Annotated in this window: 54 protein-coding genes and 4 tRNA genes; 34 read left to right on the top strand and 24 right to left on the bottom strand. The window is 66.6% G+C overall.

The genetic code is table 11. From position 1 onward, the window contains the following. Nucleotides 1-151 precede the first annotated feature (151 nt). Both ACWGCN_RS27725 and ACWGCN_RS27720 read right to left on the bottom strand, forming a co-directional pair. The gene (locus ACWGCN_RS27725) at nucleotides 152-544 is read right to left on the bottom strand and encodes a VOC family protein (RefSeq protein ID WP_379312388.1); all 393 of its coding nucleotides are present in this window, start codon (nucleotides 542-544) and stop codon (nucleotides 152-154) included. A gap of 13 nt (nucleotides 545-557) precedes the next feature. Next, entirely contained in the window at nucleotides 558-1,451 is an 894-nt protein-coding gene (locus tag ACWGCN_RS27720) for a 1,4-dihydroxy-2-naphthoyl-CoA synthase (protein WP_056816187.1), read from the bottom strand. A 141-nt stretch (nucleotides 1,452-1,592) separates the two neighbouring features. On the opposite strand from ACWGCN_RS27720, the gene ACWGCN_RS27715 reads away from it, so the two are divergent. The 3 genes from ACWGCN_RS27715 to menD all read left to right on the top strand — a co-directional run bounded on the left by ACWGCN_RS27715 (nucleotide 1,593) and on the right by menD (nucleotide 4,551). Continuing rightward, nucleotides 1,593-2,039, top strand: a complete 447-nt coding sequence (locus tag ACWGCN_RS27715) for a DUF6918 family protein (RefSeq protein WP_056814402.1) — start codon at nucleotides 1,593-1,595, stop codon at nucleotides 2,037-2,039. A gap of 364 nt (nucleotides 2,040-2,403) precedes the next feature. After that, complete coding sequence (locus ACWGCN_RS27710) at nucleotides 2,404-2,661, top strand: hypothetical protein (RefSeq protein ID WP_378990990.1); 258 nt, start codon at nucleotides 2,404-2,406, stop codon at nucleotides 2,659-2,661. 258 nt (nucleotides 2,662-2,919) lie between these two features. Continuing rightward, complete coding sequence (gene menD, locus ACWGCN_RS27705) at nucleotides 2,920-4,551, top strand: 2-succinyl-5-enolpyruvyl-6-hydroxy-3-cyclohexene-1-carboxylic-acid synthase (RefSeq protein ID WP_379312387.1); 1,632 nt, start codon at nucleotides 2,920-2,922, stop codon at nucleotides 4,549-4,551. A gap of 59 nt (nucleotides 4,552-4,610) precedes the next feature. On the opposite strand, the gene ACWGCN_RS27700 is transcribed toward menD, so the two are convergent. Then, nucleotides 4,611-4,865, bottom strand: coding sequence for a hypothetical protein (locus ACWGCN_RS27700; RefSeq protein WP_452459716.1), 255 nt, complete (start codon nucleotides 4,863-4,865; stop codon nucleotides 4,611-4,613). A gap of 181 nt (nucleotides 4,866-5,046) precedes the next feature. Here ACWGCN_RS27700 and ACWGCN_RS27695 point away from each other — a divergent pair, with 181 nt between their 5' ends. Further along, on the top strand, nucleotides 5,047-5,637 hold the full coding sequence (locus tag ACWGCN_RS27695; protein WP_449969215.1) for a TIGR03086 family metal-binding protein: 591 nt from the start codon (nucleotides 5,047-5,049) through the stop codon (nucleotides 5,635-5,637). Between the two features lie 25 nt (nucleotides 5,638-5,662). Here the strand turns inward: ACWGCN_RS27695 and ACWGCN_RS27690 are convergent, their stop codons facing one another. After that, a complete protein-coding gene (locus tag ACWGCN_RS27690; RefSeq protein WP_387445698.1) occupies nucleotides 5,663-6,295 on the bottom strand; it encodes a TetR/AcrR family transcriptional regulator in 633 nt (210 codons plus the stop codon). Between the two features lie 82 nt (nucleotides 6,296-6,377). On the opposite strand from ACWGCN_RS27690, the gene ACWGCN_RS27685 reads away from it, so the two are divergent. After that, nucleotides 6,378-7,424: an aldo/keto reductase gene (locus ACWGCN_RS27685; RefSeq protein ID WP_452459717.1), complete on the top strand. Its 1,047-nt coding sequence runs from the start codon at nucleotides 6,378-6,380 to the stop codon at nucleotides 7,422-7,424. 5 nt (nucleotides 7,425-7,429) lie between these two features. Here the strand turns inward: ACWGCN_RS27685 and ACWGCN_RS27680 are convergent, their stop codons facing one another. The 4 genes from ACWGCN_RS27680 to ACWGCN_RS27665 form a co-directional block, all read right to left on the bottom strand. Next, nucleotides 7,430-11,683, bottom strand: a complete 4,254-nt coding sequence (locus ACWGCN_RS27680; protein WP_452459718.1) for a molybdopterin-dependent oxidoreductase — start codon at nucleotides 11,681-11,683, stop codon at nucleotides 7,430-7,432. A gap of 198 nt (nucleotides 11,684-11,881) precedes the next feature. Continuing rightward, complete coding sequence (locus tag ACWGCN_RS27675; RefSeq protein WP_452459719.1) at nucleotides 11,882-12,595, bottom strand: demethylmenaquinone methyltransferase; 714 nt, start codon at nucleotides 12,593-12,595, stop codon at nucleotides 11,882-11,884. 51 nt (nucleotides 12,596-12,646) lie between these two features. After that, nucleotides 12,647-13,789, bottom strand: a complete 1,143-nt coding sequence (locus tag ACWGCN_RS27670) for a glycosyltransferase family 4 protein (RefSeq protein ID WP_387445704.1) — start codon at nucleotides 13,787-13,789, stop codon at nucleotides 12,647-12,649. A 72-nt stretch (nucleotides 13,790-13,861) separates the two neighbouring features. Further along, on the bottom strand, nucleotides 13,862-14,302 hold the full coding sequence (locus ACWGCN_RS27665) for a DUF3592 domain-containing protein (protein ID WP_379316246.1): 441 nt from the start codon (nucleotides 14,300-14,302) through the stop codon (nucleotides 13,862-13,864). Nucleotides 14,303-14,387: 85 nt separating this feature from the next. On the opposite strand from ACWGCN_RS27665, the gene ACWGCN_RS27660 reads away from it, so the two are divergent. After that, nucleotides 14,388-14,885, top strand: a complete 498-nt coding sequence (locus tag ACWGCN_RS27660) for a DUF2505 domain-containing protein (protein WP_378658681.1) — start codon at nucleotides 14,388-14,390, stop codon at nucleotides 14,883-14,885. A 50-nt stretch (nucleotides 14,886-14,935) separates the two neighbouring features. On the opposite strand, the gene ACWGCN_RS27655 is transcribed toward ACWGCN_RS27660, so the two are convergent. Then, complete coding sequence (locus ACWGCN_RS27655; protein WP_452459720.1) at nucleotides 14,936-16,201, bottom strand: geranylgeranyl reductase family protein; 1,266 nt, start codon at nucleotides 16,199-16,201, stop codon at nucleotides 14,936-14,938. Between the two features lie 145 nt (nucleotides 16,202-16,346). On the opposite strand from ACWGCN_RS27655, the gene ACWGCN_RS27650 reads away from it, so the two are divergent. Both ACWGCN_RS27650 and htpX read left to right on the top strand, forming a co-directional pair. Further along, nucleotides 16,347-17,369, top strand: coding sequence for a polyprenyl synthetase family protein (locus tag ACWGCN_RS27650; RefSeq protein ID WP_378634250.1), 1,023 nt, complete (start codon nucleotides 16,347-16,349; stop codon nucleotides 17,367-17,369). 173 nt (nucleotides 17,370-17,542) lie between these two features. Further along, entirely contained in the window at nucleotides 17,543-18,406 is an 864-nt protein-coding gene (gene htpX / locus ACWGCN_RS27645) for a zinc metalloprotease HtpX (protein WP_378990970.1), read from the top strand. Nucleotides 18,407-18,424: 18 nt separating this feature from the next. Here the strand turns inward: htpX and ACWGCN_RS27640 are convergent, their stop codons facing one another. Beyond that, a complete protein-coding gene (locus tag ACWGCN_RS27640) occupies nucleotides 18,425-18,916 on the bottom strand; it encodes a YajQ family cyclic di-GMP-binding protein (RefSeq protein ID WP_378634254.1) in 492 nt (163 codons plus the stop codon). Between the two features lie 176 nt (nucleotides 18,917-19,092). Between ACWGCN_RS27640 and ACWGCN_RS27635 the strand changes: the two genes are divergently transcribed. From ACWGCN_RS27635 to ACWGCN_RS27585, 11 genes are all read left to right on the top strand, one after another. Beyond that, nucleotides 19,093-19,175: transfer RNA gene (locus ACWGCN_RS27635), tRNA-Tyr, on the top strand. 242 nt (nucleotides 19,176-19,417) lie between these two features. Beyond that, a tRNA-Thr gene (locus tag ACWGCN_RS27630) sits at nucleotides 19,418-19,490 on the top strand. Between the two features lie 59 nt (nucleotides 19,491-19,549). Further along, nucleotides 19,550-19,625: transfer RNA gene (locus ACWGCN_RS27625), tRNA-Met, on the top strand. 36 nt (nucleotides 19,626-19,661) lie between these two features. Then, on the top strand, nucleotides 19,662-19,832 hold the full coding sequence (rpmG, locus tag ACWGCN_RS27620; protein ID WP_056814348.1) for a 50S ribosomal protein L33: 171 nt from the start codon (nucleotides 19,662-19,664) through the stop codon (nucleotides 19,830-19,832). Nucleotides 19,833-19,995: 163 nt separating this feature from the next. Beyond that, nucleotides 19,996-21,063, top strand: a complete 1,068-nt coding sequence (locus tag ACWGCN_RS27615) for a fused (3R)-hydroxyacyl-ACP dehydratase subunits HadA/HadB (RefSeq protein ID WP_387445888.1) — start codon at nucleotides 19,996-19,998, stop codon at nucleotides 21,061-21,063. Between the two features lie 194 nt (nucleotides 21,064-21,257). Beyond that, nucleotides 21,258-21,330: transfer RNA gene (locus ACWGCN_RS27610), tRNA-Trp, on the top strand. A gap of 31 nt (nucleotides 21,331-21,361) precedes the next feature. Continuing rightward, nucleotides 21,362-21,742 carry a preprotein translocase subunit SecE gene (gene secE, locus ACWGCN_RS27605; RefSeq protein WP_378990968.1) on the top strand — a complete coding sequence of 127 codons (381 nt, stop codon included), beginning with the start codon at nucleotides 21,362-21,364 and terminating at the stop codon, nucleotides 21,740-21,742. A 112-nt stretch (nucleotides 21,743-21,854) separates the two neighbouring features. Beyond that, nucleotides 21,855-22,673: a transcription termination/antitermination protein NusG gene (gene nusG, locus ACWGCN_RS27600; protein ID WP_452452959.1), complete on the top strand. Its 819-nt coding sequence runs from the start codon at nucleotides 21,855-21,857 to the stop codon at nucleotides 22,671-22,673. Nucleotides 22,674-22,888: 215 nt separating this feature from the next. Next, nucleotides 22,889-23,323 (top strand): 50S ribosomal protein L11, encoded by a 435-nt coding sequence (gene rplK / locus ACWGCN_RS27595; protein WP_019049397.1) that lies wholly within the window; start codon nucleotides 22,889-22,891, stop codon nucleotides 23,321-23,323. 79 nt (nucleotides 23,324-23,402) lie between these two features. Then, the gene (gene rplA / locus ACWGCN_RS27590; protein WP_301903705.1) at nucleotides 23,403-24,116 is read left to right on the top strand and encodes a 50S ribosomal protein L1; all 714 of its coding nucleotides are present in this window, start codon (nucleotides 23,403-23,405) and stop codon (nucleotides 24,114-24,116) included. Nucleotides 24,117-24,230: 114 nt separating this feature from the next. Next, nucleotides 24,231-24,770, top strand: a complete 540-nt coding sequence (locus tag ACWGCN_RS27585; RefSeq protein ID WP_452459721.1) for an NADPH-dependent FMN reductase — start codon at nucleotides 24,231-24,233, stop codon at nucleotides 24,768-24,770. 40 nt (nucleotides 24,771-24,810) lie between these two features. On the opposite strand, the gene ACWGCN_RS27580 is transcribed toward ACWGCN_RS27585, so the two are convergent. Next, the gene (locus ACWGCN_RS27580) at nucleotides 24,811-26,427 is read right to left on the bottom strand and encodes an MFS transporter (protein WP_378990963.1); all 1,617 of its coding nucleotides are present in this window, start codon (nucleotides 26,425-26,427) and stop codon (nucleotides 24,811-24,813) included. Nucleotides 26,428-26,844: 417 nt separating this feature from the next. Here ACWGCN_RS27580 and rplJ point away from each other — a divergent pair, with 417 nt between their 5' ends. The 6 genes from rplJ (at nucleotide 26,845) to ACWGCN_RS27550 (ending at nucleotide 37,983) form a co-directional block, all read left to right on the top strand. After that, the gene (gene rplJ, locus ACWGCN_RS27575; RefSeq protein ID WP_062988862.1) at nucleotides 26,845-27,408 is read left to right on the top strand and encodes a 50S ribosomal protein L10; all 564 of its coding nucleotides are present in this window, start codon (nucleotides 26,845-26,847) and stop codon (nucleotides 27,406-27,408) included. 62 nt (nucleotides 27,409-27,470) lie between these two features. After that, nucleotides 27,471-27,854 (top strand): 50S ribosomal protein L7/L12, encoded by a 384-nt coding sequence (gene rplL, locus ACWGCN_RS27570; RefSeq protein WP_194826830.1) that lies wholly within the window; start codon nucleotides 27,471-27,473, stop codon nucleotides 27,852-27,854. Between the two features lie 231 nt (nucleotides 27,855-28,085). Further along, entirely contained in the window at nucleotides 28,086-29,165 is a 1,080-nt protein-coding gene (locus ACWGCN_RS27565) for an ABC transporter ATP-binding protein (protein WP_378634266.1), read from the top strand. A 643-nt stretch (nucleotides 29,166-29,808) separates the two neighbouring features. Continuing rightward, complete coding sequence (gene rpoB / locus ACWGCN_RS27560; RefSeq protein ID WP_378990961.1) at nucleotides 29,809-33,309, top strand: DNA-directed RNA polymerase subunit beta; 3,501 nt, start codon at nucleotides 29,809-29,811, stop codon at nucleotides 33,307-33,309. A gap of 105 nt (nucleotides 33,310-33,414) precedes the next feature. Next, entirely contained in the window at nucleotides 33,415-37,368 is a 3,954-nt protein-coding gene (locus ACWGCN_RS27555) for a DNA-directed RNA polymerase subunit beta' (RefSeq protein ID WP_378990960.1), read from the top strand. Nucleotides 37,369-37,449: 81 nt separating this feature from the next. Next, entirely contained in the window at nucleotides 37,450-37,983 is a 534-nt protein-coding gene (locus ACWGCN_RS27550) for a hypothetical protein (RefSeq protein ID WP_452459452.1), read from the top strand. On the opposite strand, the gene ACWGCN_RS27545 is transcribed toward ACWGCN_RS27550, so the two are convergent. Beyond that, on the bottom strand, nucleotides 37,980-38,807 hold the full coding sequence (locus ACWGCN_RS27545) for a formate/nitrite transporter family protein (protein WP_452452849.1): 828 nt from the start codon (nucleotides 38,805-38,807) through the stop codon (nucleotides 37,980-37,982). The genes ACWGCN_RS27550 and ACWGCN_RS27545 overlap by 4 nt on opposite strands. 159 nt (nucleotides 38,808-38,966) lie before the next feature. Between ACWGCN_RS27545 and cynS the strand changes: the two genes are divergently transcribed. Continuing rightward, a complete protein-coding gene (gene cynS / locus ACWGCN_RS27540; protein ID WP_378990954.1) occupies nucleotides 38,967-39,416 on the top strand; it encodes a cyanase in 450 nt (149 codons plus the stop codon). An 18-nt stretch (nucleotides 39,417-39,434) separates the two neighbouring features. Here the strand turns inward: cynS and ACWGCN_RS27535 are convergent, their stop codons facing one another. Further along, nucleotides 39,435-40,436: an EamA family transporter gene (locus tag ACWGCN_RS27535; RefSeq protein WP_452459453.1), complete on the bottom strand. Its 1,002-nt coding sequence runs from the start codon at nucleotides 40,434-40,436 to the stop codon at nucleotides 39,435-39,437. Nucleotides 40,437-40,474: 38 nt separating this feature from the next. On the opposite strand from ACWGCN_RS27535, the gene ACWGCN_RS27530 reads away from it, so the two are divergent. Then, nucleotides 40,475-41,005 (top strand): CGNR zinc finger domain-containing protein, encoded by a 531-nt coding sequence (locus ACWGCN_RS27530; RefSeq protein WP_378990949.1) that lies wholly within the window; start codon nucleotides 40,475-40,477, stop codon nucleotides 41,003-41,005. A 53-nt stretch (nucleotides 41,006-41,058) separates the two neighbouring features. Here the strand turns inward: ACWGCN_RS27530 and ACWGCN_RS27525 are convergent, their stop codons facing one another. Continuing rightward, nucleotides 41,059-41,727 (bottom strand): TetR/AcrR family transcriptional regulator C-terminal domain-containing protein, encoded by a 669-nt coding sequence (locus tag ACWGCN_RS27525; protein WP_452459454.1) that lies wholly within the window; start codon nucleotides 41,725-41,727, stop codon nucleotides 41,059-41,061. 114 nt (nucleotides 41,728-41,841) lie between these two features. On the opposite strand from ACWGCN_RS27525, the gene ACWGCN_RS27520 reads away from it, so the two are divergent. Together ACWGCN_RS27520 and ACWGCN_RS27515 are read left to right on the top strand one after the other, a co-directional pair. Further along, nucleotides 41,842-42,360, top strand: coding sequence for a hypothetical protein (locus ACWGCN_RS27520; protein ID WP_378990945.1), 519 nt, complete (start codon nucleotides 41,842-41,844; stop codon nucleotides 42,358-42,360). A 23-nt stretch (nucleotides 42,361-42,383) separates the two neighbouring features. Beyond that, nucleotides 42,384-43,718, top strand: a complete 1,335-nt coding sequence (locus ACWGCN_RS27515) for a serine hydrolase domain-containing protein (protein ID WP_452459455.1) — start codon at nucleotides 42,384-42,386, stop codon at nucleotides 43,716-43,718. 61 nt (nucleotides 43,719-43,779) lie between these two features. Here the strand turns inward: ACWGCN_RS27515 and ACWGCN_RS27510 are convergent, their stop codons facing one another. Together ACWGCN_RS27510 and ACWGCN_RS27505 are read right to left on the bottom strand one after the other, a co-directional pair. Beyond that, nucleotides 43,780-44,460 carry a hypothetical protein gene (locus ACWGCN_RS27510; protein WP_379313628.1) on the bottom strand — a complete coding sequence of 227 codons (681 nt, stop codon included), beginning with the start codon at nucleotides 44,458-44,460 and terminating at the stop codon, nucleotides 43,780-43,782. A 79-nt stretch (nucleotides 44,461-44,539) separates the two neighbouring features. Continuing rightward, nucleotides 44,540-45,550, bottom strand: coding sequence for an aldo/keto reductase (locus ACWGCN_RS27505; RefSeq protein WP_379313627.1), 1,011 nt, complete (start codon nucleotides 45,548-45,550; stop codon nucleotides 44,540-44,542). Between the two features lie 100 nt (nucleotides 45,551-45,650). Between ACWGCN_RS27505 and ACWGCN_RS27500 the strand changes: the two genes are divergently transcribed. Beyond that, on the top strand, nucleotides 45,651-46,496 hold the full coding sequence (locus ACWGCN_RS27500; RefSeq protein WP_452459456.1) for a helix-turn-helix transcriptional regulator: 846 nt from the start codon (nucleotides 45,651-45,653) through the stop codon (nucleotides 46,494-46,496). A gap of 1 nt (nucleotide 46,497) precedes the next feature. Here ACWGCN_RS27500 and ACWGCN_RS27495 read toward each other — a convergent pair whose 3' ends face one another. Both ACWGCN_RS27495 and ACWGCN_RS27490 read right to left on the bottom strand, forming a co-directional pair. Beyond that, on the bottom strand, nucleotides 46,498-47,139 hold the full coding sequence (locus tag ACWGCN_RS27495; RefSeq protein ID WP_379313624.1) for a hypothetical protein: 642 nt from the start codon (nucleotides 47,137-47,139) through the stop codon (nucleotides 46,498-46,500). A 111-nt stretch (nucleotides 47,140-47,250) separates the two neighbouring features. Continuing rightward, a complete protein-coding gene (locus tag ACWGCN_RS27490) occupies nucleotides 47,251-48,507 on the bottom strand; it encodes an FAD-dependent oxidoreductase (RefSeq protein ID WP_452459457.1) in 1,257 nt (418 codons plus the stop codon). Nucleotides 48,508-48,631: 124 nt separating this feature from the next. Between ACWGCN_RS27490 and ACWGCN_RS27485 the strand changes: the two genes are divergently transcribed. Together ACWGCN_RS27485 and ACWGCN_RS27480 are read left to right on the top strand one after the other, a co-directional pair. After that, the gene (locus ACWGCN_RS27485) at nucleotides 48,632-48,964 is read left to right on the top strand and encodes an ArsR/SmtB family transcription factor (RefSeq protein ID WP_378634300.1); all 333 of its coding nucleotides are present in this window, start codon (nucleotides 48,632-48,634) and stop codon (nucleotides 48,962-48,964) included. Continuing rightward, nucleotides 48,961-49,440, top strand: a complete 480-nt coding sequence (locus ACWGCN_RS27480; protein WP_387445720.1) for an SRPBCC family protein — start codon at nucleotides 48,961-48,963, stop codon at nucleotides 49,438-49,440. The genes ACWGCN_RS27485 and ACWGCN_RS27480 overlap by 4 nt, the downstream gene beginning before the upstream one ends. A 109-nt stretch (nucleotides 49,441-49,549) precedes the next feature. On the opposite strand, the gene ACWGCN_RS27475 is transcribed toward ACWGCN_RS27480, so the two are convergent. The 5 genes from ACWGCN_RS27475 to ACWGCN_RS27455 all read right to left on the bottom strand — a co-directional run bounded on the left by ACWGCN_RS27475 (nucleotide 49,550) and on the right by ACWGCN_RS27455 (nucleotide 52,914). Then, nucleotides 49,550-50,539 carry a pirin family protein gene (locus tag ACWGCN_RS27475; protein WP_452459458.1) on the bottom strand — a complete coding sequence of 330 codons (990 nt, stop codon included), beginning with the start codon at nucleotides 50,537-50,539 and terminating at the stop codon, nucleotides 49,550-49,552. Further along, the gene (locus ACWGCN_RS27470; RefSeq protein WP_452459459.1) at nucleotides 50,536-50,850 is read right to left on the bottom strand and encodes a GNAT family N-acetyltransferase; all 315 of its coding nucleotides are present in this window, start codon (nucleotides 50,848-50,850) and stop codon (nucleotides 50,536-50,538) included. The genes ACWGCN_RS27475 and ACWGCN_RS27470 overlap by 4 nt, the downstream gene beginning before the upstream one ends. Before the next feature lie 130 nt (nucleotides 50,851-50,980). Further along, complete coding sequence (locus ACWGCN_RS27465) at nucleotides 50,981-51,997, bottom strand: aldo/keto reductase (protein WP_378990928.1); 1,017 nt, start codon at nucleotides 51,995-51,997, stop codon at nucleotides 50,981-50,983. Beyond that, entirely contained in the window at nucleotides 51,994-52,458 is a 465-nt protein-coding gene (locus ACWGCN_RS27460) for a MerR family transcriptional regulator (protein WP_378990927.1), read from the bottom strand. Before ACWGCN_RS27460 ends, ACWGCN_RS27465 begins: the two co-directional genes overlap by 4 nt. A gap of 87 nt (nucleotides 52,459-52,545) precedes the next feature. After that, on the bottom strand, nucleotides 52,546-52,914 hold the full coding sequence (locus ACWGCN_RS27455) for a VOC family protein (protein WP_378990926.1): 369 nt from the start codon (nucleotides 52,912-52,914) through the stop codon (nucleotides 52,546-52,548). A 48-nt stretch (nucleotides 52,915-52,962) separates the two neighbouring features. Between ACWGCN_RS27455 and ACWGCN_RS27450 the strand changes: the two genes are divergently transcribed. Beyond that, entirely contained in the window at nucleotides 52,963-53,166 is a 204-nt protein-coding gene (locus ACWGCN_RS27450; RefSeq protein ID WP_062988972.1) for a hypothetical protein, read from the top strand. Nucleotides 53,167-53,182: 16 nt separating this feature from the next. Here the strand turns inward: ACWGCN_RS27450 and ACWGCN_RS27445 are convergent, their stop codons facing one another. Then, the gene (locus tag ACWGCN_RS27445) at nucleotides 53,183-53,674 is read right to left on the bottom strand and encodes a SixA phosphatase family protein (protein ID WP_378634316.1); all 492 of its coding nucleotides are present in this window, start codon (nucleotides 53,672-53,674) and stop codon (nucleotides 53,183-53,185) included. A gap of 155 nt (nucleotides 53,675-53,829) precedes the next feature. On the opposite strand from ACWGCN_RS27445, the gene ACWGCN_RS27440 reads away from it, so the two are divergent. Further along, nucleotides 53,830-55,497 carry an FAD-dependent oxidoreductase gene (locus tag ACWGCN_RS27440; RefSeq protein ID WP_379314894.1) on the top strand — a complete coding sequence of 556 codons (1,668 nt, stop codon included), beginning with the start codon at nucleotides 53,830-53,832 and terminating at the stop codon, nucleotides 55,495-55,497. Nucleotides 55,498-55,532: the final 35 nt, after the last annotated feature.

The raw sequence follows: 55,532 nt of genomic DNA, 5'->3' as shown, positions 1-55,532 counted from the left end.
CGGGAAAGCCAGACATAGCGACTGCGATTCAGTAGATGGACAACACCACTCGCACTGCGGTCCGGACGGCGTCGGTCGGGCGCTTGCTCGCAGCTATCGTGCGCGGCCGAGCCGTCATCGGCAACTCGGCTCGGCCGCGGGCACAGCCCTCTCACTCCGGTGACCAGCGCTGATCCCGCCGGATCGGATGTTCGGCGGGAACCTGCACCAGCACGATGGCGACCCCGTCCGGATCGCGCACCCACATCTCCCACAGACCCCAGTGTTCGAGCACCGGTGCGCGCTCGATCTCGATTCCCTTCAGCGCCAACTCCGCCGCCGCGTCCTCGACATCGCGCACCTGCAACCAGATCGCGCCGTCGAAGCTGCCTGCCTGCCCGCTGCCACCGTGTGCGGCGACCTCGAGCAGCGACTGCCCGGCGAAGAACACCGTGCCGCCCGGGTACTCCCGTGCGATCGCCAAGCCGAGGCTGTCGCGGTAGAACGCCAGCGTGCGACCGTAATCGCTGGGACGCACGATGATCCGGCTGTTGAGAATCTCCATGGGGTGTCCGTTCTCAGAAGTACCAGGGGTAGGGCGTCCAATCGGGCTTGCGCTTCTCCAAGAACGAGTCTCGGCCCTCGACCGCTTCGTCGGTCATGTACGCCAGGCGAGTCGCCTCGCCCGCGAACAGCTGCTGACCGACCAGGCCATCATCGAGCAGGTTGAACGCGTACTTCAGCATGCGCTGCGCCTGCGGCGATTTGCCGTTGATGTCGGCGGTCCACTCGAGCGCGACGTTCTCCAGCTCGTCGTGATCGACGACCTTGTTCACCGCACCCATCTGGTGCATCTCCTCGGCCGTGTACGGCCTGCCGAGGAAGAAGATCTCGCGCGCGAACTTCTGGCCCACCATCTTCGCCAGATACGCGCTGCCGTAACCACCGTCGAACGAACCGACGTCGGCGTCGGTCTGCTTGAACCGCGCGTGCTCGCGCGAGGCGAGTGTCAGATCGCAGACCACGTGCAGGCTGTGCCCGCCACCCGCCGCCCAACCGTTGACCAGCGCGATCACCACCTTGGGCATGAAACGGATCAGCCGCTGCACCTCGAGGATGTGCAGTCGGCCCGCGCGCGCCGCGTCGACCGTGTCGGCGGTCTCGCCGTCGGCGTACTGGTAGCCGTTGCGGCCGCGGATGCGCTGGTCACCACCGGAACAGAACGCCCAGCCACCGTCCTTCTCGCTCGGACCGTTGCCGGTGAGCAGCACAGCGCCCACGTCGGGGCTCATCCGCGCGTGATCGAGCGCGCGGTACAGCTCGTCGACGGTGTGCGGACGGAATGCGTTACGGACCTCGGGCCGGTCGAACGCGACCCGCACCGTGCCCTGCTCGATATGGCGGTGATAGGTGATGTCGGTCAGGTCCTCGAACCCGGGGACGGGCTGCCACAGCTTCGGATCGAAAGTCACGACCACGATTATTGCCCTACCTTCCGACGTCGCGGTACGAGGTCGTAACACTGCAGCTCGAGCGGTCGCCGCATACTCTGAGCACCCGATGCGTATAGTTGCGCCTGCTCGTACATCGAACCGATCCGGAGGAACCTGAAAGTGGTTGCAGCACTGTCTGAATCCCTGCTCGACGACGCCAAGCGTCCGGCTTTCCTTGCTGACGCCGTCGAGGTGCTCGACGCCGAGGTCTCGGACAAAGGTGGTGCGTCCGGCCTGGCAGTGAAGGGTGGCTACGCGGCGGTCAAGAAGATCAGCCCGACCATCGTTCCCGACGGCCTCGCGTCGCTGGCGCCGAAACTGCTCGACCAGCTCCAGCCGTACTGGGCGGAGTTCACCACCTCCGGCACCGGCACCTTCGCCGATCTGCTGGCCGCGAAGTCCGATGAGGTTGCCGAGTCGCTGCTGGCCGTCACCGACGCCCGCGCCGAGTCGTCCACCCGGCCTGCGCTGAAGAAGGTGTACTCGTCGATGCGTGGTTCGGCCAAGAAGCACGTCATCGAGGCACTGCCGCGCGTCGGCGATCTGGTGCAGAAGCACGCAGGCTGAGCGGTAAGGCGAGGTAGCCCTCGCCGCGATCGTCCGATTGGGCCGGTGTGAGTTCGGGTAACCGAACCGCACCGGCCTTTTCGCGTTCGTGGGTGACCACCCTCACGCAACAGGGGTGTGCGGTGGTGGCGGACACATCGATTCCCGGTCGGCGGTAAATTCCGGGTCGGTCTGTGTGAGGAATATTACCGCTCCGGTGAACGCCAGGATAATTGCGGGTTGCCACGAATTCGTCCTATGCGCGTGCGTCATCTTCGCGATTGACAACTACCCGGCCTTATCGGTTACGTTGCCAATCAAGCGATTCGAAAGGTGAATTGCTTCAAGTGACTGCATTGCACAGGTCGAAAGGAAGTTTGCTCACATGATCTCTCGCAAGACCCTCGCCGCCACCGGTGCTGCCGCTGCCGCCGCTGTCATGTTCTTCGGTCCCGCCGTCGCGAGCGCCGACACCGGCTCCGCCGAGGCCTCTACCGGCTCGGCTGACGTGCTGACCGGCTCGTCCTCGGGTTCCGGCGTGCTCGAGTCGGGCAGCGCCGCTGCCGACAGCGCCACCTCCGCTGTTCTCAACATCATCGAGTCCATCACGGGCATCCAGGATCTCACCGCCCCCGCGGAGTGAGCTGACTCTTCGTTCGGCCGGCCTTTTACCGGGTTGGCGGAAATTCCGGCGGCGGGCGTCTTGCTCGTCGCCGGATTTCTTTCTTTTGTTGTTCTCTTTGCGATTTCATGAATATCGGTTGCCGCTGGATATGAATAGCTGTCCGGCTCTTCGGTAATTGGTTGAGGCGTTCGTAAATCGATACGCCGCCCGGCTCGGTGACGCACGCAACGCGGGCCGGGGGCAGACGGGTGCGCGCCGGTCTGACAGGCTGTGATTGTGAATCCGTCTACTGCGCAGGCTCGAGTGGTCGTCGACGAGCTCGTCCGCGGCGGCGTCCGCGAAGTGGTGCTGTGCCCCGGATCGCGTAACGCGCCACTGGCCTTCGCGCTGCAGGCGGCGGACGCGGCCGGCGAGCTGCGGCTGCACATGCGCGTCGACGAGCGCACCGCGGGATTTCTCGCGATCGGTCTCGCGGTGTCGTCGGGGCGGCCGGTTCCGGTCGTGATGACCTCCGGCACCGCGGTGGCGAACCTGGGGCCGGCGGTCCTGGAGGCCAACTACGCGCGGGTGCCGCTGATCGTCGTCAGTGCCAACCGGCCCTACGAGATGCTCGGTACCGGCGCCAATCAGACGGTGGAACAGCTCGGGCTGTTCGGCTCTCAGGTGCGTGCCACGATCAGCCTCGGGCTGGCCGAAGCCGAAGCGGGGGAGTCGGCCTACCCGCGACAGAACAGTGTGTGGCGTTCGTCGGTGTGCCGGGTGCTCGCCGCCGCGCGCGGAACCCGTTCCGGCAACGCGGGTCCGGTCCAGTTCGACATTCCGCTGCGGGAACCGCTGGTCCCGGAGCTGTCCGACGACCCGCTGCCCCTCGGCCGCGAGGGCGAACGGCCGTGGACGGCAACCCAGTACGCCACCCTCGACGTGCCGCTCGACATCGATCTGACGCCCGACACCGTCGTCATCTCCGGCCACGGCGCCCGGCTGCTGCCCGAACTCGCCGCGCTGCCGACGGTGGCCGAGCCGACCGCGCCGATGCACGGCCCCGCCCTGCATCCGCTCGCGCTGTCGCTGCTGAAGCCCACCCAGGCGATCATCACCGGTCGCCCCACCCTGCACCGGCAGGTCTCGCGCGTGCTGGCCGATCCGGACGTCACCGTGTTCGCGCTCACCACCGGTCCGCGCTGGCCCGATGTCTCCGGCAATGTCGTCGGCACCGGCACTCGCGCGGTGACCACCGGCGCGCCCGCGCCCGCGTGGCTGGCGCGCTGCTCCGAACTGAACCAGCAGGCCGAATCGGTGGTGCGGGCCGAGCTGGCCGCGCATCCCAAGGCGACCGGCCTGCATGTGGCGGCCGTGGTCATGGACGGACTACGCGAAGGCGATCAGCTGCTGCTCGGTGCGTCGAACCCGGTGCGCGACGCCGCCCTGGTCTCGCATCCACGGCCGGGTATCCGCGTGCTGTCCAATCGCGGCGTGGCCGGGATCGACGGCACGGTCTCCGGTGCCGTCGGTGCCGCGCTGGCGCATCCGGGCCGCACCGTGGCGCTGATGGGTGACCTCACGTTTCTGCACGATGCATCCGGTCTGCTGATCGGTCGTGGCGAACCACGTCCGGACAACCTCACGATCGTCGTCGCCAACGACGACGGCGGCGGCATCTTCGAGCTGCTCGAACAGGGCGATCCGCAGTACGCGGGTGTGTTCGAGCGGGTTTTCGGCACACCGCACGGCATGGATCTGGCCGCACTGTGTGCCGCCTACCGCATCCCGCACCGTCAGCTCGATCCCGCCGAACTGGCCGTGGAACTGGCCGCCGACGCGCACGGTCTGCGTGTGCTCGAGGTGGCGACCGAGCGGTCCAGCCTGCGTGAACTACACGCGGGTCTGCGGACGAAGATCGCCGGTTAGGCGAACCTCCGCCCTCGCCGCGGCCGCGCGCGAACGGCGATCGAACGCTGTCGCGCCCGTCAGCCTTCCTCGGCGACGGTGAACTCCTCGCCGCCCTCGTCGAAGGGGACGGGGATGGTCTGTTCGATCACGTCCGCCGGATTCGCGGTCTCGGCCTCACGGGAGATGGTGGCCGCCATCTCGTCGGTGTAGTCGGCGGCGTCGGAGTAGGCGGGATCGTCGGGGTCGTCATCGCGGAAGGCGGACTGTTCCTGTTCGACGCGATCGGCCTCGGGGACCTCGTCCAGTGGGCGAGAGCTTTCGTAGTCGATCATCGGTGCTCCTCGTTCGTCGGCCTGCTCGATCGGTTGAGCCTCGGACGTGATGTGACGCTGATCGGGTCCTGCGCTGTCCAGGGTGCGCCGATCCGGTGCCCGCGGCAACCCGCACCGATGACTTTCCGGCGACGGTGTCGTCTGCATGAGTGCAGCCACCTGCCATCGCTGAGGAGCGCTCATGGAACCACAGTTCGATTTCGAACCAGCCGCCCGATCGCTGGCCGCGGTCGTCGACGGCATCACCGACGACCAGCTCGCCGACCCGACGCCGTGCGCCGAGTCCACGGTGCGCGATCTGCTCGCCCACGTGGTCGGGCTGACCGAGGCGTTCCGCCAGGCCGCGACCAAGGAATCGATCGGCCGGTCCGTGCCACCGCCCGCCGGTTCCGACAGCCCGCTGCCCGATGACTGGCGCACTCGCATCGCCGCGCAGCTCGAGACGTTGACGTCGGTGTGGCGCGTGCCCGAGGCATGGGAGGGTGACACCGAGGCCGGTGGAGTGGAGCTGCCCGCCGCGGTCATGGCGATCGTCGCGCTCGACGAGATCACCATCCACGCGTGGGATCTCGCCGTCGCCACCGGACAGCATGTGACCGTCGCCCCCGCGGACCTCGCGATCCTGCACGAGTTCCTGCGCGAGACCGACCCCGCCGGCACTCCCGGCTTGTTCGGCCCGGTCGTCGAGATCCCGGCCGACGCTCCCGCCTTCGATCGGCTGCTCGGTCTCACCGGTCGCGACCCGGCCTGGCGTTCCCCGGCGGTCGCCTAGCACCGCGCTCCGTTGTCCCCGGCGTTCAGTCGTCGAGGCTCTCCGCGGCGATGACGAATGTCCCCGCGGCGGCGGCGATGGCGGCGGCCCGAGCCGATCGGTCGGCGATGTCGTCGTCGATGGGATCGCCGCTGGCCAGTAATCGGTAGTAGAGCGGCGCGGAGACCGCGGAGAGCACGGCGCGCGGGTCGGTGCCGACGGGCGCCTCGCCACGGATGACGGCGGCCTCGACACACGGCGCCCATTCGTTGAGCCGGGTGTCGTAGAAGGTGTGCAGCGCGGCGGCGGTGGCATCGTCGCAGGTGGCGGCCGCGATGACCGCGCGAAACAGGTTGCTCTGGCGACCGTCGGCGAGAGTCTTCGCCACCAGGCGGGCGTTCGCGGTCAGATCGTCGAGCAGTGAGCCGGTGTCGGCGCGGGGCAGTGACTGCTCGGCCATGTCGACGAGCAGATCGGCGACCAACCCCGCGGGCGTGCGCCAGCGGCGGTAGACAGTTGTCTTGCCGACCCCGGCACCGGTGGCGACCTCGGTCAGGTCGAGGTGCGCGAATCCGCGGTCCGCCAGCAGATCACCGGCCACTTCCAGGACGGACTCGCGCACCCGGGCGGTGCGTCCACCAGGCCGAACGGAGCCCGGCCAAGCGATGTCGTGGTCCATAACGGAACTCCTGTTTCATTTAGCGCGGATCGGGTGTACTGTCGATCGTGTTAACGAAACTATAGACCCTTTAGGAGCTCTCATGGAGTACCGACGGCTCGGCGTATCTGGTCTTCTCGTTCCGGCACTCGGCTTCGGCGCGGGTACTTTCGGCGGTCGCGGTGCGCTGTTCAGCGCATGGGGTGATACCGATGCCGCGCAGGCCAGGCGCTTGATCGACATCAGCGTGGAGGCCGGCGTCACCCTGTTCGACACGGCCGACGTCTATTCCGACGGCGCGTCGGAGGAGGTACTCGGTGCGGCGATCAAGGGCAGGCGCGAACAGGTGCTGCTGTCGACCAAATCGGCGCTGCCCACCGGCCCCGGCCCCCACGAGGCGGGCTCGAGCCGCGCCAGGCTGATCCGCGCCGTCGACGCCTCGCTGCGCCGCCTCGGCACCGACTACCTCGACCTGTTCCAGCTGCACGCCTTCGACGCGGGCACGCCGCTGGCGGAAACACTCACGGCCCTGGACGATCTGGTGCGGGCAGGCAAGATCCGCTACCTCGGCGTCTCCAACTTCGCCGGCTGGGAACTGATGAAAACACTCGCTACCGCCGAGGCTCTCGGCCTGGAAAGGCCGGTAGCGCACCAGGTCTACTACTCGCTGGTCGGTCGCGACTACGAATGGGAACTGATGCCGCTCGGTGCCGACCAGGGCGTCGGCTCCATCGTCTGGAGTCCGCTCGGCTGGGGCAGGCTCACCGGCAAAATCCGTCGCGGACAACCGCTTCCGGCGGGAAGCAGACTGCACGAGACGGCTCAGGCGGGTCCGCCCGTCGACGATGAACGGCTCTACGACGTTGTCGAGGTGCTCGATCGTATCGCCGCCGAAACCGGCCGCAGCGTTCCGCAGATCTCGCTGAACTGGCTGCTCACCCGGCCCACGGTCGCCACGGTGTTGATCGGCGCCCGCAACGAGGAGCAGTTACGCCAGAACCTCGGTGCGGTCGGTTGGCAGCTCGACCCCGAACACCTGGCCGCGCTCGATGCGGCGAGTGCGACGACACCCCCGTACCCCTACTACCCGTACCACCGGCTGCCCGACTTCGCCCGGCTCAACCCGCCGACGATCCACGCGGCGGCCTGATCGGATCAGTACACGTCGCGCACGTACCGCTTCTCGGCGACGAGCTGCTTCTTGAAGGCCAGCGCGCCGGCCTCGTCCAGCTTTCCGTGGATCTGGGCGATCCGCAGCAGGGTGTCGTCGACATCCTTGGCCATCCGGGCGGCATCACCGCAGACATAGAAGTGGCCGCCGTCGCGCAGCCACGACCACAGCTCGGCGCCGTGCTCGATCATTCGGTGCTGGACATAGACCCGCTCGCGCTGATCGCGGGAGAAGGCAAGGTCGAGCCGGGTGAGGAAACCGGAGCGGAACATGTCTTCGAGCTCGGCGCGGTAGTAGAAGTTCTGGGCGGCGTGCTGGTCGCCGAAGAACAGCCAGTTGCGACCGGTCGCGCCGATGGCCCGGCGCTCGTGCAGGAAACCGCGGAAGGGAGCGATACCGGTACCCGGCCCCACCATGATCATCGGGGCGTTCGGGTCCAACGGCGGACGGAAATGCGGTGCCCGCTGCAAAAAGATCGGCACCTCGGTCGTGCCCCGGTCGGCCAGGAACGTCGAGCACACCCCACCGCGCCGCGCCGAGGTGCCCACCGGGTCGCCGTAGCGGACGACACCGACCGTCAGCTGCACCTCGTCGGGCGTGGTCAACGGGCTCGACGAGATCGAATACTGGCGTGGTTGCAGCTTTTTCAGTGCGCCCAGCCAGTCGACGAGATCGGTGCGTACCGGGAAGTCACGCAGCACGTCGACCGCCTGGCGGTCCCACAGGTAGGAGGCGAGCTCATTGCGATTGTCGCGGCGCAGCAGCTTGGCCAGCTGTGGGTGTGGGTTGCGCTCGCCGATGAAGCCGAGCAGGTCCTGGCTCACCTTGGTGATGTCGTAGTGGGTGCGCAGGGCATCGGTGAGCGTGAGTTCGCGGTCGTCGACCTCGATCACGCGCCGGCCGTCGAGTCCGGTGCAGGTGAGCCATTCGTCGACCAGATCCGGACAGTTGGCGGGCAGCACGCCCAGCGAATCGCCCACTTCGTACCCGGCGTCGAGGTCGTGCAGGTCGAAACCGAAGCGCCGCACCTCTTTCGGTGAGCCGGGTGCACTGAGGATCTCGTTGCGCATCAGGGTGGCGCGGACCGGCGACTGGCGGGTGAACGGAGCGGCGGTGGCGCGCTTTGTTCGGGCGGGCGCGAGTTGCCGGTCGAGCACGGTCGTTCCACCGCGACCGGCCGGTGACGGCATCGCACGGCCCGAATCGGCGTGCCGGGCAACGTTGCTGGTGCCGATCGAATCGCGGCCGTTCGATGCGCCGACGAGCGAGGCATCGCGGCCGCGCGGAGCGCCACCGGTCGGACCGCCGTCGTCGGGCGATCCGCTGGTGATCGCGATCAGGACATCGTCGAGCCACTGATCGGCGGTGTCGGCGAAATCGGGCTCGCTGTCCACCCGCGCCAGCAGTCGCTTCGCGCCACGTTCGGCGAACAGGGTGTCGAGCTTGCGGCCATGGCCACAGAAGTCGTCGTAGGAGGAATCGCCGAGCGCGAACACCGCGTACCGAACACCGTTGAGGCGAATGATGCTGTCTTCGAGCCTGGTCCAGAAGTCGGCACCGTTGTCCGGCGGGCCACCGTCACCGAAGGTGCTGGTGACGAGGAGAACGTCACCAGTGATCGAGGTCAGCTCGCACGAATCCATGTCGAGCAACGACGGCGTGAGTCCCGCCTCCGAGAGGCGGGCCGCGACGGTGGCGGCCAGTTCTTCGGCGTTGCCGGTCTGGGAGGCCCACAGGACGGTGACCGGGTGGGAGTCGGGGCTGTCGGTGGCTTCGGTGGCGGCGCCTGCGTTGCGGGAGTACATGCCGGCCAGTAGTCCGTCGACCCACAGGCGTGACTGTGTCGACAACGGTGCGCTCACCGGAAGCACCGGCTGCCCGGTCACCGGTAGCGACTGCAGGGCGGCGAGGTAACCGCCGAGATAGATGCGCTCGGTCTCGCTGAGCGTGGGGGAGATGCCGGCGTCGAGGCCGAGGATCCCGGCCAGTGGATGCGCGGCCGGTTGGGCGGGCAGCTGCGCGGGGTGCGGGGGTGCTTGCTCGGGTGTGACGGCAGGGCCGACCCGGCGCAGCGCCACCGCGCACGCCTTGAACTCCGGCTGCAACGAGGCCGGATCCACCGCGTCGTTGGTGACCGCGTTGATCGTCAGGTATTCGCCCTGTTCGTCATTCCAGTGGAAAGGAGCAAAACAATCACCAGGTCGCACCCGGTCGCTGATCCGCACCGGCAGCACAGCACGGCCCCGGCGCGACGCGATCTCGAGCTGATCGCCCGGCTTCAGATCGAGCTTCTCGGCGTCGGTGGGATGAACTTCGACGAACGGCTCGCCGTTCAGCTTCGTCAGCTTGGCGACCTTGCCTGTCTTGGTCATCGTGTGCCACTGATGCTGCAGCCGACCGGTATTGAGCAGGAAGGGATAGTCGTCGTCGGGCAGTTCGGCGGCGGGCATATGCGGGCGGGGAAAGAACACCGCGCGCCTGCTCGCTGTAGCGAAAGCCAGCCGCGGGGTGGTGCCGTCGGCCGCCGTGTGCAGCGGCTGATGGGTGCCGTCGTTGAGATAGCGGATCGGGTTGCGCGGGGTATCCGCGTCATTGCACGGCCACTGCATCGACCCCTGTGCCAGGCGTTCGTAGCTCATGCCGCTGAGGTCGTAGCCGGTGGCCGGGTTGGTGAACTGCCGCAGCTCGGCGAACACCTCGGCGCTGGAGGCGAAATCGAAGCCCGGGAAACCCATCGCCGTGGCGACTTGGGCGATCAGCAGCCAGTCCGGTCGCGCGTCGCCGATCGGGTCGACCGACTGCTGCAACAGGGTGACGTTGCGCTCCGAATTCACCATCACCGCATCGGCTTCGGCCCACAGTGCGGGGGGCAGCAGCAGGTCGGCGTAGGCGTTGGTCGCGGTCTCGGCGTAGGCATCCTGCACCACGACCAACTCGGCCGCCTCGAGGCCCGCGATCACCGTTTTGCGGTTGGCCACGGTGGCCACGGGATTGGTGCAGATGATCCACGCGGCCTTGATCTCACCGTCGGCCAACCCGCGGAACATGTCGATCGTGCCGGGGCCCGACTCGGTGCGCAGGGTGCCGTCGGGCAGATCCCATGCGGTTTCGACGAAGGTGCGGTCGGCGGGGGACAGCAGGCTGCGTTGCCCGGGCAGGCCGGGGCCCATATAACCCATCTCGCGGCCGCCCATGGCGTTGGGCTGGCCGGTGAGCGAGAAGGGCCCACTGCCCGGCCTGCAGATGGTGCCGGTGGCCAGGTGCAGGTTCACCAGCGCGTTGGTGTTCCAGGTGCCGTGCGTGGACTGATTGAGCCCCATCGTCCACAGCGACATCCACTCGCCGGCTTCGGCGATCATCGTGGCCGCGGTGCGGATATCGGCTTCGGCGAGGCCGGTCAGTTCCGCGACGCGGTCCGGGGGATAGTCGGCGAGGAACTCGGGCATCGCATCCCAGCCCTCGGTGTGCTCGGCGATGAAGTCGGTGTCGATCGCACCGTCGGTGACCAGCAGGTGCAGCAACCCGTTGAGCAGGGCGAGGTCGGTACCCGGTGCGATCTGCAGGAACAGGTCGGCGCGCGCGGCGGTATCGGTGCGGCGTGGGTCGACCACGATCAGCTTGGCGCCCGCCTTGAGCCGGTCGGCCATACGCAGATACAGGATGGGGTGGCAGTCGGCCATGTTCGCGCCGCTGACCAGGAACAGGTCGGCGTGTTCGAAGTCGTCGTAGGAACCCGGCGGCCCGTCCGCGCCGAGCGACTGCTTGTAGCCGGTGCCCGCGCTGGCCATGCACAGGCGCGAGTTGGCCTCGATGTGTTTGGTCCGCAGGTAGCCCTTGGCCAGTTTGGTGGCCAAGTACTGGGCTTCCAGCGACATCTGCCCCGAGACGTAGAGGGCGATCGCGTCGGGGCCGTGCTCGTCGAGGATCGCGCGCAGGCGGGTGGCGGTTTCGTGAACGGCCTCGTCGACCGGCAGTGGGACGGGGACCTGCCCGCGTTCGGGGCGCCGGTAGGCGGTGTCCATCCGGCCGGGCGCGGCCATCATCTCCGCGTGAGTGGCGCCCTTGGTGCACAGCCTGCCCGCGTTCGCCGGATGCAGCTTGTCGCCGCTGACCTTCGCGATCAACCGCGCGCCAGACTGATCGGTCTTTGTTTGGACGTTTATGCCGCAGCCGACGCCACAATACGAGCACTGTGTACGCACAGTGTCCGTGCCGCGGCCGTCCGCTTCCCCTGTCATGACTCGATCATCCGCATCGGTCGTTGCGCTCGATTTACCGAACGTTATGTCCAGGTGACAATCGACCTCACAAGACGAAATCCCGACGGTGAGGATACGGCCCGAATATCACCCCTGATCAGGGCGCATTCCGGGCTGCCGGCGCACGACCACGGACGAGTCGGGGTGACCGGACTCACCCCCGCCGCCGCCGGTGTTTCAGCCCAGTTTGTAGCCGCGGTGCAGTGCCACCACACCACCGGTGAGGTCACGCCACTGCACCGAGTCCCAGCCGGCGTCCGCGACCCGGCGGGCCAGCCTGCGCTGGTTCGGCCAGGCACGGATCGACTCGGCCAGGTACACGTACGCGTCCGGGTTGGAGCTCACGGCGCGTGCCACCCGGGGCAGCGCCTTCATCAGGTACTCCATGTACACGGTGCGGAACGGTCCGAACACCGGTGTGGAGAACTCGCAGACCACCACCCGGCCGCCCGGTTTGGTCACCCGCAGCATCTCGCGCAGTGCCAGATCGATGTCGGCGACATTGCGCAGCCCGAACGAGATGGTCACCGCGTCGAACGAATCATCGGCGAACGGCAGCGCCATCGCATCGCCGACCACCATCGGCACCTGCCGGAACCGGCCCGCCGCGAGCATCCCCTGGGAGAAGTCGGCGGCCACACACCAGGCGCCGGACTTGCCGAGCTCCACGGTCGAGACACCGGTACCCGCGGCCAGGTCGAGGACACGCTCGCCGGGACGCAGCGCGAGAGCACGTCGCGTCGCCCACCGCCAGTACCGGTCCTGGCCACCGGAGATGACCGTATTGGTGAGGTCGTAGCGCTTCGCCACACCGTCGAACATCGACGCGACCTCGTGGGGTTGCTTGTCCAGCGAAGCCCGAATCGGTTCTCGCTGCTCTGTTGTCGCCACGCACCGAGCTTAGAGTTTTTTCGCCGCGATAGCGCGGGTGGGTTGCGCCACTCAGGCCGTGCGCGGCAATCGCTCGCGCATCCCGGTGACGTCGGCATAGTGACCCATCAGCTCGGTGCAGATCGCGGGCCAGGTGCGGTGCAGCACCGACTTGCGCGCAGCCGCCGCGAACCGGCCGCGCTGGCCCGCGTCACGCAGGGCCGACACCGCGCTCGGCAGCAATTCCGCGAACCGGTCGACCGGCAGCAGATACCCGTTGCGGCAGTGCGAGATCAGATCCCGTGGCCCACCGGCATCGGGCCCGATCACCGGCACACCGGAGGACAGCGCTTCCTGCACGCCCTGACAGAACGTCTCGTGCTCGCCGGGATGCACCATCACGTCCAGGCTGGCGTAGTGCGTGGCCAGCTCGCTGCCACCCAGTTCGCCGGTGAACACCGCGTCCGGCATCACTCTGCGCAGCCGGGCCCGTTCCGGTCCGTCGCCCACCACGACGAGCTGGATCGACGGGTCACCGGCCAGTGCGGCCAGCCGTTCCACGTGCTTCTCCGGTGCGAGCCTGCCCACGAACCCGACGACGAGCCGGTCACTGGAACCGAGCCAGCTCGCCCGCAGCTCGGCACTGCGCGCGGCCGGGTTGAACCGGGCGATATCCACGCCACGGCCCCAGCGGTGCACCCGGGGAATACCGTGCTCGGCGAGATCGTGCGCGGCCGCGGACGACGGTGCCAGCGTGCGGGTGGCGCCCTCGTGGATCCGGCGCGTCCACGCCCACGCGGCCCGTGCGGCCAGCCCGAGCCCGTAGCTTTTGGCGAACCCGGCCACATCGGTCTGATACACCGCGACGGTCGGCAGATCCAAGCGCGTCGCCGCGGCGAGCCCACCCGCGCCGAGCAGGAACGGCGAGGCCAGGTGCACCACATCGGGATCGAATGCGGCGATGGCGGCGGTGATGCCCGGTTGTGGCAGGCCCACCGGCAGCGAACTCACCTTCGGCACCATCATCGCGGGCACGCGGTGCACCGGGAATCGGCCGTGGAAGCGAGGTGCGGGTGGGGCGCCGCGCAGGGAATCGGGCGCCACGATCATCGCGTCGTGACCGTGCTGGTCCAGGTGATCCAACACCCGCAGCACGGAGTTGACGACGCCGTTCATGTTCGGCAGGAAAGACTCCGAGACGATGGCTACGCGCACTCTTCCAGGGTGACCGCCACACCGCGCGACACCCCCACACCGACGTGAAGCCGGGGCGAACAGCAAACGAAGTTACGACTCGCGCTGCTTGCGGCGCACGATCCAGAGCACCGGCAGGGCGAGCGCCCACGCCACGAAGATCACCGAGGCTGCCGGGATGATCGCCACCCGTGCGTCGCGCCCGGCCACCCGGACCAGGTCGGGGTCACGCGTGCTGTACTCCACGTTGATCCGCTGACCAGCGGTCAGATTCGTCGGATACAGGATGCCGACCTTCGGATTGTGGGTCACGCTGTCGGGCGTCACATAGATCACCGCCGAACGTAACCGGCCCGCCGACAGCACCTCGCCGGAGGTCACGCCACGATGGCGCTCGATTTCGAAGTCGTTGCGCCAGGCCGCGAGTACCAGCAACACCATCAGCACGCTGACCACGGTGGCTGCCCCGACCACCCACACCCGAACCCGGCGCAGGCGCTTGTTCCGCCGCTCCGACAGGCTGGTTTCCGACACCCGCCACACAGTACCGGTCACCTCGGGGACCGGAAGTTCCCGCACGCGCCGACGCCCCACGAGTCCCTCCCCTAACATTCCCGCTATGTCCCGCAAATTCAGCTTCACCGTGCCCTACACCGTCCCGGTCGAAGAGCTTCACCGGGCACTTGTCGACGACGCCGTCTGGCAGGCGCGTTTCGCCGGCGCCGAGACCGCGACCATCGAACTCTCCCATCCCGACGGCCCCGATTCGATCACCATCCATATGACCGAAACCCCCGGTAAGGACAAGGTTCCCGCGCTGGTGCGCAAGGTGCTCAAGAGCGATCTCGTCCTGGTCCGCACCGACAACTGGCAGCCACTGGCGGGCGAGGTCGCCAAGGGCAGTTTCACCGGCAACACCAGCGGCATCACCACCGAGATGTCGGGCACCTATGAACTGCGGCCCACCGCCGAGGGCAGCGAGATCGAGGTCGTCGGGACGGTCAAGGTGAAGGTTCCGCTGGTCGGCGGCGCTATCGAGCCGCTGGCCGAACAGTTGCACCAGCGCGTCCTGAACAGCGAACGCAAATTCATCGAGAACTGGTTCGCCAAGCTCTGAGCCGACAGCGAGGGGTGCCGCTCCAGTGAGCGGCACCCGCGCGTCGGCCATCAGCTGAACGGCGGGAGTTCGTCGGCCCGCAGCGACGCCCGTCCGGCCGCTCGCCAGGCGCGGGCCGTGAGGTCGAGGTCCTCGTCGGTCACCAGATTGCCCATCACCCGAACCGCCGTGCGCTGCAGATACTTCGAGCGCATCACCGGCGGCCCCCCGAGTGGGACCATCTTGGGCTGGGTGGCCAGGCCGGCGAGCCTGCGCGCCACGGAGAAGGTGCGTCCGTAGTGGTCACGCAGCAACTGTGGCCACGCCAGGCTCAGATCGGGTTCGTCGAGCAGGTCCGCGAGCATGTGCCCGCTTTCCAGGCCGTAGTCGATGCCTTCGCCGTTGAGCGGGTTCACGCAGCCCGCGGCGTCGCCGACCAGCACCCAGTTCGGGCCCGCCACGTTCGACACCGCGCCGCCCATCGGCAGCAGTGCCGAGGCCACCGCGCGTAGTTCGCCCTCGAGTTCCCATTCCTCGCGACGCAGCCGGGTGTAGTGCTCGAGCAGCGGCTTGAGGGCGACGTGCGAGGGCCGCGCCTCGGTGGCCAGCGAGCCGACGCCGATGTTCACCTCGCCGTTGCCGAGCGGGAAGATCCAGCCGTAGCCGGGGACCAGTTCGTCGGCGGCATTGCGCAGCTCCAGATGCGAGGAGATCCACTGATCGTCGCTGCGACCGGACTTGATGTAGGCGCGGGCCGCGGTCCCGTAGGCGTAGCGGCGATGCCAGGTGCGACCCAGCTGTTTTCCGACGGGGGAGCGCACACCGTCGGCCACCACCAGTACCCGGCAGCGCACCGTGTGGGTCGCCGCGCCGATCCGCACCGTCACCCCGGTGACCCGCTCACCCTCGCGCAATACCTCGGTGACCTTCGCGCCGTCGACCATCCGCGCACCGGACTTGATCGCGGTCTCGCGCAGTTTGTCGTCGAGTTCGGTTCGTGGAACCGCACTTCCGTACGTCGGGAACGACCCACCCGGCCACGGCAGCAGCGCTTCCTTGCCGAAACCCGCCATCCGCAGGCCGTGGTTCACGGTGTGCGCGCGCAACCATTCGCCGAGACCCAGATGTTCCAGCTCGGCGGTGGCGCGGGGCGTCAGCCCGTCACCACACGTCTTGTCGCGCGGGAAAACCGCCGAATCGAGCAGGAGCACATCGCGTCCGGCGCGCGCGGCCCACGCTGCCGACGCGGAACCGGCGGGCCCTGCCCCGACGACCAGCACCTCGACGGTGGCAGGCAGCGGAGCGCGGTCGGCAGGGGTGAGATCCGGTGAACCCATGGCTCAATACTGGCACTGTCGGCCGCTGTGCGAGAGTGTCGGGTACACCGGGAATTGTCACTGTGTGACGGGGTTCATCGGCCATAGTGCCGGGACACGCTAGGTTGCTACCCGTCGGGGTCGGACGCATCGCTGGGAGAAGATAATGAGCACATCGGCTGTGAGCGACGAAAGCACCGTGGTTGCCGGGGTAGATCTCGTCGATCCCGAACTCGCCGTCACCGTGCGCGACGGACTGGCCGCGGTCGAGAAACTGCTCGTCGACGAACTCTCCGACGGTGAGGAATTCCTCCAGGAGGCGGCGCTGCACCTGGCCAGGGCGGGCGGCAAGCGGTTCCGGCCGCTGTTCACCGTGCTCACCGGCCAGCTCGGACCCAATCCGACCGACCCGGCGCTGATCACCGCGGGCACGGTCGTGGAACTCGTGCACCTCGCGACGCTCTACCACGACGACGTCATGGACGAGGCGACCCAGCGTCGTGGCGCGGAGAGCGTCAACTCGCGGTGGGGTAACAACATCGCGATCCTGGCGGGCGATTACCTGTTCGCCCACGCCTCGCGCCTGACCTCCACCCTCGGTCCCGACGCGGTCCGCATCATCGCCGAGACCTTCGCCGAGCTGGTCACGGGCCAGATGCGGGAAACCATGGGCGCCAAGCAGACCCAGGACCCCGTCGAGCACTACCTGCGCGTGGTGTGGGAGAAGACCGGCTCGCTCATCGCCGCCGCGGGCCGTTTCGGCGGCACCTTCTCCGGCGCGGGACTCGAGCACGTGGAACGCCTGGCGCGCCTCGGCGACGCGGTCGGCACGGCATTCCAGATTTCCGACGACATCATCGACATCTCGTCCTCTGCCGAGCAGTCGGGCAAGACCCCGGGCACCGACCTGCGCGAAGGCGTGCACACCCTGCCGGTGCTCTATGCCCTGCGCGAGACCGGCGCCGACGGCGACCGACTGCGCACCCTGCTGGCGCGCCCGCTGGAAACCGACGCCGAGGTAGACGAGGCACTGGAACTGCTGCGCCGCTCGCCCGGCATGGCGCTGGCCAAGGAAAAGCTGGCCGAATACGCCGACCTCGCCGATACCGAACTCGCCGCGCTTCCGCCCGGCCCCGCCAACGACGCCCTCACCCGCCTCGTCCGCTACACGATCGAACGCGTCGGCTGACCAGGAACCAACACCACCCGGCGCACGTTGTCCTGTCGCGACGAAACAACAGATTTCGACAGCACATGGGTAACTCGCCGGGTACGCCCAGAACCGTTCCCGTTGTCCACCGCAGGCCCGATGCCTGACGAACGCAGCGCCTGACGACCGGCACAAGGCGCGGGGAGGCGGAAATGCCCAATGGGATCAAGACGTTCGGTTTGATGGTGGGGATGTCGGCGTTGATCGTCGCCATCGGGGCGATGTTCCGCAGCCCGACGATCCTGATCATCTCGATCGTGCTGGCCATCGGCATGAACGCCTACGCCTACTTCAACAGCGACAAGCTGGCCTTGAAGGCGATGCACGCGCAACCGGTGAGCGAACTGGAGGCGCCGGTCATGTACCGGATCGTGCGCGAGCTCGCGACCACGGCGCGCCAGCCGATGCCGCGGCTCTACATCAGTCCCACCAGCGCCCCCAACGCTTTCGCCACCGGCCGCAATCCGCGCCACGCCGCGGTCTGCTGTACCAGCGGCATCCTGCAATTGCTCGACGAGCGCGAGCTGCGCGCGGTCCTCGGCCACGAGCTGTCCCACGTCTACAACCGCGACATCCTGATCTCGTCGGTGGCGGGCGCGATGGCCTCGGTCATCACCGGTCTGGCGAACATGGCGTTCTTCGCGAGTTCGTTCGGCAGCAGAGACGGCAACGGACCGAACATCATCGGTGTGCTGCTGGTCTCACTGCTCGGGCCGATCGCGGCGGGCCTGATCAAGATGGCGGTCTCGCGATCGCGGGAGTACCAGGCCGATCAGTCCGGCGCCGAGCTCACCGGCGACCCGCTGGCCCTTGCCTCGGCCCTGCGCAAGATCGAACGCGGCGTCCAGGCGGCCCCGCTGCCGCCGGACCCCAAGATCACCAGCGAATCGCATCTGATGATCGCCAACCCGTTCCGCGCGGGCGACCGCGTCGCCCGCTGGTACTCCACCCACCCCCCGATGGACGAGCGCATCAAGCGTCTGGAGGAGATGGCCGGCGGCACTCATCACCACTGAGTGCCGCCCACACCGGACCTATCGGTAGTTGACGAACTGCAGGGCGATTCCGAAGTCCTCGCCCTTGAGCAGCGAGATCACTTCCTGCAGGTCATCACGCTTCTTGCTGCTGACCCGCAGCTCCTCACCCTGGATCTGCGCCTTGACGCCCTTGGGGCCCTCGTCGCGGATCTTCTTCGAGATCTTCTTCGCCTTCTCGGTGTCGATACCCTGCACCAAGGTGCCGGTGATCTTGAAGATCTTGCCCGACGGCTGCGCCTCGCCGGCGTCGAACGCCTTCAGCGAGATGTCGCGACGGATCAGCTTCTCCTTGAAGACGTCGAGCGCCGCCTGCACCCGCTCCTCGGCATTGGCGGTCAGCACGATGGCCTCCTCGCCCGACCATGCGATCGACGCATCGGTGCCCTTGAAGTCGTAGCGCGAGTTCAGCTCCTTCTCCGCCTGATGCAGAGCGTTGTCGACCTCCTGTCGATCGACCTTGCTCACGACGTCGAATGACGAATCAGCCACACTGCGCTCCTGTCCTGTGAAGGTCCGGCGAACTCCGGGGCCGGGATGTGCCGGCCACCGAGACAGTTGTACCCGCATCGGGGGACGACCGGTGCTCGCAGGGGGTCTGTGCAGGCGTTTTGATAGTCCGGGTGGGTACGTTGTAAGCTGCTCAGCGCACCGGAAACGGCGCACACGGCAGATTGCCCGAGCGGCCAATGGGAGCGGACTGTAAATCCGTCGGCTTATGCCTACGTAGGTTCGAATCCTACATCTGCCACATCGAACCCCCGTCGATCATGAAGATCGGCGGGGGTTCCTTGGTTCGGCGGGTTGTTCTCGCGCGGATCCGGGTAGCCTCGATATGAGCAGGTCGGAACCAGCGATCTGAACCCCGTGAAAATGCCCTTTGAGCTGCCGATTTGGTGCTCTGGCCGGGGAGTGTGTAATCTCGTTCAGGACGCCGGAGCACGGGGTCACGCTGATCGGCTTGCCGATACAGACTCTGTGCCACGTAGTCATGCCCCCTTAGCTCAGTCGGTAGAGCGTTTCCATGGTAAGGAAAAGGTCAACGGTTCGATTCCGTTAGGGGGCTCGCCGGATTGCCGGTGGTGAGCGGCTTACCGCGGCATCATCGGGATATTAGTCCGCCGTGGCGGTGTAGCTCAGTTGGTAGAGCAAACGACTCATAATCGTTGTGTCGCCGGTTCAAGTCCGGCCATCGCTACCAATTTCAACTCAGCCCAGACCGGAAAGAAGGCAAATCGTGGCCGCGAAGTCCACCGATGTCCGGCCAAAGATCACCTTGGCCTGCGACGAGTGCAAGCACCGCAACTACATCACCAAGAAGAACCGGCGTAACGACCCGGATCGCCTCGAGCTGAAGAAGTTCTGCCCGAACTGCGGAACTCACCGGGCGCACCGCGAGTCGCGCTAGTTTTCAGAAACATCTGCCGAAGGCCGGACGAGAGTCCGGCCTTTGTGCTTTTCCCGGGAAGTTCATGGAAAGTTCGGGGCCGATACAGTACCCGGACGCATCACGTTTTACACCGGTCGACTTCGGTGCTGTCTTACGAGTGAGTAAGGTCCACGTTGTGACAGTGAACACCGGAACTCACGAAGCGGTCCCTGCCGCAGCCGCCGAAACCTTCGATCCCGCCGCCCATGCGGCATCGATGGTCGGCCACCACTACCGCGTCGACGACTACTACGAGGTCGGCCGCGAGAAGGTGCGCGAATACGCCCGTGCGGTGCAGGATTACCACCCGGTGCACTGGGAGGAAGACATCGCGCGCGAGTACGGCCACCAGGGTCTGCTCGCCCCGCTCACGTTCATTTCCCTGGTCGGCATCCTCGCCCAGCGCAAGCTGTTCGAACGGATCGTGACCGGCTACGACCTGAGCCAGATCATGCAGACCGATCAGATCCTGGAATTCCACCGCCCGATTCGGGTCGGCGACCAGTTGACCTGTGATGTGTATCTGCATTCTTTCCGGCAGGCCTTCGGTGGCGACATCATCGTCACCAAGAACATCGTCACCGCCCAGGACGACGAACTGGTGCTCACCACCTACACCACCCTGATCGGCCGCAGTGGCGGCGACATCGATCCTCGGATGTCGGACGCGGTCCGCAACGTGCTGATGCACGGACTCGGCGAGGAGGAGCCCGCCCACCACGCGCCGGCCGAGCTGTCCGTCGGGATCATCCCGGTCACCAAGCAGCCGGAGCCGACGGTCAGCGTGCACGCCCTGTCCTTCGACAGCGTGTCGGTCGGCGACGAACTGCCCGCCCGCGTGGCGCGACTCACCCGCGGCGACCTCGTCAACTACGCGGGCGTGTCCGGCGACGCGAACCCGATCCACTGGAGCGACGAGGTCGTGAAGCTGGTCGGCCTGGACAACGTGGTGGCGCACGGCATGCTCACGATGGGGCTCGGCGGCGGTTTCGTCACCTCGTGGCTGGGCGATCCCGGCGCGGTGAAGGAATACAACGTCCGCTTCACCAGCCCGGTCTACGTCGGTTCCGATGTCCCGGCGGAGGTCGAATACACCGGCAAGGTGAAATCGGTCGATCCGCAGACCCGCACCGCTGTTGTCGCCATCACGGCGAAGTCGGCGGGCAAAAAGATCTTCGGCCGCGCCACGGCAACCGTTCAGCTGTCCTGACCTGGTCGGGTGTCCCGGATTGGCGATAACCGCGCGCGGTGACGTATAGTCGGGTCTCTGGGGTCACGAGATGCTGCGCGCTGATCTTCCCGAGGGGTTATCTCCTCATGGAAGCGGCGCGCGTGTTGTGTGACACTGGAGACAACCGAATATCGAATGTGGTTGGGCATTACGGCTCAGGCTGGTCCAACCGAAGGGGCGTAGCTCAATTGGCAGAGCAGCGGTCTCCAAAACCGCAGGTTGCAGGTTCAAGTCCTGTCGCCCCTGCCCTGAATGCCAGCGACGAGAGAGGATCGACGTGAGCGACGAGCGGGATACTCGCGGCGAAGACAGCGAGGACACCGCCGCTGCCACTCGACCGAGTGGCAAGCGGTCTGCTCGTCGTGTGCGCGCGTCGGATGCTCCGGCAGACAACGGATCGGTGGCCACGCTCGATCGGCCGTCGGCCTCGCGCAAGGCAGACAAGACCGCCGGTAAGGCAAAGACGGGCAACCCGTTCAAGCGGCTGCTCAAGTTCCTGCGAGAGGTCATCGCGGAACTGCGCAAGGTGATCTGGCCCAACCGGAAGCAGATGGTCACCTATACGGCCGTCGTTCTGGTGTTCGTGGTCTTCATGGTCGCGTTCATCGCCGGGATCGACGTGGCGTTCGTCAAGGGTGTCGACTGGCTGTTCGGCTGATCGCCGACACCCACGCCGGTAGCCGATCGCGGGTCGGAACGGCGGAGTGTGCCTCCGCGCACCCGACCCGGCCCAGAGGATGTACGTGACGACACAGGAAGCGAGTGCCTCAGTGAGCACCCCGGAGAACGACACCAACGACGAGTTCCCGGTTGACGACGCTGTCGTGGCGGAAACCGCCACCGACGAGGTCGAGGCCGCCGAGCTCGCCGATGCCGAAGAAGCCGCTGCCGACGAGGTCGTCGACGAAGCCGTGATCGAAGAAGTCGCCACCGAGGACGACCCCGAGGCCGACCCGATCGAGTCGATGAAGACCAAGCTGCGCCGCGTGCCCGGCGACTGGTACGTCGTGCACTCGTACGCGGGCTACGAGAACAAGGTCAAGACCAACCTCGAGACCCGTGTGCAGAACCTCGGACTCGAGGACTACATCTTCCAGGTCGAGGTGCCGACCGAAGAGGTCACCGAGATCAAGAACGGCCAGAAGAAGAACGTCAACCGCAAGGTGCTGCCGGGCTACATCCTGGTCCGGATGGAACTGAACAACGAGTCGTGGGGCGCGGTGCGCAACACCCCCGGCGTCACCGGTTTCGTCGGTATGACCGGCGGTGGCCCCGGCGCCAAGCCGACCCCGCTGACCATCAACGAGGTCGTGAAGTTCCTGGTTCCGGCCGGTGCGCAGGCGCAGAAGAAGGCCGCCGCGGCCGCTGCCGGTGGTTCGGATACCGGTAGCGCGGCTTCGGGCAAGCCCACCATCGAGGTCGACTTCGAGGTCGGCGAGTCGGTCACCGTCATGGACGGCCCGTTCGCGACGCTGCCCGCCTCGATCTCCGAGGTCAATGCCGAGCAGCAGAAGCTCAAGGTGCTGGTGTCGATCTTCGGTCGCGAGACCCCGGTCGAGCTGAACTTCACCCAGGTTTCCAAGATCTAGGATTTCCACACTCGCGTCAACGGCACCGCTCACCGGCGGTGCCGTTGGTGTTTGTGCTGGTCACCACCCGATTGCTGGGTCGTGTGGCAGGTCCGGTAGAGTGTGATGGTTCGTGTTCTGACTTCCCCGCAGTACTTGTCGGGGCCTAGTCGTGCGCGGATACGAGGCTTACGGCAACCGTAAGGAACCGAACCCCAGAAAGCCAAGGAAGAAAGATGCCCCCCAAGAAGAAGAAGCTCGCCGGGATCATCAAGCTGCAGATCCAGGCCGGCGCAGCCAACCCGGCACCGCCGGTCGGCCCCGCGCTCGGTCAGCACGGCGTCAACATCATGGAGTTCTGCAAGGCGTACAACGCCGCGACCGAGTCGCAGCGTGGCAACGTCATCCCGGTCGAGATCTCGGTGTACGAGGACCGGACGTTCGACTTCAAGCTGAAGACCCCGCCTGCCGCTCGTCTGCTGCTCAAGGCCGCCGGTGTGCAGAAGGGCTCCGCTGAGCCGCACAAGACCAAGGTCGCGAAGGTCACCATGGACCAGGTCCGGGAGATCGCCAAGACCAAGGCCGAGGATCTCAACGCCACTGATCTCGATCAGGCCGCGAAGATCATCGCCGGTACCGCGCGTTCGATGGGTATCACCGTCGAAGGCTGAGCGAATCTCGCTCTCATGTGGGAGGGCCGGCCAGGCCCGACAACCACATCTGAACTCGAAACTTTAAGGACAGAAAATCATGGCAAAACGAAGCAAGGCGTACCTCGCCGCTGCTGAGAAGGTCGATCGCGACAACCTGTACTCCCCGCTGGCCGCCGCGCGCCTGGCGAAGGAGACCGCGACCACCAAGACCGACGCGACCGTCGAGGTCGCCGTCCGTCTCGGCGTGGATCCCCGCAAGGCAGACCAGATGGTCCGTGGCACCGTCAACCTGCCGCACGGCACCGGTAAGACCGCTCGCGTCATCGTGTTCGCCGCGGGCGAGAAGGCTTCCGAGGCCGAGGCCGCAGGCGCCGACGCCGTGGGCGCCGAGGACCTGATCGAGCGGATCCAGGGCGGCTGGCTCGACTTCGACGCCGCGATCGCCACCCCGGATCAGATGGCCAAGGTCGGCCGCATCGCGCGTGTCCTCGGCCCGCGTGGTCTGATGCCGAACCCGAAGACGGGCACCGTCACCAACGATGTGACCAAGGCCGTCAACGAGATCAAGGGCGGCAAGATCAACTTCCGCGTCGACAAGCAGGCCAACCTGCACTTCGTCATCGGCAAGGCGTCCTTCGACGACGCCAAGCTGGTGGAGAACTACGGCGCCGCGCTGGACGAGATCCTGCGTGTGAAGCCGTCGACCGCCAAGGGTCGCTACGTCAAGAAGATCACGGTTTCGACGAACACCGGACCGGGCATCCCGGTGGACCCGAACCGTACCCGCAACCTCCTCGACGAGGATGCGTGAGCTTCGGCTGACAGCTAGCTCCTGAGAGCAACACGAGGGTGGGAACGCACAGCGTTCCCACCCTCGTGGTTTTTCGGGGGACTAATCGCCCCGGCATCCCGGTTGCGCACAGGTGTGACCAGGATTCTGCTGATCTCCGGTAGCACCAGAGCCGGATCTACCAATACCGCCGCCCTCCGCACCCTGGCCGGGCTCGCGCTCGACGGGATGCGCGCCGACCTCTATACCGGCCTGCGTGACCTGCCCGCTTTCGTTCCCGGCGAGGATCCGGACGACTATCCCGCGGTAGTCGACCTCCGCGCCGAGCTCGCCACCGCGCACGCGGTGCTCATCTGCACCCCCGAATACGCGGGGACGCTGCCCGGCAGCTTGAAGAACCTGCTCGACTGGACCGTCGGTACGGCGGACCTGTACGAGAAGCCCACGGCCTGGTTGTCGGTGGCCCAACCGGGCCGCGGCGAGGGTGCGCTGGACACGCTGTCCACGGTGCTCGGTTACGTCGGCGCCGATGTCGTCGAGCGGGCGTGTCTGCGAGTGCCGGTGCTCGGCGCCGAGGTCGACGAGGACGGTCTGGTCGCGGAGCGGGAGTTTGCGCTGAACGCGTCGATCGCACTGATCGAGCTGGCTGCTCATCTGCGTCGAATCGGAGTGTGACGTGCGCGCACCGGGCTGCGACAGCCCGGTGCGCGTGCGGTCAGTTCTTCGCCTCGGTGTCCTCGGTCTCGCGCCAGCCGAGCAGGACGGACTCTCCGTCATGCGGCCGCCAGGGCAGGAAGATCGCCACGATCACCGCGCAGACGAGCACCGCGACGGTGGCGACCAGGGACGCGGCGTGGGCGCCCTGGAGCGTCGCGGCCTTCATGGCGACGATCAGGTTCTCGCGTTGGGTCTCGAAGAACGGCGCGAGCTCACGTTTGCGCAGTTCCAGCACGCTCAGTGGACTGGCCTTGACCAGGCTCTTCTCGTTGTCGTTCATGATGCCCATCGGGATGGCGTCGATGCGTGCGCCGATCCGGCTGGTGTAGTACGAGGCCACGATCGAGCCGAGCACCGCGACACCGAGCGTGCCGCCGATCTCGCGGGTCGTGTCGTTGACCGCCGAACCCGCCCCCGCCTCGTTCAGCGGCAGCGAGGACATGATCGATTCGGTGGCCGGTCCCTGCACGATGCCCAGACCCAGCGCCATCAACACCATCGAGGGCAGCACGCCGATCAGGTAGCTGCTGTCGACGGTGACCTGTCCGCCGAGGTAGAGGCCCGCGCCGATGAGTAGCAGGCCGATCACCAGTACCGCGGTGGTACCGACCCGTTGTGCCAGCAGCGTCGCGACCGGTGCGCCGATGGCGACCGAGAAGGCGAACGGCAATGAGGCGATACCGAATTCGAGCGGGGTGTATTCGCGCACGCCCTGGAAATACTGGGTGATCAGGAAAAGGAAACCGAACATCGAGAAGTAGCCGATGGCGATTGCCAGCGCGGGCAACGAGAATCGGCGGTTGCGGAACAACCGCATGTCGAGAATCGGTGCGGCAGTGCGCAATTCCCAGGTGACGAAGGCGGCGAGCAGGACGGTGCCGAGCGCCGCGGTGCACAGTGTGGTGAGCGAGAGCCAGCCATTGTGCGGCGCTTCGATGATCGACCACACCAGCAACGTGATCCCGGCGATCGAGAGCGCGATACCGACGAGATCGAGCTTGCCGATGTGGTCGGCGCGCGATTCGGGCACCCAGATCAGCGTCGCGACCAGCGCGACCAGCGCCACCGGCACGTTGATCCAGAACACCGAATGCCAGCTGAAATGTTCGAGCAGCCAGCCGCCGGAGATCGGGCCGATGGCGATTGCGAACCCGGCCATCGCGGTCCACGCGGCGATGGCCAGCGCGCGTTCGCGCCGGTCGGTGAAGATATTGATGATCAGGGCGAGGGTGGCGGGGAAGACCGCGGCGGCGAAAACGCCCATCGCGGCTCTGGCGACGATGACCTGCGTCATCGTTTCGGCGAGTGCGCCGCCGACCGACATCACCGCGATGCCGACGAGGCCGATGGTCATGATCCGGCGGCGGCCGTAGCGGTCGCCGAGGTTGCCCGCCGCCAGCAGCAGGCCGGCGAAGGTGAGGGTGTAGGCGTCGACGACCCACTGCAGGCCGGAGACTCCGGTCCGTAGCTGGACGCCGATCGAGGGAAGAGCGACGTTGACGATGGTGTTGTCGAGTACCACGAGCAATTCGGCCAGACAGATGACGGCGAGCGCGAGAAACCGCTGCGAACGCCGGTCCAGCAGCACTGATGGAGCGACTATGGAGGTTGCCATAGCATTGTAGTGAACCAGATTACTGTCACCCTGCGTAACATCTTCTCGGTAGGATCACTGCCACATTGTGTTGCCGAAGTGGTCTGCATCACAGCAGATCCGGCTGAATCGGACCGGGGGATACCCGTTTTGGCAGATGGGGGGAGGTGCAGGTACAGTGGTCAACGGTCATGCGGGATGTGCATACATCCGGCGAAGACCACACCCATTCGTTCTACCGAAGACCGTTGGTCGTTGATGCCGAATTTCACGGTGTCGATCGAAGGTCCGGCGACATTGCCGGCGACCCACGCAGGGAGAGCTGAGGCCGAAGATATTTTGCGCCCCGGTACGCCTTGCGTCCGGGGCGTTCGTTTTGTCGCCGGCCCCTGATTCGGTAGTGCACCAACGAAACCGACATCAGAGAGGAGGCGAAGTATGGCGAAACCTGAAAAGGTCACCGCTGTCGCGGAGATCGCGGAGCAGTTCAAGAACTCCACGGCCACTGTTGTCACGGAATACCGTGGCCTGTCGGTCGGCAAGCTCACCGAGCTGCGTCGTGCGCTCGGCGCCGACGCCACGTACTCCGTCGCCAAGAACACCCTGGTCAAGATCGCTGCCGGCGAAGCCGGTGTGGCGGGTCTCGACGAGCTGTTCGTCGGCCCGACCGCTATCACCTTCATCCAGGGTGAGCCGGTCGATGCCGCCAAGGCGCTCAAGCAGTTCGCCAAGGACAACAAGTCCCTGGTCATCAAGGGCGGATACATGGACGGCCGCGCGCTGTCCGTGTCCGAGGTCGAGCGTATCGCTGACCTCGATTCGCGCGAGGTGCTGCTGGCCAAGCTGGCCGGTGCGTTCAAGGCCAAGCCTTCGCAGGCTGCCGCCCTGTTCGCCGCTCCCGCTTCGCAGGTCGCCCGGCTCGCCCAGGCGCTGCTCGAGAAGCGCACGAGTGCCGAAGGCGCTCCTGCTGCCGAAGAAGCACCCGCGGCTGACGCCGAATAAGACATCTATTACCCGCCTCGGGGTGCGTATGCGCTGCGAGGTACACCACGAAAGGAACCACCATGGCAAAGCTGAGCACCGAAGAACTGATCGGCGCCTTCAAGGAGCTGACCCTGCTCGAGCTCGCTGAGTTCGTCAAGGTCTTCGAAGAGACCTTCGACGTCACCGCCGCTGCCCCCGTCGCCGTCGCGGCCGCCGGTGGCGCTGCTCCGGCCGAGGCTGCCGAAGAGCAGGACGAGTTCGACGTCATCCTCGAGGGTGCCGGCGACAAGAAGATCCAGGTCATCAAGGTGGTCCGTGAGATCGTCTCGGGCCTGGGCCTGAAGGAAGCCAAGGACCTGGTCGAGGGCGCCCCGAAGCCGATCCTGGAGAAGGTCGCCAAGGATGCCGCCGAGGCTGCCAAGGCGAAGCTCGAAGAGGCCGGCGCCAAGGTTTCCGTCAAGTAATTCGGAACCAGTGCTGTTGTGAACGGGCGGTCCTTTCCGGGCCGTCCGTTTGCTATTTGTCCGGACATGCGAAAGTGATCCGGGTCGTAGTAGCCGCGCCAGGTTACTCTTCAGTCATGTAGGGGTGTGCCCCGTCTCACTGATGGGTTACAGTGACCGGACCCACAGAGTCGTAGCGCACCGCCGTGATGTGAGCGCGCGGGAACGCGGGTGGGGTGCTCGCAGGGATCAATGGAGGTAGCAGTGGGCGTCGAGGTCAGGACCGAGGGTGTAACAAAATCCTTCGGTTCACAGCGAATTTGGCAGGACGTGTCGATCACGCTCCCTTCGGGTGAGGTCAGTGCATTGCTCGGCCCATCGGGTACGGGTAAGTCGGTGTTCCTGAAGTCGCTCATCGGTCTGCTGCGGCCCGAGCGCGGGTCGATCTTCATCGATGGCACCGACATCATGACCTGCTCCAACAAGGAGCTCTACGAGATCCGCAAACTGTTCGGCGTCCTTTTCCAGGACGGCGCGCTGTTCGGCTCGATGAATTTGTACGACAACATCGCGTTCCCGCTTCGTGAGCACACGAAGAAGTCGGAATCCGAGATCCGCCGCGTGGTCATGGAGAAGCTCGAGCTGACCGGTCTGCTCGGCGCCGAGGGCAAGCTGCCCGGCGAGATCTCCGGTGGTATGCGCAAGCGCGCCGGTCTGGCCCGCGCGCTGGTCCTCGACCCGCAGATCATCCTCGTCGACGAGCCCGACTCGGGCCTCGACCCGGTGCGTACCTCGTACCTGGCGCAGCTGCTGCTCAACATCAACGCGCAGATCGACGCCACGATCCTGATCGTGACGCACAACATCAACCTGGCCCGTACCGTGCCGGACAACATCGGCATGCTCTTCCGCCGCAACCTGGTGATGTTCGGCCCCCGTGAGGTGCTGCTCACCAGCGAGGAGCCGGTGGTCAAGCAGTTCCTCAACGGCCGCATGATCGGCCCGATCGGTATGTCGGAGGAGAAGGACGAGGCGCAGATGGCGCGCGAGCAGGCGCTCGTCGACGCCGGTCACCACCACGGTGGCGCCGAGGAGATCGACGGCATCATCCCGCAGATGAAGGCCGAGCCCGGCATGCCCGCCCGCCAGGCCGTGTTCCGCCGTCAGGCGCGCGTGCGCGAGATCATCCACACCCTGCCGCACGCGGCACAGGTGGCGATCCGCGAGTCGCTGGATTCCTCCGATGACACTCAGGTGATGGCTGCCTACGGCGGCAACGATCAGCCCACCGAAACGTTCAAGACCGTTCCGCACGGCCAGATCAACGGCTGAGCGACTTTTACGCTTCGGATGAGCCCCGGCCTACGGCCGGGGCTCTTCTGCGTGACAGGGCGGAAAACAACTGCTGACCGGCCGTCGCCGGGGTGGCGCGCACGGCGTGTCGCGAGTAAAATGACCGCGGCGCGGGGTGGGGGATCCCCAGCGCGCCAGGCGATCTCGCATCGCGAACAGACCTTCGCGCGCCACTTGACGAGGGGCTCGCAAACCGTCACCCTATTCACAGCAGCGTGAGCTGTTGAGGGGCATCAACGCCAGCGAGAATTCGGCCCAGCACCAGCTGACAGGGGTCGGCGCCAGTTGAATAGAGGGCTCAGCGCCAAGTGAGCGGTCGTCTCGGGGGAGTCGGCGGCAGGGCGCGCAGCGGTGAAGAACCCGACGCGGCCAGCGTCCAGGGCTTCGGCGCGTTATCCCGTGCGTCCGGTCACACGGATGGTATGTTGACACTCCCTTGTCTAGGGGTGTAAGTTTGGACGTTGCGCTGGCTGCCTCCTGTCCACACCTTGATTCGCACTCGAAAGTTCCACCCTTCCGGTGTTACTTCCGCTGCTGCTTGTTCTGGTTTCGTTCGGGCTGTAACCAGCGGAATTCGTAGCAGACAAGCGACGGTCGCGGACCACCACGCGACGCGCGTGAGGTGCTGGAAGGACGCATCTTGGCAGTCTCCACCCAGACCAAGGCTGGTATCCCCGGAGCCCCTTTGAGGGTTTCGTTCGCGAAGATCCGAGAGCCCTTGGAGGTGCCCGGACTTCTCGACCTACAAACGGACTCGTTCGCCTGGTTGGTCGGTACTCCCGACTGGCGTGAGAAGGCGGCCGCTCGCGGCGACGTCGGTCTCGCAGGCGGCCTCGAAGAGGTGCTCGAAGAGCTCTCGCCGATCGAGGACTTCTCCGGATCCATGTCCCTGTCGTTCTCTGATCCGCGCTTCGAAGAGGTCAAGGCCTCCATCGACGAGTGCAAAGAGAAGGACATGACCTACGCGGCGCCGTTGTTCGTCACCGCGGAGTTCATCAACAACAACACCGGCGAGATCAAGAGCCAGACGGTGTTCATGGGCGATTTCCCCATGATGACCGACAAGGGCACCTTCATCATCAACGGCACCGAGCGTGTCGTCGTCTCCCAGCTGGTCCGTTCCCCGGGCGTCTACTTCGATCACAACATCGACAAGACCACCGAGAAGGACCTGCACAGCGTGCGCGTGATCCCGTCGCGCGGCGCGTGGCTGGAGTTCGACGTCGACAAGCGCGACACCGTCGGTGTCCGTATCGACCGCAAGCGTCGTCAGCCGGTCACCGTGCTGCTCAAGGCGCTGGGTTGGACGACCGAGGAGATCGTCGAGCGTTTCGGCTTCTCCGAGATCATGATGTCCACCCTGGAGAAGGACAGCACGCCCGGCCAGGACGAGGCGCTGCTCGACATCTACCGCAAGCTGCGTCCGGGCGAGCCGCCGACCAAGGAGTCCGCGCAGACTCTGCTGGAGAACCTGTTCTTCAAGGAGAAGCGCTACGACCTGGCCCGCGTCGGTCGCTACAAGATCAACAAGAAGCTCGGCATCCACGTGCACGAGCCGGTGACCTCCTCGGTTCTCACCAAGGAAGACATCGTCGACACCATCGAGTACCTGGTGCGTCTGCACGCCGGTGACCGCACGATGACCGCCCCCGGCGGTGAAGAGGTCCCCGTCGAGATCGACGACATCGACCACTTCGGTAACCGTCGTCTGCGCACCGTCGGTGAGCTCATCCAGAACCAGATCCGCGTGGGCCTGTCCCGCATGGAGCGTGTCGTTCGTGAGCGGATGACGACTCAGGACGTCGAGGCGATCACGCCGCAGACCCTGATCAACATCCGTCCGGTCGTCGCGGCGATCAAGGAGTTCTTCGGAACTTCGCAGCTGTCGCAGTTCATGGACCAGAACAACCCGCTGTCGGGTCTGACCCACAAGCGCCGCCTGTCGGCGCTGGGCCCGGGTGGTCTGTCCCGTGAGCGCGCCGGTCTGGAAGTTCGTGACGTCCACCCGTCGCACTACGGCCGCATGTGCCCGATCGAGACCCCGGAAGGCCCGAACATCGGCCTGATCGGTTCGCTGTCGGTGTACGCGCGGGTCAACCCGTTCGGCTTCATCGAGACGCCGTACCAGAAGGTTGTCGACGGCAAGGTCACCGACGAGGTCAAGTACCTGACCGCCGACGAGGAAGACCGCTACGTTCGCGCGCAGGCCAACTCCCCGGTCGACGCCGAAGGTCGCTTCCTCGAGGAGAAGGTCCTCGTCCGCCGTGCGGGCGAAGAGGTCGAGTTCGTGACGCCGGCTCAGGTCGACTTCATGGACATCTCGCCGCGCCAGATGGTGTCGGTCGCGACGGCCATGATCCCGTTCCTCGAGCACGACGATGCCAACCGTGCCCTGATGGGCGCGAACATGCAGCGTCAGGCCGTGCCGCTGATCCGTTCCGAGTCCCCGATCGTGGGCACCGGCATGGAACTGCGCGCAGCCGTCGACGCGGGCGACGTTGTTGTCAACGAGAAGCCCGGCGTTGTCGAAGAGGTCTCGGCCGATTACGTCACCGTGATGGCCGACGACGGCAGCCGCAAGTCCTACCGGATGCGCAAGTTCAACCGGTCGAACCAGGGCACCTGCTCGAACCAGCGTCCGATCGTGGACGAGGGCGATCGGGTGGAGAAGGGGCAGGTCCTCGCGGACGGCCCCTGCACCGAGAACGGTGAGATGGCGCTGGGCAAGAACTTGCTCGTCGCGATCATGCCGTGGGAAGGCCACAACTACGAGGACGCGATCATCCTGTCGCAGCGCCTCGTGGAAGAGGACGTTCTCACCTCGATCCACATCGAAGAGCACGAGATCGATGCCCGCGACACCAAGCTCGGTGCCGAGGAGATCACCCGGGACATCCCGAACGTCTCCGACGAGGTCCTCGCCGACCTCGACGAGCGCGGCATCATCCGCATCGGTGCCGAGGTCCGCGACGGCGACATCCTGGTCGGCAAGGTCACGCCCAAGGGCGAGACCGAGCTCACCCCGGAAGAGCGTCTGCTGCGTGCCATCTTCGGTGAGAAGGCTCGCGAAGTGCGCGACACCTCGCTCAAGGTGCCCCACGGTGAGTCCGGCAAGGTCATCGGCATTCGCGTGTTCTCGCGCGAAGACGACGACGATCTGCCTCCCGGTGTGAACGAGCTGGTCCGCGTCTACGTGGCCCAGAAGCGCAAGATCCAGGACGGTGACAAGCTCGCCGGTCGCCACGGCAACAAGGGCGTCATCGGCAAGATCCTCCCCATCGAGGACATGCCGTTCATGCCCGACGGCACGCCGGTCGACATCATCCTGAACACCCACGGTGTGCCCCGTCGTATGAACATCGGCCAGATCCTGGAAACCCATCTCGGGTGGATCGGTAAGGCCGGCTGGAATATCGACGTGGCCGCGGACGGCACCCGCCCCGACTGGGCGGCGACGCTGCCCGAGGAGATGCTGGCCGCGCCGGCCGACTCGAACATCGCCACGCCCGTCTTCGACGGCGCCAAGGATGACGAGCTGACCGGTCTGCTCGGTTCGACCCTGCCCAACCGTGACGGTGAGCGGATGGTCAACGCCGACGGCAAGTCGACGCTGTTCGACGGTCGTTCGGGTGAGCCGTTCCCGTACCCGGTCGCGGTCGGTTACATGTACATCCTGAAGCTGCACCACCTGGTCGACGACAAGATCCACGCCCGTTCGACCGGCCCGTACTCGATGATCACGCAGCAGCCGCTGGGTGGTAAGGCGCAGTTCGGTGGTCAGCGATTCGGTGAGATGGAGTGCTGGGCCATGCAGGCCTACGGCGCGGCGTACACGCTGCAGGAACTCCTGACCATCAAGTCCGACGACGTGGTCGGCCGCGTGAAGGTCTACGAGGCCATCGTCAAGGGCGAGAACATTCCGGAGCCGGGCATCCCGGAGTCGTTCAAGGTGCTCCTCAAGGAACTCCAGTCGCTGTGCCTCAACGTCGAGGTGCTGTCTTCGGACGGCGCCGCGATCGAGATGGGCGGCGGCGAAGACGAGGATCTGGAGCGCGCGGCCGCGAACCTGGGCATCAACCTGTCCAGGAACGAAGCCGCCACCATCGACGATCTGGCGAACTAGGTGGTAAGCGGTGCGGTCGCTGTGGAAGCGACCGCGCCGCGCACCGCGCTCGACAACTAGTGAACTTTTGCTCGAATTCGACCCGAACAGGGGAAAGGAAGTTACGTGCTAGACGTCAACTTCTTCGATGAACTCCGGATCGGCCTTGCCTCCGCCGATGACATCCGCCAGTGGTCTTTCGGCGAGGTGAAGAAGCCGGAGACCATCAACTACCGCACGCTCAAGCCGGAGAAGGACGGGCTCTTCTGCGAGAAGATCTTCGGTCCCACCCGGGACTGGGAGTGCTACTGCGGCAAGTACAAGCGTGTCCGCTTCAAGGGCATCATCTGTGAGCGCTGTGGCGTCGAGGTGACTCGCGCCAAGGTGCGTCGTGAGCGGATGGGCCACATCGAGCTGGCCGCTCCGGTTACTCACATCTGGTACTTCAAGGGCGTTCCGTCGCGCTTGGGCTACCTGCTCGACCTGGCGCCGAAGGATCTCGAGAAGATCATCTACTTCGCCGCCTACGTCATCGTCGGCGTCGACGAGGAGCTGCGTCACAACGAGCTCTCCACGCTCGAAGCCGAGATGGAGGTCGAGAAGAAGGCTGTCGCCGATCAGCGCGACGCCGACCTCGAGGCCCGCGCGCAGAAGCTCGAAGCCGATCTGGCCGAGCTGGAAGCCGAGGGCGCCAAGTCCGACGTGCGTCGCAAGGTCAAGGACGGCGGCGAGCGCGAAATGCGTCAGCTGCGCGACCGCTCGCAGCGTGAGCTGGACCGCCTCGACGAGATCTGGACGACCTTCACCAAGCTGTCGGTCAAGCAGCTCATCGTCGACGAGGTGCTCTACCGCGAGCTCGTCGACCGCTACGGCGAGTACTTCACCGGCGCCATGGGTGCGGAGTCCATCCAGAAGCTGATGGAGAACTTCGACATCAACGCCGAGGCCGAGAGCCTGCGCGAGACCATTCGCTCCGGCAAGGGTCAGAAGAAGCTGCGTGCGCTCAAGCGTCTGAAGGTCGTCGCGGCCTTCCAGACCAACGGCAACTCGCCCATGGGCATGGTGCTCGACGCTGTTCCGGTGATCCCGCCGGAGCTGCGCCCGATGGTCCAGCTCGACGGTGGCCGTTTCGCCACCTCCGACCTGAACGACCTGTACCGCCGCGTGATCAACCGCAACAACCGCCTCAAGCGACTGATCGATCTGGGTGCGCCCGAGATCATCGTCAACAACGAGAAGCGGATGCTGCAGGAGTCGGTCGACGCACTGTTCGACAACGGCCGTCGTGGCCGTCCGGTCACCGGACCGGGTAACCGCCCGCTGAAGTCCCTGAGCGACCTGCTCAAGGGCAAGCAGGGTCGTTTCCGTCAGAACCTGCTCGGCAAGCGCGTCGACTACTCGGGCCGTTCGGTCATCGTGGTCGGTCCGCAGCTCAAGCTGCACCAGTGTGGTCTGCCGAAGCTGATGGCGCTCGAGCTGTTCAAGCCGTTCGTCATGAAGCGTCTGGTCGACCTGAACCACGCGCAGAACATCAAGTCCGCCAAGCGGATGGTCGAGCGTCAGCGCGCACAGGTGTGGGATGTCCTCGAAGAGGTCATCGCCGAGCACCCTGTGCTGCTGAACCGCGCGCCCACCCTGCACCGCCTCGGCATCCAGGCCTTCGAGCCCCAGCTGGTCGAAGGCAAGGCCATTCAGCTGCACCCGCTCGTCTGTGAGGCGTTCAACGCCGACTTCGACGGTGACCAGATGGCCGTGCACCTTCCGCTGTCCGCGGAGGCGCAGGCCGAGGCACGCATCCTGATGCTGTCGTCGAACAACATCCTGTCCCCGGCGTCGGGTCGCCCGCTGGCGATGCCGCGTCTGGACATGGTGACGGGCCTGTTCTACCTGACCCGTCTCGACGAGAACGGTGTCGGCACCTACAAGGCCGCCGCCAAGGACGAGCCGGAGTACGGCGTGTTCTCCTCGCCCGCCGAGGCACAGATGGCCGTCGATCGTGGCGAGCTGACCGTGCGGTCCACCATCAAGGTGCGGCTGACCGAGCAGCGCCCGCCGCGGGATATCGAGAACGAGCTGTTCCCGGACGGCTGGAAGCGCGGCGAAGCGTGGCTGGCCGAGACCACGCTGGGTCGCGTGATCTTCAACGATCTGCTCCCGGCGGACTACGCGTTCATCAACGAGCCGATGCCGAAGAAGCGTCAGGCCACGATCATCAACGATCTGGCCGAGCGCTACCCGATGATCGTCGTCGCGCAGACCGTCGACAAGCTCAAGGACGCCGGCTTCTACTGGGCCACGCGTTCGGGTGTCACCGTCTCCATGTCGGACGTGCTCGTTCCGCCGGAGAAGCCCGAGATCATGGAACGCTACGAGTCGATGGCGGACCTGATCGAGAAGAAGTACCAGCGTGGCGCGCTCGATCACTCCGAGCGCAACAACGCCTTGGTCAAGATCTGGCAGGAAGCCACCGAGGAAGTGGGCGCCGCGCTGCGTACCCACTACCCGCCGGACAACCCGATCATCACGATCGTCGACTCCGGCGCCACGGGTAACTTCACCCAGACCCGTACCCTCGCGGGTATGAAGGGCCTGGTGACGAACCCGAAGGGTGAGTTCATCCCGCGCCCGATCAAGTCCTCGTTCCGTGAGGGCCTGACCGTGCTCGAGTACTTCATCAACACCCACGGTGCTCGTAAGGGTCTGGCCGACACGGCGCTTCGTACCGCCGACTCGGGTTACCTGACCCGTCGTCTGGTCGATGTGTCGCAGGACGTCATCGTCCGCGAAGAGGACTGTGGCACCGAACGCGGCATCCTGGTGCCGATCGCGGAGAAGCTGGCCGACGGCACGATCATCCGTGACGCGCACGTCGAGACCTCCACCTATGCCCGGACGCTCGCGTCCGACGCGGTGGATGCCAAGGGCAATGTCATCGTGTCGAAGGGCGCCGACCTCGGCGACCCCGCGCTCGACGCGCTGCTCGCGGCCGGTATCACCGAGGTGAAGGTCCGCTCCGTGCTGACCTGCACCACCGGCACCGGCGTCTGCGCCACCTGCTACGGCCGTTCGATGGCCACCGGCAAGCTGGTCGATATCGGCGAGGCCGTCGGCATCGTCGCGGCCCAGTCCATCGGTGAGCCCGGTACCCAGCTGACCATGCGTACCTTCCACCAGGGTGGCGTCGCGGGCGACGACATCACCGGTGGTCTGCCGCGTGTTCAGGAGCTCTTCGAGGCCCGTGTCCCCAAGGGCAAGGCGCCGATCGCGGAGGTCTCGGGCCGGGTGCGTCTCGAGGACGACGACCGCTTCTACAAGATCACGATCATCCCTGATGACGGGTCGGAGGAAGTCGTCTACGACAAGCTCTCGAAGCGTCAGCGTCTGCGTGTGTTCAAGCACGACGACGGCTCCGAGCGTCTGCTGGCCGACGGTGACCACGTGGAGGTGGGTCAGCAGCTGCTCGAGGGCGCTGCCGATCCGCACGAGGTGCTGCGCGTGATGGGTCCCCGTCAGGTGCAGGTCCACCTGGTCCACGAGGTCCAGGAGGTCTACCGCTCGCAGGGTGTGTCGATCCACGACAAGCACATCGAGGTCATCGTTCGCCAGATGCTGCGTCGTGTGACGATCATCGATTCGGGTGCGACCGAGTTCCTGCCCGGCTCGCTCACCGAGCGCGCCGAGTTCGAGAACTCGAACCGTCGCGTGGTGGCCGAAGGCCGCGAGCCGGCTTCGGGCCGTCCCGTGCTGATGGGTATCACCAAGGCGTCGCTGGCCACCGATTCGTGGCTGTCGGCGGCTTCCTTCCAGGAGACCACCCGAGTGCTGACGGACGCGGCGATCAACTGCCGCTCCGACAAGCTGATCGGCCTGAAGGAGAACGTGATCATCGGTAAGCTCATCCCGGCTGGTACCGGTATCAACCGTTACCGCAACATCCAGGTGCAGCCGACCGAAGAAGCCCGTGCCGCGGCGTACGCGGTGCCGTCCTACGACGACACCTACTACTCCCCGGACAGCTTCGGCTCCTCCACCGGCGCAGCGGTGCCGTTGGACGACTACGGCTTCAGCGACTACCGCTAAGCAGTAACCCGAACGCCCCGTTCCTTCTTGGAGCGGGGCGTTCGTCGTTTCTGTGTCGGTGTGGGGTGAGACCATCTCGGTATGCCCGAAACCGCAGAGGCCCTGTCGATCGAGGACATGGTCCGTGGCGCGATCAAGCAGGTGTGGGCGGACTGCCCGGATCTGGTCGTGGATGCCGTTCACGAGCGAACTGTGGTGGCGCACATCGCATCCGCGCTGAATCAGCGATTGTCGGTTCTGCCCGGGAAGTGGCGGGCGGATGTCGAATACGATCGTGTCACGAATTTAGGGTTCTCGGTGGTGCGGAAGCAGCTGCTATTGGCGCGCGCGGGGCTCGACGATGTCAGCTTCGTGGTACCGGACTTGATCGTGCACGAACCGTACAGTGGTTCGAAACGCGGCAATATCCTTGTGCTGGAAGCCAAGAAGGGGCGCGTTTCAGCGCGGGCACGCGAAGGCGATTACATCAAACTCTGTGCGTTCATCGAGCAGCTCGGATACCGGCACGCGGTCTTCCTCGAGTTCGACGGTGCGGGTGGCCGCCCCAGGGTCGAGTGGATTCGCTCGGCGTACGAGTACCCGGACCCAACCCTGCGGGCGTCGGAGGAGCTCTAGTCCAGGGCCGATTCGGCGGGCCGCCGTGACGGGGCGGTGCGGGCGTGGGTGGCGTAGAGGGTCAGGCCGACGAAGGTGAGCCCGCCTACGAGATTGCCGAGGACGGTGGGGATTTCGTTCCATACGAGGTAGTCGCCGAGGGAGAAGTCGCCGCCCAGGAGCAGGCCGGAGGGGAACAGGAACATGTTGACGATGGAGTGTTCGAAGCCCATGTAGAAGAACAGCATGATGGGCATCCACATCGCGATCACCTTGCCCGACACCGAGGTCGACATCATGGCGGCGACCACGCCGGTGGAGACCATCCAGTTGCACAGCACGGCGCGGATGAACAGGGTGAGCATGCCCGCGGCTCCGTGTTCGGCGTAGCCGAGGGTTCTGGATTCGCCGATCTCACCGAGCTTCTCGCCGACGGCGCTGGGGTCGACGGAGAAACCCATGGTGAGGATGATGGCCATCATCACCGCGACGGTGAACGCGCCCGCGAAGTTGCCGACGAACACCAGTCCCCAGTTGCGCAGCATCGTGCGCACCGTGACGCCGCGTCGTTTGTCGATCAGGGCCAGCGGAACCAGCGTGAAAACGCCGGTGAGCAAGTCGAATCCGAGCAGGTAGAGCATGCAGAACCCGACCGGGAAGAGCACGGCTCCGAGTAGTGGTTCGCCGGTGTTCACGGTGATGGTCACGGCGAACGCGGCGGCGAGGGCGAGGATCGCGCCCGCCATGTAGGCGCGGATCACGGTGTCGCGGGTGGACATGAAGGCTTTGGCCTCGCCCGCGTCGATCATCTTCTCGACGAAGTCCGCCGGTGTGAGATAGGACATGGAAAACCCTTCGTAGTGGCTCTAGCGCAGGAGTTTTCGCTGTCGAGGTTGCCTCGCGGTCACCGGACGTTGCTCCCACGTAAATAGTGGTATTCCACTATGGCGGCGAGTGCCTCCGAATGGCAGGCTGGCTGCGACCCCGACCCTAGGAGCCCCTGCATGCAACCGATCCTGAGCAAGTCCGCCGCCGCCGACCTCATCGTCGCCGCTCGTATCCGCAAGGGTATGACGTGGGCGGGCATCGCGGAATCGATCGGCGCACCCGTGGTCTGGACGACGGCAGCCCTGCTCGGCCAGCACCCGATGACCGAGGAACAGGCCGCCGCCGTCTGCACGCTGCTGGACCTCGACGACACCGTCGCCGAAAGCCTGCGTCTGCAACCCTCCCGCGGCGCCGACCCGGCGACACTGTCCGACCCCACCATCTACCGCCTCGTGGAAGCCGTTTCGGTCTACGGCCCCGCCCTCAAGGAACTCATCCACGAGGAATTCGGCGACGGCATCATGAGCGCCATCAACTTCAACATCGACATAGCCCGCCGCCCCCACCCCGACGGCGACCGCGTCGTCATCACCCTGGACGGCAAATTCCTCGACTACCGCTGGTGAATCGGGTTCTGTCGACGGTCAGGATCCTTGCTCGGTCCGAGTCCGCGGGAGCTCCGTCGGGGTGTCTGCCGGTGTCTCGGGGTCGCCGAGCGCGGGCGCGGTGGGCTCGCCGAGGCGGACGGAGACGACTCCGATGAGGATCAACGCGCCGCCGAGTAGCTGGATCGGTCTGGGTGCCTCGGCGAGGAGGATCCAGGCGAAGATCAGGGCGGCGAGGACTTCGGTGAGGGCTACGAAGGAGGCCAGGCGGGAGCCGAGGCGGCGGGTGGCGGCGATGCCGGTGACGTAGGCGATGGCGGCGGTGACGATGCCGATGACGAGGATGGGGATCCACCAGGGGGTGGTGAAGTCGGCGAAGGCGACCCGGTGGGTGGTGGCGTGTAGGGGGACGATGCCGAGGGTGCCCGCCAGGATCAGGGTGAGGCCACCGATCAGGAGTCCGCCGCAGGCCAGAACGGTGCCGGGGAGGTCGCCGCCCTGGGCGGAGAGGACGAAATAGGCCGCGGCGCCGAGCATCGCCGCCAGCGCCCAGGCGATGCCGATCGGGTCGGTCGACAGGCCGGAGGTCACATCGAGCACGAGCAGCAGGCCGGTGATTCCGAGGACCGCGCCTGCGATGGTGGCCGCGCCGGGCTGTTGCCGGTGGCGCACCCACAACCAGCCCACCACGACGATCGGCGCGGTGTATTCGATCAGCAGCGCGGCGCCGACTTCCATGTGCGCGACGGCGTTGAAGTAGGCGAGCTGGGTGCCCGCCACGGCGACCAGGCCGTACGCGACGATGAGATTGGCGTTGGCGCACAGCAGTTTCCAGTTTCCCCGCAGGTGGGGGAGGGCGAGCGGCACGAGAACCACTCCGGCCAGCAGCACGCGCGCGGCGACAACGGCGGCGGCGCTCCAGCCCGCGTTCATCAGCCCACGCGCGAGTGGACCGGACAGCCCGAACGAGGTGGCCGACGCCAGCGCGAGCAGCAGTCCGGACCGCATCCGGATCGCGCTGTCATGAGTCAAAGTCACCATGACTAATGACGGTAAGGAGCCTGCGGTAATATGTCAATGTGGTTTTTGCTCATGACACCGAGGCGGCCCTGCTGGCGGCGGTCGAACTGGTCAATTCCGCCGAAGACCCCGACACCTTGACCGAGGCGGCTCAGCTCGCCGAGTTCTTCGAACGACACGTCTACACGGGCGCGCACACCGGCGACGCGGCCGAACTGACCGCTGTCCGGGCCCTGCGCGCGCCGCTGCGCGCGATGCTCACCAGCGACCGCGATGCCGCCGTCACGCTCGTGAACGAGACTCTCGCCGGGCACCGCGCTGTACCGCAGTTGGTCCGCCACGGCGACGTCGACTATCACGTGCACGCGGTCCCGCCGCAAGCCCCACTTCCGGTTCGCATCGCCGTCGAAACCGCGATGGCGATGATCGATCTGATCCGCGCCGACGACCTGAGCAGACTCTCGATCTGCGCCGACGCGGACTGTGCGGGACTGGTACTCGACCTGTCCCGCAACCGTTCCCGCCGCTATTGCAGCACCGCATGCGGCAACCGCAACGCCGTCGCCGCCTACCGTGCGCGCCAGAAGTAGCCCACTGCAACGTGGTTCGGAGTAGGCCGATGCCGGGCTGAGTCTGTCTCGGGCTAGCTCGGCCGTCTCTGCGTGAGCCCGTCGAGCAATGCGGCGAGCCCGAACTCGAAACTCCCCACGGCCGTGACGGTTTCCGTGTCGGCGCGCTCGAGCCGGGCCCGCAGCCGCGGATACGGCAGGGCGATCTCGCCTGCCTCGTCGAGCGCGGCCTGGAGTTCTACCGCCGGATCGCGATCTCCGCGCCCGAGCCGTCGCCGCAGTGACACATCGGCCGCGGCGCCGGCGGCACTGCCGAGGATCAGCGTGAACACCGACCCCATCGCTTGGTCGGCCGCGTCGTCGACGAACCCGGCGTTCTCGTACACCGTCAGTGCGACCTCGTCGTGGCGAGCCTTGTTCGGCCCGTAGAGCAGGTAGCTCGACTGCGCCTGCGCCAGCCAGGGATGCCTGGTGATGGTTGTGTACAACCCGCGGGCCAGCTGTTCGGCGGCCGCGCGCCAGTCGAGCGAGTCGGGGTCGGGCAGGGTGATTTCGCCCCAGATCTCGTCGGCGGCGAGGCGAATCAGGTTGTCCTTGTTCTTCACATGCCAGTACATCGCGGTCGGTGCGGAATCGAGCCGTTTGCCGAGGCTGCGCATGTTCAGCCCGTCGAGTCCCTCTTCGTCGAGCAGGTCGATCGCGGTGGCGACGATTTGTTCGCGGGTCAATGTCTCACGCGGCATGCCTAGACCATAGGGGTTCACCTGGCACTTTCACAAAGTTCAAGAAATCTCTTGCACTTAGTTCAAGTAGACCGCTACGCTACTTTTACAAAGTTCAAGAAGGGATCGACCAGCATGAATGTCTTCCTCGCCACCATCGACCTCGCCATCGCCGCCGCGTTCGTGAGCATGCCGTTCGTGCGCAATCGCTACGGCGCGGCCGCCATGGTCACCGCCGAGTCCGAGCTGGCCAGACAGGGGGTGCGCACCACCGCGCTCACCGAGAACGGCATGCGGTTCGACGCCAGTGGCCACGAGAGTGCCGCGCCACTGAGCGTCGCCGCGATCATGATCGCGCTCGCCGGCGTCAACCTCGCTGACCTGGCCGTCGCCCGGCCGCTGAACTGGGTGCTGTTGACGCTGGTTCTGCTCGGCAACAGCGTCATCGTCTACAGCAATCACACCGCCGTGCGCTCGGTGCGCGCCGCGTTCCACCGCAAGGGCGATCCCGAACTGATCCGTATCGACGTTCCCGCACTGCTCGCGGCCGCCGAATCAGGCTTCCCGGCCTGGACGTGGACGTTGCAGACGCTGCGCAACATCACCGTCTTCGGCAGCGCCGTCCTCGGCCTCGCGGCCCTCGTACTTTCCTGAAACAGCAAGCAAGGAGAAGAACCATGTCCGATCTCGCCCAGTTCATCGCCGCTACCGCCACCGAATTCGGCATCCCCGGCCTAGCCGTCGGTGTTTTCGCCGACGGTCACGAGATCTTCGCGACGCACGGCGTCACCGGCATCGACAACCCGCTTCCCATCACCCCCGACACCCTGTTCGCCGCCGGCTCCATCACCAAACCGGTGACCGCGACCGCGCTGATGCGGCTGGTCGCCGAAGGCAGAATCGACCTCAACGCGACTGTTCAGCAGTATGTTCCGGAATTCACGGCCTCGACCGACATCACCGTCGGGGCCCTGCTCAACCACACCTCGGGCCTGGACTGGAACCTCCTCGTCGATACCGGCGAGGGTGACGACGCGCTCGCCGAGTTCGCCCGCCGGTTGAGTGATCTCCCGCCGATCGGCAAGCCAGGCGAACGCTCCTCCTACAGTCAGGCCGGTTTCAACCTCCTCGGCCGGGTCATCGAAACTGTCACCGGCCAGAGTTTCGAGCGCGCGGTCCACGACCTCGTACTCGCACCGGTCGGTATGGACAACAGCGTCTTCCAGCTCTCCGAGGTCATGACCCGCCGCTTCGCGATCGGCCACGAACTCGGCGCCGACCACGAAATGAGCGTCGTCCGGCCGTGGAAGGGCAACCGCGCCAACAATCCCGGCGGTGGCCTGGCCACGACCGTCGCCGATCAGTTGCGGTGGATGCGCGTGCACCTGGGGAAGAGCGATGTGCTGCCGACAGACATGCTCGCCCGCATGCAGGAGCCGACCGTGCAGCTGCGGGCCAGTTCGCTCGGCGACGCGATCGGTCAGTGCTGGTTCGTCCGCGACATCGATGGTGTCCGCACCATCGGCCACGGCGGTTCGGGCTTCGGGCAATTCGCCGAACTGCTTCTCGTCCCCGAACGCGACTTCGCGGTGGTGGTGATGGCCAACGCCGGTCCCGATGGCATCGCGTGCAACCAGCGCATCGTCCGCTGGGTCCTCGCGCACTACCTCGGCATCGATGATGTCGACCCGGCACCGCTGCCCTTCGACGCCGCGGCGGCCGCGGAACTGGTCGGCCGCTACGAGATCGACGCGATGACTTTCGACATCACCGCGACCCCGTCGAGTCTGGTCCTCGAGGTCAGGATCAAGCCGGAGCTGCGTGCGGCGGCCGGCCACGATCTCCCGCCCGACCACGCGCCGTTCGATGTCGGCCTGCTGCCCGGCGGCGGTGACGAATACATCGTCACCTCAGGGGCTTTCGTCGGTCAGCGCGGATACTTCAGCCGCGACGAGGACGGCGGGGTGATCGGAGTGGACCTGGCCGGCCGGTTGTTCACCCGCATCGGCTAGCGCGCGTCGGGTGGACCGCCGGGTTTCGCCACCCGGCGGTTCGGTCGTGCCCGCAGCGCGCCTACCTGACCTTCGGGCACTTCTTGCCCGCCAGATGGCACTTGTCCTCGAATCCCGCGGGCAGCCAGGTGCCGGTCTTCAGCAGTGGGTGGTGCGGAAAGTGCCGCAGGGCAGCGGTGACGAAAAGCAATACCGCCCAAGGGCTTTGGATCTGGATCTGCTGCAACTTGCCGTCTCGGTCGGGGAATCGGCAGCCGACGCGATCCGGCGCGGTGAGGTCGATGGACTCGAGCGCGGACCAGTACAGCGAGAACGACCGATCGGGGTTGGCGAGATGCAACCGCCGGTCCGAGATCATCACCGACCCCGGCCGTTCCGCCACCCAGCGCGGTTGCGCGGCGGCCGCTGCCTGAGTGCGCCGGGTCCGGTTCACGACCGCATTACCCAACTGCGCGGCCGCGACGATCGGGGCCGGACCGGCGACGGGCCCCCGGCTCCTGGTCCGATTTCCGTCGCCGGTCGGCCGCCACGTGTACCAGTTGACGGCTCCCTCGGCGAGACCGACCTCGCCGGGCTCGATCCGCACCCGCGTCGCCGTGTGTGGGATCAGTCCCACCTCGCCGCGCGCCAGCAGATCGGCCACCCCGCAGGTGTACAGCAGGTAGTCGTCGAACCACGTCCACCCGGCCTGTTCGGCCAGGGCGCGTTCGATATCGGCCAGCGGGTCGAACACCACTCTCATCACCACCCACCCGTGCGGACTTACTGGTGTCAACGGTAGCGGAGACCGGCGGCAACGCGCGGTCGGCGGACAGCGAAAATCAGCGTTCGCTGTCCAGCATCGCCATCTGCTCGGCCGCGTACCGCTCGCCCGCGACGGCGTCGGCCGGTGCCGCCGCCTCGATCACGGCCAGCTCGTCGGGCGTGAGCGAGATCGCGAGCGCCCCGAGCGTCTCGTCGAGGCGCGTCCGGCTGCGCGCGCCGATGACCGGCACGATGTCCTCGCCCCGGCTCAGTGCCCAGGCGATCGCCAGCTGGGCGACCGAAACCTGTTTCGTGGCAGCGATATCGGCCAGCGCCTCGACCAAGCGCAAGTTCGTGGTGAGGTTTTCGCCCTGGAAGCGCGGGCTGTGGGCACGGAAGTCGCCGGCCGTCGCAGGCCCGCCGTTGCGGAAGGTATCGCTGAGCAGCCCCCGCGAGAGCACGCCGTAGGCGGTGATGCCCGTGCCGAGTTGCCGTGCGACCGGGAGGATTTCCTTTTCGATGCCGCGGGAGATGAGCGAGTACTCGATCTGGAGGTCGGCGATCGGGTGCACCGCGGCGGCCCGTCGCAGTGTGTCGGCACCGATCTCGGAGAGTCCGATGTGCCGCACGTACCCCGCCTCGACGAGTTCGCCGATCGCGCCGACGGTGTCCTCGATCGGCACCTCGGGATCCAGGCGCGCGGGCCGGTAGACGTCGATGTGATCGACACCGAGTCGAGTCAGTGTGTAGGTGAGGAAGTTGCGGAGGGCGGCCGGTCGCCCGTCGAAGCCGCCCCATGTTCCGCCCGGCCCGCGCAGCGCACCGAATTTCACGCTGAGTACCACGTCCTCGCGGGCGCGTTCGGCGATGGCCTTGCCGACCAGCATCTCGTTGTGACCCGCGCCGTAGAAGTCACCGGTGTCGATGAGGTTGATGCCCGCGTCGATGGCGGCATGGAGGGTCGCGACCGATTCACGGTCGTCGGAGGCGCCGTATATCCCGGACATGCCCATCGCGCCGAGGCCGATGCGGCTGACGCGGGGACCGGTGTCGCCGAGGCCGACGGTGGGAATCTGTGAGTTCGTCATGCTTCGAGCCTGCGCCGCGAGCGCCGCTCGCGGCAGAGATCGTTCATCGGGGGATCGCCGGTCCCTGGCTGGGCGCCGCCGCGAAGCGCACCATGGAGATATGGACCGATCCGAGCTGGCCGACTTCCTGCGCCGTCACCGGGAACTGCTCACCCCCGCCGACGTGGGCCTGCCGCCTGGCGTGCGCCGGCGCACCCCCGGTCTGCGACGCGACGAGGTGGCTCTGCTCACCGGCATGTCGACCGACTACTACACCCGCCTCGAACAGGCGCGTGGTCCACGCCCGTCCACCCAGGTCCTCGCCGCGCTGGCTCGCGCGCTGCGCCTGAGTGCCGACGAGCGTGACCACCTGTTCCATCTGTGCGGCCACTCGTCCCCGGACCGCGGGCTGCGCGACAAGCACGTCGGCCCCGGCCTGCTGCACATGCTGGACAAACTCGACGACGTCCCCGCCGCCGTGATCACCGATCTCGGCGAGGTTCTCGTCCAGAACCGCATGCACAGTCTGCTGGCCGGTGACCACGGCGCCCGCAGGGGTCTCGATCGCTTCTATTCCTGGCGCTGGTTCACCGATCCATCGGCCAGAACGCTCTTCCCCGAATCGGATTGGGCCCGTATGAGCCGCAGCCATGTGGCCGATCTGCGTGCCACCGCGGCACGTCGCGCCGACGATGCGGAGGTCACCGGCTTCATCAGCGAGTTACGCGGCAACAGTGCGGAATTCGAAGAGCTGTGGAACGAACACGAGGTCGCCGTGCGGATCTCCGACACCAAACAGTTCCTGCATCCGGAAATCGGCCTGATCGATACGATCTGCGAAACCCTGCTCACCCCGAACGCCGCCCAGCGACTGCTGGTCTATCTGCCGCGTCCCGGCACCGACGCGGCGGAGAAGATGGCGCTGCTGCGGGTGATCGGCACCCAACTCCTCAGTCCGACACAGTGATTCACGGTGTCCCGGTGACATAGGCCAGCGCGGTGTCGATTGCGGGCTGACCGCCTGCCAGCGCGTACCCGGCGAGCGCGCCGATCGCCGCCCCTGCCACGGTGGCGACCGGGACGGTGATGAAGTCCAGGATGAACAGGCCGAGTGGGAAGCCGAGTACGAAACCGATGGCAGCCCCGATGGCGGCACCTTCGATGATCTTCGGTTGCAGGCGTTGGGTTTCGGCGAAGAAGCGTTCCTGTGCGCTGATGTCGCGCACCGGTGTGGTGGATTCGCTGATCGGGGTGAGGGTCAGGCTGGTGCCCTGCTCGTCGATCGACGGTGTGAGCGGCACCGCGTGCGCACCGACCCGCACGACCATCGGCAGCGCCGCGAGGACCGCCCCCGATTCGTCGGTGATCGCGACGACTGTCGCGTCGTGGACGAGCTGGAACCGCCCCGTGTCGATGGTGGTGACCACCGCACGCCGATCCTCGGTGGCGCTCACCTGGTAGTTCACGCCCTTGTCGATGCCGCGCAGCGAGGGCGCCGCGACCGGCTGCTCGGCGATCACCGGCGCGGGCTCGGCGTGCCCGTTCCCGGCTGCCGCCACGATGACCCCCATCGCGAGCAGTGCCGCCCCGACCCCAGTGCCGATCCTCATCCCGCAAGCCTCCTGCTGCTCCGCCCGGGTCCGGTTCGTCCCGTTCATCGCGGCAAACCTAGCCGTTGCGGCCCCGTTCGGAAAGTCCATAGCCAGCGGGGCCGGGACGGATCAGCGCCGCGCGTTCGACGATCCGGCGCCGGTCTGTGGACGTCGGGCGAAATCCGGCGCGTGCTCGGGGCGCAGCCCGATACCGCCGAGATAAGCGGTGATTCCGGCGAGCGCGGGCACGGCGTCGACAACACGCAGCGGCAAGGGTGCGGTGTGCAGGGTTCCCCGCAGCGCGGGCGTGATGAGCATGTCGTGTTCGCCGCGCTGGGATCGCTGCGTGAAGCTCGCGGGCAGCATCCGCCTGCGCTGCACCTTTTCCAGGTCGGCGGTCCGCACGGTGCCGTCGAGCAGCGGCTGGGCCAGGATGCGCGCGGCCGCGACGGCGTCCTGCACCGCGAGATTGACGCCGACCCCGCCGACCGGTGACATCGTGTGCGCGGCATCGCCGATGCACAGCAGGCCGGGGACGTACCACCGGTCGAGCATGCCCACCGTCACCTCGAGCAGTTTGACGTCGTCCCAAGTCCGGATCGCCGCTGTCGCCTCGGTGGACCAGCCGAACAGTTCGGTGACGCGATCGCGTAGCCACCGCACGTCGTGTGCGGCGCGAAGCTCTGCGTCACAGCCCTTTTCGATGATGTAGCCGGTCTGGTAGTAGTCGCCGCGGTCGATGGCCACCGCGGAGTTGCCGTTGGTGAAGCGGGCCTGCACGGCACCGCCGTCGATGTCGTCCTCCGATTTCGGGATGCGGAAGAACCACATGTCCATCGGCACGTCCTCCATGCGCGGGCGCAGACCCGCGGCCTCGCGCGTCACGGAATCGCGTCCGTCGCAGGCGATCACGAGATCTGCGCGCAGGGCGTGTTCGACACCGTCGGCATCGAGATAGCGCACGCCTGCCACCCGGCCCGCCTCCTCGATCAGTCCGGTCGCGGTCGAGCGCATGCGCAGGGTGAAGGTCGGTTCCTCGGCCGCGGCGCTGGTGAGCAGGTCGAGGAAGTCCCATTGCGGCACCATGGCGATGTGCCGGTACTTGCCGGGAATTCGGGTGAAATCGGCGGCGACCACCATGCGGTCGCCCGCGTGCATGCACATCCGGGTGAGCTCGGAGCGCGGCAACCTGGCGAAGTTCGCGCCGAGCCCCAGTTCGTCGATCAGTCGCACCGTCGACGGGTGCACCGTATCGCCGCGGAAATCCCGGAGGAAGTCGGCATGCTTTTCCAGCACGGTCACTTCGACGCCTGCTCTGGCGAGTAGGAGACCGGCCATCGTGCCCGCGGGGCCGCCGCCGACGATGCAACAGGTGGTCTTGTCCATGAGTGTTCCCCCTCGATGATTCCCGCCAAGTTCTACGACAAAGCGTAGTAGTGAATCCATCGGCCCGTCCAGGGTTTTCCGAAAGGGGTTGACCGGATGACGTCGCCACGCAATACTGAACTAGATGGTTCAGTATGACTTCCTAGACGCCTCGTTCGGGGCGCTCGCGGACCCCACACGGCGGGGCATCCTCGAGCAACTCGGGCGTGGACCCGCGAGTATCAGCGAGTTGGCCGAGCGATTCGAGATGACCTTGACCGGCATCAAGAAGCACATCGGCCTGCTCGAGGACGCGGGCATGGTGGTCACCGAGAAGCGTGGGCGGGTGCGGTACTGCCGGATCTGTGAGCACGTCTTCGATCGTGAGGTGGCCTGGATGCAGGGTTATCGGCAGATGCTCGAAGCCCGGATGGACCGTCTCGGTGAATTCCTGCAACGAACGGAGCCAGAGCAATGAGCACCACCACCAACGACGCCGTCATCACCTCCACCTCGGACCGCGAAGTCCACATCGAACGCGATTTCGACGCCCCACTGGACCGGGTATGGGACGCCTACAGCCGCATCGAGCAGCTCTCCCGCTGGTGGGGTCGCGGCCATGTGGTCGACGTCGAGCGCTGGGAGTTCCGCAAGGGCGGCCACTGGCGTTTCGTCGAACACGACGGCGACGAGTCCTACGGTTTCGAGGGCCGCTTTCGCGAGATCACCCCGAAGGAACGCATCGTGCAGTCCTTCGAGTGGGACGGCATGCCCGCCCACATCTGCATCGACTCGACCACCTTCATCGATCTCGGCGACGGCCGCACCAGGGTCGCCACCGACAGCATCTTCCACACGGCCGAGGAATGCGCGGGCATGCTCGCCTCGGGCATGGAGGTCGGCCTCAACGACAGCTACCGGGCCCTCGACGCCCTGCTGGCCGAACGTCGCTGAGCGCGCGAACCCGATGCGGTGGCGGGGAGTCCCGCATCGGGTGGCGGCGTGGCCTGTTTCGCCGCAGGCTGATTCCGGACAGCGAGGGCGATGCGGCCTCGGCGCCGCGTCAGAGGTGAGTGCAGCCGGTCGCTCGTTTGCGTGGCTTCAAGCGCAACGGCGGTAGCGGCGGAGCGGGTATCCGCTCCTCGGGGGTGTGGCCGACGACCAACGGAAAACGGCTGGTATCGCGGGCTTCCCACGCCTGCCGCGCATCGATGATCTCCTCGTGACTGCGGGCGACGAAGTTCCACCACATCACCAGCTCCTCGGCGAAGGGTTCGCCGCCGACCAGCGCGAAATGCGCTCCGTCGGTGCTGGACAGGCGCAATTCGGTGCGGTCGGTGCCCAGATACAGCAGCGGGCCCGGGGTGAGTTCGGTGCCGTCGATCGTCACCGCGCCCTCGATCACCAGCACGGCGTGCTCGAACGCGCGGTCCAGCGGGAGCGACACCTCGGCGCCGGGGTCGAGCACGATGTCGGCCCCGACGATCGGCGTGTAGGCCTTCGCGGGTGAGGCGACACCGCCCAGGGCGCCGATCAGCACGGTGGCGCGCAGTCCTGGCGCCGCGTAGCTCGGCAGTTCGCGATGCTGCTCGAAATGCGGGTCGATGCCGGTGGCGGTGCCGGGCAGCGCGATCCACAGCTGGAGGCCGTGGCCCGCTTCCGCGCCGGGCACGCCGAACTCAGAATGCGCGATGCCGCGACCGGAGGTCATCAGATTCAGCTGCCCCGGCGCGATCTCGACGTCGGAGCCCACCGAATCGCGATGCCGGATGCGGCCGTCGAGCGGCCAGGTCACCGTCTGCAAGCCGATGTGGGGGTGGGGCAGGATGTCGGGGGAGGCGCCGGCCTCGGTCGCGGTGGCCGAACCGAACCGGTCGAGGAAACACCATGCGCCGACGGTCGGCAGATCCCGTTGCGGCAGTGTGCGTTCCACGTACACCCCGCGCACCCCGCCGAGTGGGACCTCCCTGGCCGGATACAACTCGGCGATCGGACCCGGACGCGGCGACGGCTCACACAGCGCCTCGTCCGGGTCGATCTCCAGGTCGCTCATCCGGCGATGCCCTTGCCCACCACGTGCGCGTCGTACTCGGGGTGCTTGTCCAGCCAGCCGCGAATGAACGGGCAGTGCGCGGTGATGGTGCGCCCGCGCGCGATCACGTCCTCGATTGCCTGGCGGGCGAGTACGCCGCCGAGTCCCTTGCCCGCGAACACGTCATCGATCTCGGTGTGGATGAAATCGGTGTCGTTGTCGCGCTCGATGTATTCGGTGAAGCCGGCGAGCTCGTCGTCGAAGAACACGTCGTAGCGATTCTTCTCGACATTGCGCACGACGCGGCGCTGTGGCTCTGCTGTCTCGGTCATCGGCAAACGCTCCTTCCGCACCGACGGCGGTGCGCTGAGGGTCGGCGCGTCGTTGCGTCGACCGTGACGGTAACCAGAACCATTCGTCGGCCGCAGCCTATTCCGCGCGATCGTCGGTCGTCGCGGGACTCTATTCGCGTCCTGCCGAGGTGAACGTCATATCCGCGTACCGGCTGCCTGCCACCTGTTCGGCGATCGGCTCCACTGCGGCCAGTTCGTCCGCAGACAGGCGTACTGATGCCGCGGCGACGTTGTCGGCCAGTCTGGTCCGCTTGCGGGTGCCGGGAATCGGCACCACGGACAGGTTGTGCACGTCCGCCCGCGCGTGTACCCACGCGAGTGCGACCTGGGCCTGGGTGATGCCGTGCGCGGCGGCGATCGCGGCCAGCGGTGCGAGCAATGCGGCGTTGTGCTGGGCGTTGTCGCCGGTGAAGCGGGGCTGGAACTTGCGGAAGTCCTGGTCGCTCAGCTCTGTCGCCGAGGTGAACGCGCCGGTGAGAAAACCGCGGCCCAGCGGCGAGTACGGAACGAACGCCACACCCAGTTCGGCCGCGGCGGGCACCGCGGTGCGTTCCACGTCGCGGGAGAACAGCGACCACTCCGACTGCAACGCCGCGATCGGGTGCACCGCGTGCGCGGCCCGCAGCTCGTCACCGGTCACCTCGGACAACCCGAGCGCCCGCACCTTGCCCGCCGCGACGAGTTCGGCCATGGCGGCGACGGTCTCCTCGATCGGGACCCGCGGGTCGCGCCGGTGCATGTAGTACAGGTCGATCGTGTCGACGCCGAGCCTGCGCAGGCTGGCCTCGACCGATGCGCGAATGTAGGCGGGGGAGTTGTCGAAGCCGCGGAAGGACGGATCGTCGGCCTTGCGAACGATGCCGAATTTCGTGGCGATGAGCAGGTTTTCGCGGTTGGCACGCACGAAATCGCCGAGGAATTCCTCGTTGTGGCCGGATCCGTACACATCGGCGGTGTCGAACAGGGTGACGCCGAGTTCGAGCGCGTGGTCGAGGGTGGCCCGCGATTCGGCCGCGTCGGTATCACCGTAGAACTCGCTGATGCCCATACAGCCGAGCCCCTGAGTGCCGATCAGCGGTCCGTCGGCGCCCAGAGTCGTGGTCGGCAGTGTCGCGGTGGTGCTCATGTGTCGCTTCCTTCGCTCGTGTGCACGGTGATCGTGGCGGGCCGGACCACATCCGATCGGCCTTCGTAGACGGCGATCTTGTAGTCGAGAACGGCCACGGTCTGCTGCAGCTCCGCGATCTTGTCGAGCACGTCGGATCTGGTCTGCCGGAACATCTCCAGCCGATCCGGGTAGGTCTGCTCGCCTGCCCGCACCAGTTCGGCGTAGCGGATCATGTCGGCCACCGGCATGCCGGTGAGCCGCAGCCGGGCGATCAGCGCCAGCCACTCCAGGTCGCGGTCGCTGAACCGGCGGTTGCCGGTGTGATCGCGACCGACATAGCTCATCAGCCCGATCCGCTCGTACCAGCGCAGGGTGTCGCGGCTCAGGCCCGAGCGATCGGCCACCTGGCCGATCGAATACCTCGGGCGTTCGTGCTCGTCGTCGCCGCTCTCGGCGCGCAGCGCCGCGTCCTGATCCATCGTGCTCGTCCCTTCCCGTGGAACTTCTTAGACGGTATCCACCTGGAGTGCACTCCAAGCAAGGACTGTTCCTCGGGGCGAGCGAAGTCAGCTGTAGTTCGGCAGCTCCTGGATCGCCCACTTGTTGCCGTCGGGGTCGGCGAAGAAGGTGAACCGTCCCCAGCCCATGTCCTCGACGGGGCTGGCCGCCACACCCGCGGCGATCAGCTGTTCATAGGCCTTGTCGGCGCTGGCCACGACCATCTGCATCCCCTCGACGCTGCCCGGCGCGGCGCTGGTGAGCCCGCGGCCGATGCAGATCGAACACCCCGAACCCGGCGGTGTGAGCTGGACGAATCGGATCTCCGGGGACGGTGTGTGGTCGTGATCGGCGTTGAAGCCGATGCTGGTGTAGAAATCCTTGGCCCGGTCGACATCGGTGACCGGGATGGCAACGAGTTCGATTTTCCAATCCATGTGGTCGAGCATGACACGGTGGTCCGACGGAAACGTAGTGTGGATCACATGGCTGGTAAGGACATCGACCGCGTCAGGGCCCGCTCGGCTTGGGAAACGGTCAAGGAGAGCCCGGTGATCACCGCTATCGCGGTGGCCCCGGTGGTACTCGTGCTCGGCGTGGTCTGGGCGCTGACGAACGGATTCGTCGCGTTCGTGCTTCTGGCGCTGCTGGGGGTGGGCATCGTCGTCGGCGGCAAGCTGCTCAAGTGAGCCGCACCGAATGAGGTCAGCGCGGGACGTGGAACGTCGTGAGTTCGCCCGTTCCGGGGCCGAGTTGTGCCCACGGCCGATCGAATTCGAGCACGGCCAGCGCCGAGGTGGGGAACTTGCGGCTGAGCTCGGTCGCCTGATCGGATTCGCGGTTGCCCGCCAGCTCCCACGCGGTCCAGGGAATCCCGGGCACATGGCCGACGATGAGCAGCGTCGAGATCGTGTCGTCGGTGAGCCCGATCAGTTCCATGAGGGTGTGCGGGTTCGCGTCGTAGATGTCGTCGGTGTACTCGACGGGCGCGGTGATGCCGGTGGCCGCGAGGGTCTGTCTGGTGCGCTCGGCGGTCGAGCAGCGCACCGCGTCGATCGGCGGCGCGGCGGCGCGCAACCAGTCCCCGGCCAGCGCCGCTTCGCGCTCGCCACGCGGTGCCAGCGGGCGCGCGTGGTCGTCGACGTTGTCGGGATAGGCCGATTTTCCGTGCCGCATCAGGATCAGGGTCGCCACCATGAGACCACCGTAATCGTGGGCAGCGGTGAGGTAGCAGTCACACTCGAGGCACACTGAAAGCTGCGTCACCATCGATGGGTTCGTGGTTCACCCGCCACGGGCCCTGATAGGGGGCGTCTCGAGCCACCGACCACACATTTCGAGGATCTGCACCTATGGCCTACGTCATCACGCAGCGTTGTTGCAACGACGCCAGCTGCGTCACCGAATGCCCGGTCGACTGCATCCGCCCGACTCCGGATCAACCGGAGTTCGCCACGGCGGAGATGCTGTACATCGACCCCGACACCTGCATCGACTGCGGTGCCTGCGTTGACGCGTGCCCGGTGGACGCGATCTTCTCCGAAGATGACCTGCTGGCCTCGCTGTCCAGATACCGCGAGATCAACGCCGCCTACTTCCAGCGTCACCCGCTCGAGTCGAACTTCGACCCGCTGAGCACACCGGTGCGCCCGCCCAAGAGCCTGGGCACGCTGCGCGTCGCGATCGTCGGCGCGGGCCCCGCTGCCTGCTACGCCGCCGACGAATTGCTGCGGCGCAGCGATGTCGAGGTGGAGATGTTCGACCGGCTGCCGACCCCGTGGGGTCTGGTGCGCGCGGGCGTCGCCCCCGATCACGCGGGCACCAAGGGCGTCGCCGAGATGTTCGAGTCGGCGTTCCGCCGCGACACGCTGCAGTACTACCTCAATGTCGAGGTCGGTGAGCACATCGATCACCAGGAGCTCCTCGACCACCACCACGCGGTGATCTACGCCGTCGGCGCCTCGAGCGACCGCGCGCTCGGCATCCCCGGCGAGGACCTGCCCGGCAGCCACTCGGCCACCGAGTTCGTGGCCTGGTACAACGGCCACCCCGACTTCGCCGAGCACGAGTTCGACCTGTCCGGTGAACGTGCGGTGATCGTCGGCAACGGCAACGTGGCCCTCGATGTGGCGCGCGTGCTCACCGGCGACCCGGACGAGCTCGCCAAGACCGACATCGCCGACCACGCGCTGGACGCCCTGCGTCGCAGCAACATCCGCGAGGTGGTGATCCTCGGGCGACGCGGCCCGCTGCAAGCCGCCTACAGCTCGCCGGAGTTCCTCGCGCTCACCCATCGCACGGGCGTCGATGTGATCGTCGACCCCGCCGATATCGAACTCGACCCGCACAGCCGCGCGTTGCTCGACGATCCGAACATCGAACCCTCGTTGCGCCTGAAGTACGAGCTCGCGAAAGAGTATTCGACGGCCGCGCCCGACCTGTCGAACAAGCGGATCGTGTTCCGCTACCTCGCCGCGCCGACCGTCGTGCACGGCACCGACGCGGTCACCGCGATCGAGTTCGCGCACAACGAATTGACCGAGGAGAACGGGCAATTGGTGGCCACCGCTACCGATCGCACCGAGACCATCGAGACCGGCCTGGTGCTGCGCTCGATCGGCTACCGTGGCGAACCCGTCGCCGGCCTGCCCTTCGACGAGCGCCGTGGCACCGTGCCGAGCGAGCACGGCCGGGTCATCGACGCGACCGTCCCCGTCCCCGGCGTCTACGTCTCCGGCTGGATCAAGCGCGGCCCGCGCGGGGTGATCGGCTCCAACCGGATCGACGCCGAGGAGACCGTCGAAGCGGTGATCGCCGACTTCATCGCGGGCAAACTCACCGCGCCGACCGGCGACCGCGCCGCCCTGCGGGCACTGCTCGCGCAGCGCCAGCCCGATCTGGTCGACCGCAAGGGCTGGAAGACCATCGACCAGGCCGAGAAGACCGCGGGCAAGGCGGCAGGCAGGCCGCGGGTCAAGTTCACCACCCGCGCCGACCTGCTGAAAGCAGCCAAGGGCTAGGTGCAGAGCCGGCACGGGTACCCGCGGTGTCGGGT

The sequence above is a fragment of the Nocardia sp. NPDC055050 genome (assembly GCF_053608345.1).
The sequence above is the reverse complement of the archived record's forward strand: the minus strand, read 5'-3'. Positions and strand labels throughout refer to the sequence as shown.

Bases quoted from the DNA above. Each gene is read 5' to 3' on its own strand.
- ACWGCN_RS27725 (WP_379312388.1), bottom strand. From the start codon at position 544: ATGGAGATTCTCAACAGCCGGATCATCGTGCGTCCCAGCGATTACGGT.
- ACWGCN_RS27710 (WP_378990990.1), top strand. From the start codon at position 2,404: ATGATCTCTCGCAAGACCCTCGCCGCCACCGGTGCTGCCGCTGCCGCC.
- ACWGCN_RS27700 (WP_452459716.1), bottom strand. From the start codon at position 4,865: ATGATCGACTACGAAAGCTCTCGCCCACTGGACGAGGTCCCCGAGGCC.
- ACWGCN_RS27695 (WP_449969215.1), top strand. From the start codon at position 5,047: ATGGAACCACAGTTCGATTTCGAACCAGCCGCCCGATCGCTGGCCGCG.
- ACWGCN_RS27690 (WP_387445698.1), bottom strand. From the start codon at position 6,295: ATGGACCACGACATCGCTTGGCCGGGCTCCGTTCGGCCTGGTGGACGC.
- ACWGCN_RS27685 (WP_452459717.1), top strand. From the start codon at position 6,378: ATGGAGTACCGACGGCTCGGCGTATCTGGTCTTCTCGTTCCGGCACTC.
- ACWGCN_RS27680 (WP_452459718.1), bottom strand. From the start codon at position 11,683: ATGACAGGGGAAGCGGACGGCCGCGGCACGGACACTGTGCGTACACAG.
- ACWGCN_RS27660 (WP_378658681.1), top strand. From the start codon at position 14,388: ATGTCCCGCAAATTCAGCTTCACCGTGCCCTACACCGTCCCGGTCGAA.
- ACWGCN_RS27655 (WP_452459720.1), bottom strand. From the start codon at position 16,201: ATGGGTTCACCGGATCTCACCCCTGCCGACCGCGCTCCGCTGCCTGCC.
- ACWGCN_RS27650 (WP_378634250.1), top strand. From the start codon at position 16,347: ATGAGCACATCGGCTGTGAGCGACGAAAGCACCGTGGTTGCCGGGGTA.
- htpX (WP_378990970.1), top strand. From the start codon at position 17,543: ATGCCCAATGGGATCAAGACGTTCGGTTTGATGGTGGGGATGTCGGCG.
- rplK (WP_019049397.1), top strand. From the start codon at position 22,889: ATGCCCCCCAAGAAGAAGAAGCTCGCCGGGATCATCAAGCTGCAGATC.
- rplA (WP_301903705.1), top strand. From the start codon at position 23,403: ATGGCAAAACGAAGCAAGGCGTACCTCGCCGCTGCTGAGAAGGTCGAT.
- ACWGCN_RS27580 (WP_378990963.1), bottom strand. From the start codon at position 26,427: ATGGCAACCTCCATAGTCGCTCCATCAGTGCTGCTGGACCGGCGTTCG.
- rplJ (WP_062988862.1), top strand. From the start codon at position 26,845: ATGGCGAAACCTGAAAAGGTCACCGCTGTCGCGGAGATCGCGGAGCAG.
- rplL (WP_194826830.1), top strand. From the start codon at position 27,471: ATGGCAAAGCTGAGCACCGAAGAACTGATCGGCGCCTTCAAGGAGCTG.
- ACWGCN_RS27565 (WP_378634266.1), top strand. From the start codon at position 28,086: ATGGAGGTAGCAGTGGGCGTCGAGGTCAGGACCGAGGGTGTAACAAAA.
- ACWGCN_RS27550 (WP_452459452.1), top strand. From the start codon at position 37,450: ATGCCCGAAACCGCAGAGGCCCTGTCGATCGAGGACATGGTCCGTGGC.
- ACWGCN_RS27545 (WP_452452849.1), bottom strand. From the start codon at position 38,807: ATGTCCTATCTCACACCGGCGGACTTCGTCGAGAAGATGATCGACGCG.
- cynS (WP_378990954.1), top strand. From the start codon at position 38,967: ATGCAACCGATCCTGAGCAAGTCCGCCGCCGCCGACCTCATCGTCGCC.
- ACWGCN_RS27535 (WP_452459453.1), bottom strand. From the start codon at position 40,436: ATGGTGACTTTGACTCATGACAGCGCGATCCGGATGCGGTCCGGACTG.
- ACWGCN_RS27525 (WP_452459454.1), bottom strand. From the start codon at position 41,727: ATGCCGCGTGAGACATTGACCCGCGAACAAATCGTCGCCACCGCGATC.
- ACWGCN_RS27520 (WP_378990945.1), top strand. From the start codon at position 41,842: ATGAATGTCTTCCTCGCCACCATCGACCTCGCCATCGCCGCCGCGTTC.
- ACWGCN_RS27515 (WP_452459455.1), top strand. From the start codon at position 42,384: ATGTCCGATCTCGCCCAGTTCATCGCCGCTACCGCCACCGAATTCGGC.
- ACWGCN_RS27510 (WP_379313628.1), bottom strand. From the start codon at position 44,460: ATGAGAGTGGTGTTCGACCCGCTGGCCGATATCGAACGCGCCCTGGCC.
- ACWGCN_RS27505 (WP_379313627.1), bottom strand. From the start codon at position 45,550: ATGACGAACTCACAGATTCCCACCGTCGGCCTCGGCGACACCGGTCCC.
- ACWGCN_RS27500 (WP_452459456.1), top strand. From the start codon at position 45,651: ATGGACCGATCCGAGCTGGCCGACTTCCTGCGCCGTCACCGGGAACTG.
- ACWGCN_RS27495 (WP_379313624.1), bottom strand. From the start codon at position 47,139: ATGAGGATCGGCACTGGGGTCGGGGCGGCACTGCTCGCGATGGGGGTC.
- ACWGCN_RS27490 (WP_452459457.1), bottom strand. From the start codon at position 48,507: ATGGACAAGACCACCTGTTGCATCGTCGGCGGCGGCCCCGCGGGCACG.
- ACWGCN_RS27485 (WP_378634300.1), top strand. From the start codon at position 48,632: ATGGTTCAGTATGACTTCCTAGACGCCTCGTTCGGGGCGCTCGCGGAC.
- ACWGCN_RS27480 (WP_387445720.1), top strand. From the start codon at position 48,961: ATGAGCACCACCACCAACGACGCCGTCATCACCTCCACCTCGGACCGC.
- ACWGCN_RS27475 (WP_452459458.1), bottom strand. From the start codon at position 50,539: ATGAGCGACCTGGAGATCGACCCGGACGAGGCGCTGTGTGAGCCGTCG.
- ACWGCN_RS27470 (WP_452459459.1), bottom strand. From the start codon at position 50,850: ATGACCGAGACAGCAGAGCCACAGCGCCGCGTCGTGCGCAATGTCGAG.
- ACWGCN_RS27465 (WP_378990928.1), bottom strand. From the start codon at position 51,997: ATGAGCACCACCGCGACACTGCCGACCACGACTCTGGGCGCCGACGGA.
- ACWGCN_RS27460 (WP_378990927.1), bottom strand. From the start codon at position 52,458: ATGGATCAGGACGCGGCGCTGCGCGCCGAGAGCGGCGACGACGAGCAC.
- ACWGCN_RS27455 (WP_378990926.1), bottom strand. From the start codon at position 52,914: ATGGATTGGAAAATCGAACTCGTTGCCATCCCGGTCACCGATGTCGAC.
- ACWGCN_RS27450 (WP_062988972.1), top strand. From the start codon at position 52,963: ATGGCTGGTAAGGACATCGACCGCGTCAGGGCCCGCTCGGCTTGGGAA.
- ACWGCN_RS27445 (WP_378634316.1), bottom strand. From the start codon at position 53,674: ATGGTGGCGACCCTGATCCTGATGCGGCACGGAAAATCGGCCTATCCC.
- ACWGCN_RS27440 (WP_379314894.1), top strand. From the start codon at position 53,830: ATGGCCTACGTCATCACGCAGCGTTGTTGCAACGACGCCAGCTGCGTC.